Raw genomic sequence first — 57,671 nt, 5'->3', positions numbered from 1 at the left:
GAAGCACTGAACCAGTTAGCCGTGGATGGCATAGATCTGGCGCTGACCTATGACTACAACTTGTCCCCGGAGAAGGTGGCTCCGGGGGTGGAGACGCTCTCGCTGTGGAGCACCGAGTGGGGTTTGGGTGTTCCTTCGGCGCTCGCAGCACCGTTCACTTCACGCCCAGTCGATGCAGATGCCGCAACGGTCTTCGCAGCCTTCGCACAACATGACTGGATTGGTAATTCCCGCAATATTGCCGACGAGAAGGTGTTGCGGCTGATCTCCTCAATGTCCGGCTTTGAGCCAACAATGCGCCATCAGTCCGATAGTCTCGATCTGGTGGAAGACCTCATCCTGGCAAATCTTGGTGTGGGCCTACTTCCACGTGATCGCCCACCACGCCAAGGGCTCACCATCTTGCCGTTGGCCAATCCGAACCTTGAGCTGCGCGCCTACGCCCGCACCCGTCAGGGGCGAAGCACCTGGCCGGCCTTGGCACTGGTGCTCCAGCGACTGCGCGGAGAGTAGGAATTATGCCCGGAACCTACCGCGCGAGCCACGAAAATGTAGTACCCGCCACATAGACTTCGACCAAGCGCATCTTATTCGAGGGGGATCAATGGTCCACTGCATTCCATTGGAGCCAGAATTTTCAGCTGGCCAATCGGCTGAAAAGGCGGTGTGGGAGCAACTGCGTCTTTCTTTGCCCGATGACGCGGTGCTCGCCCATTCGGTAGCGGTACGCCACGGTGCCGTGGAGCACGAGATTGACCTGCTCGTCTTGTGGCCCGGGGTCGGACTGGCAGCCATCGAGGTTAAGGGCGGGTTAGTCGGCGTGGAAAATGGCGCCTGGTATCAGTCAGATGCCAGGGGCCGGCACCCGATGAAAGACCCGATGGCCCAGGTGCAAAGCGCCTCCCATGCGTTTAAGAAGTGGATAGCTGAGCAAACCGGCACCGCTTTGAACAGCCGTTTTGCCCACATCGTCTGTCTTCCCTACACAGAAGTTCCAGCCAGTTGGGCGAAGGCAGATCTTCCCCGGGATCTGTTGCTGGATCAAAAAGATCTCAAGCACAGCGCGCATTCCGTGCGCCGCGCGATCCAAGAACAAGGTGGCGGGTATTCCGCCCTGGCACCAGCCTTTGCGGACCGTATTAGCCGGCACCTCGCCGCCGACTTTGCACCCGAGCATTTACAGACCTCCGAGGCATTGGAGAATGAGGATCTTCAAGAGCATCTCACCACACGGCAAGCTATTCTGCTCGGTGCCACGCGTTCGCTTCCCCGAGTGAGGTTTATTGGCGGCGCCGGCAGCGGTAAAACCTGGATGGCAGTTGAAAAGGCGAAGCAGTTAGCCAAGGACAACGAGCGGGTGGGGCTCTTTTGCTACAACAAGGGTCTTGGCCACTACCTGAAAAAGCAGGTTGGCGCCTGGCGCCAAAATAAGCCCATACACGTTGGAGAATTCCACGAGTACGCGCGCAGCCTCGGGGTGCCCGACGGCACCGGACAAGACTATTTTGACGTGCAAATGCCCCGGCTATTACGCGAGCTGGCGCTGGAACTTCCCGAAGCGGAGAAACTCGACGCGATCATCGTCGATGAGGCCCAAGATTTTGCCCCCGAATGGTGGGAAGCGTTACTGGCCTGCACCAAAGACCCGTTACAGGGCAAAATTTATGCCTTCATGGATGTGCGGCAAAATGTGTACCGTCGTTGGAACGGTGAGAACCCCGGTGCAAGCTTTGGCCCCGCGGCTGCGCTGGTTCCAATCCATGTTGATGACAACCTGCGCAACACCCGTCGCATTGCGCAAACCTTCAAGAACCTTGCCGGAGATCAGGTCAAGCCCCGCGGCGGTCAGGGCATGCCTGTGCGCTTTGTTTCCTGCTCCACCGAGGACGCGGTAGAACTAGCCTCGGACTGTGTCGATCCGCTGATCGAGGAGGGCTGGGCGAACAACCAGATTGCGCTGCTCACCACTAATCGACGCCACCCAATCCATCAGGAACACTACGATCTAAACACCATTGATTCGGCATACTGGCCCGCCTTCCATGCGAATGAGGAAGAATTCTACGGGCATGTGCTCGGCTTCAAAGGTCTCGAACGGTCGGTAGTGGTGCTGTGCGTGAACGGTTTTAAGGACATGTCCCGCGCGGTCGAGCAGCTCTACGTGGGCCTCTCGCGCGCCCGGAGTTTGCTGGTGGTCGTCGGCGACAAGGAACTAATCGATGAAGCCTGCGGCACCGAACTTCATGCAGCCCTTGCCTCGGCAACACCTTGGACTCCCTAGAAGTTCAGCCCCCGGGCCGCCACATCCCAGTGTTCGATCACTTCACCATCTCGCACCACTGACACCTGATCGACCAGATTCACTGCCACGCACACATGGTTAGGAATAACCCGCAGTTGCTCACCGTAGGCCGGAAGCGGTTGGCCTTCGGGCCAGAGCACTGTCGCGTGATGTTCGGAGATAGCGCTGATCCGTGCGTCCGGATTTTCAAGGATCCGGCCAAAGCCGGTAGCCCAACCCGGCCGGTCCGAGCCGAGGATCTTGCTACCCGCGTCCAGCACGATTCGCCGCGGGTTCTGGGCATCGCCCTCGTGGCGGCTGATCACCGTGGAGGCCACACTCAGTGCGATGTTCTCCCACTGGCAGCGTCCCAGTTCAAATTGCTGGGCATCGCCGAAGACATACACTCCCGGGCGCACCTCGGTCAGCAGGGAGTTGTCCGCTAATTCCGCCGTGGGGGTTGATCCCCCGCTGATGCGTTTGAGTTCAAAGCCGTCCGCGCGCAGTAGCCTGGCTGCTTCACCAAGCGCATGTTGCTCTTGGTCGGTGACTTCTTGGGGTTTTCCCGGGGCGTAGCTGTGACCCGGGAAAGTGAAGATTCCGATGACATTCAGGCCTGCCTCACGAGCGGCCCGAGCAACGTCCAGCGCCTCATCGGGCAGCACACCGCTGCGATGATGTCCGCTGTCGATCTCGATCATTAGCCCAAGCTTGTCTTTTTTATCTGCGAGCTGACGGGCAAGCTGTTGCACCGCGGCAATTGAGTCGGTACCGAGGGAAAGTTTGACGTAGCTGAGCAGTTCACGGATGCGCTTTGCTTGGGCGTCGGAAATCCACAGCGGGTAGGCCACAAAAAGATCACCCACGCCGTGCAGTGCAAAAGTCAGCGCCTCGCCGATGGTGGCCACGGTCAGCCCTACGGCTCCGGCCTCCAGCTGACGCCCGGCAATCTCGTGCATCTTATGCGTCTTGGCGTGTGGGCGTAGTGCCAACCCCTTGCCGGCGACATTCTTGGCTACCCGATCGATATTCCGGTCTAAAATATCAAGATTTATCAAGATCTGCGGAGTTAACAATCCCTGTGGGAGCCCAGTCATTAACGCCAACTTTCTCAACACCTATCGATGATCCACCTAGTACGTTACCTGCCACGAGTGCATCTCTAGCTATCGTTGGCTCAAAAGCGCGGAGCCACGTAACTTCATCGAAAGTTCGTGGGCATGATGCAGCAGTAATTTCCCTAAGGCTTCTTGGCGGGAGGGTTCGAAGCGCGACTCGATCCCGGTTAAACTCAAAGCCCAGGCTGGTTGCCCGGAAGCGTCAAAAACCGCGGCGCCAATGCCCCAGCTGCCCTCGACGATCAGCCCGGGGTTCAACGAATACCCCAAGGTACGGGTCTCTTCGATCTTGCTTCGCACCTGCCCGGCACCGTGCGCCTGACCATATTCGGCGACCAGATTACTGGATTCTAGATACCGTTCCATCGCCTCTTCGGGCAGGAAAGCCAAGATGGCAATTCCCGCCGAGGCTACCCCGAGAGGGAATCGTCGCCCTTCATAGAGCACAAAGGAACGGATCGGGAAGGCGCCATCTTGACGCAATAGGCAGACCGTTTCGTCGCCACGGCGGGCGGAAAGAAATGCGCTCTCTCCGGTTTCTTCGGCGAGAGCCGCAACGTGTACGCGAGCCAGTTCGCTGATGTCATAACGTTCGGCGGCCACCGCACCCATCAAATATAGTTCCGGCCCCAGCAACCAGCGCCCGGCTTGGTGGTCATGATCGCAGAATCCTTCGGCGGTCAGCGCCGAGAGCAGACGATGCACGGTGGGTCTGGCTAATCCGGTATGCCGGGCTACCTCAGTGGTGGTGATCCCTTGGGGCATCGAGGTACTGACCGTTCGCAGTACCGCCGCCAAGCGTCCGACTACTTGGGCACCGGCAGGAGTTTTACTCATATCCACATTATGAACGATTTACGGATAGTTCATCACCTATCGAGCAATATTGAGCAGTTCGCGCAGAACTATTGAGCTATCCACTTGGAGTTACTACGGTCTAAGTTAAGCAACACTCAAATCCATATTGTGGACAGACAGGGTACAAAGATGTCAACGAAGTATCGTGAGGACGCCGCGCGGGAACTCGCCGCGGTGGTCAAAGATGGAATGATCATTGCCGTGGGCGGCTTTGGACTTAGCGGCATTCCCAACCGGCTGATCACCGCATTGCGCGACACTGGTGCCAAAAACCTGACCATTGTTTCCAACAATATGGGCGTCGATGGCAAGGGCTTAGGCGTACTGCTGGAAAACAAGCAGGTGGCCAAGGTGCTCGCCTCTTATGTAGGGGAAAACAAACTTTTCGCCCAACAATTCCTCAACGGTGATCTTGAGGTCGAATTTGTACCGCAGGGCACGCTCGCCGAACGGCTTCGTGCAGGAGGCGTGGGAGTACCCGCTTTCTATACCCCCACCGGGGTGGGTACCCCCATCGCCCAAGGCAAAGAGGTGATGGAGTTTGACGGGAAACCAGCCATCTTAGAGCGCGGCATCGTCGCGGACATCGCGTTGGTGCGTGCTCATCAGGCCGATAGCGAAGGCAATCTGCGTTACCGGATGACCTCGAAGAACTTCAACCCGCTGGTTGCCATGTCCGGTAAGCACACCTTCGCCGAGGCCGAGGAAATCGTCGACGGTTACCTCGACCCGTCCTTGGTGGAAACCCCCGGAATTTTTGTGAAGACCCTCGTGGACACCGACGACGTCAAAGACATCGAACAGCGCACCGTCCGCCCGAAGCAGGAGGCCTAACCATGTGGACCAGAGATCAAATGGCCGCCCTGGCCGCCAGTGAACTAACCGATGGACAGTATGTGAACCTGGGCATCGGCATCCCCACCCTGGTGGCGAATAATCTGCCCGAAGGTGTCTCGGTGAAGCTGCAAAGCGAAAACGGGTTGCTGGGCATGGGTCCCTTCCCCTTCGAAGGCGAGGAAGACGCCGACCTGATCAACGCGGGCAAGCAGACCGTCACCATCCTGCCCGGTGGCAGCTTCTTCGACTCGGCCACCTCCTTCGGCATGATCCGCGGCGGCCATGTGCAGACCGCGATCCTAGGAGCCCTGCAGGTAGCCGCCAACGGCGACCTGGCCAACTGGACCATCCCGGGCAAACTGGTCAAGGGCATGGGCGGCGCCATGGACCTGGTGGCAGGCACCCCTCGGGTTATTGTGCTCACCGACCACGTTGCCAAGGACGGAAGCTCCAAGATCGTCGAGTCTTGCGATCTGCCGCTGACCGGGGTGGGGGTTGTGGACCGCATCATTACCGACCGCGCAGTTTTTGACATCGTTAATGCCACACTGGTGTTGCGTCAGGTCGCACCGGGGGAAACCCCGGAAAGCATCAAGAACATTACCTCAGCGAAATTCACCGTAGAACTCCAGGAGGACCTCTTAGCATGAGCGTCAAAATTGTAGGTTACGCACGCACCCCCTTCATGAAATTTAACGGTGCCCTCGCGGCCATCCCCGCCACCGAGCTGGGAGCCCACGCCGCCAAGGCCGCGCTGGAACGTGCCGGAGTTGACCCGTCCGAGGTGCAACGCGTTTTTGCCGGCCAGGTGCTCCAGGCCGGCGCCGGGCAGAATCCTGCGCGGCAGACCTCCATCGGTGCGGGCATCGGGTTGGATGTTCCGGCAATCACGCTGAACGCGGTTTGCCTTTCCGGCGCCGAGGCGGTGGTGGCAGCCGAACGTTTAATCGCGTCCGGCGAGGTTGACGTGGTCCTGGCAGTCGGCCAGGAATCGATGTCATTGGCCCCGCATGTGCAGCGTGCCCGCGCCGGCACCAAGTACGGCGCTATCGAAATGATCGACACCCTGGAGTACGACGGGCTCACCGACGCCCACGAGAAGCGCTCCATGGGTGTCTCCACCGAGGAACATAACACCACCTTAAAGCTGGACCGCGCATCCCAGGACACCGTCGCGGCACACTCGCACCAGCGCGCTGCCGCATCGGAAGAATTTTTCGCCGGCGAAATCGCACCGTTGACCATCACCACCCGCAAGGGCGAGACCGTGCACGGCGCCGATGATGGAATCCGCCCGCAGACCACCGTTGAATCCCTCGGCGGTTTGCGTGCCGCCTTCGCCAAGGAAGGCACGGTCACCGCGGGTAATTCCTCGCAGATCACCGACGGCGCGGCAGCAATAGTGCTCGCCTCCGACGCGGCGATCAAACGCCTGGGTCTGAAGCCGATGGCCGAAATCCTGTCCCACGCATTTGTTGCCGGACCGGACCGCACCTTGCACGATCAGCCATCCAACGCGATCAACACCGCGCTGGCCAAGGCCGAAGCAAAGGCCGCGGACCTGCAGGTGGTCGAGATCAATGAGGCTTTCGCTGCCGTGGCCGTGCAGTCCACCGCCACCTTGGGTATCAGCCCCGAGATCGTCAACCCGCACGGCGGGGCGATCGCGCTGGGCCACCCGATCGGGGCTTCCGGTGCACGCATCATCGGCACCCTGGCCCGTCAGCTCCAGGAGCTCGGCTCCGGATCGCTGGGTGCGGTAGGCATCTGTGGTGGCGGCGGTCAGGGCACCGCGGTAGTACTGCGTTCGCTCTAACCGCGCACCGCACGCGTAGTTGACGCACTAGACCCACGTTGAAGTTCATCAACGTGGGTCTTTGCCGTTTATTTTCTTAGTGCCACATCGGCTCGCGAGCCACATGATCTGTCAGCAGCTGGGATTCCACTCGCAGCACCTGGCCATTGGGCACCCACTGATGACGAGTTCCGTGCAAGGCACTGAGCACCGAACGGATCAGTGAGCCGTGGCTGACCACCACCACACGCTGGCCCGGATGCTGCACACTGATCTTGAACAACACGTTGATGGCGCGTTCCACCAGATGTTCTTCGCTCTCCCCCAGGTCCATGAGGCGCCGCACGTTCTCCTCACTCAGCCCGGTGACCACGGTGCCCTCCGCGTCGCCGTAATCGCGCTCCATCAGTTCCGGAAACTCCTGCACGCGCGGAGCTCCGAGCAGATCCGCGATGATCTGCGCGGATTGGCGGGCACGGAAAAGCGGGGAAGAGACCACCACATCCCAGGTGCCGGTTCCGGCAAGTTCCAGTGCCGCCCCGGCTGCCTGCCGGCGTCCGGTCTCATTCATCGGCAGGTCGCTGCGCCCTTGCAAGCGTCCTGCCCGGTTTGATTCGGTTTCTCCGTGCCTCACGAAGATGATTTCTGCTGCATTCATGGTGTTCTGCCTTTCGAATGCGCCGGAATTCTGGCGCGTGTTGCGTTTTTAGTGCTGCTTGCCTGCTGGTTTTTGGGTTTGCGCGATCCGTGGCGTACCGGGATCGCGGTGCTGCTCATGGAGTGCGAATCGATCTGGAGCAGCGAGAACCAGGAGCCCTCCGGCCCGCTGAGAATCTGCTGCGGCGCGTAGACGTCGGTGTTGTACGAGGTCGCCGGCGCCATATAAACGTTGGTGCCTTTCAGCTGTCCCACGCCAGCCTGATGAAAATGTCCGCAGAGGATTCCGCGCACGTCACTGCCGCTGAGTACCAGTGCGAGATCTTCGGGATTCGCTAGCCCGCGTCCGATCATGTGCGCATTGAGGGAATCCACCGGCGGGTGGTGCAAGGCAATGAGCGAACCGCGCGGTGCCGGGACCCGCAGCAGGCCCGAGAGCCACTGCAGCTGTTCCATGTCCAGCCGCCCCTGGGATTCGCGATATCCGCCGCTGTCCAACCCGATGATGCGCAGCCCGTTGATCTCGTGGACGGTGTTTGCGATGCGTGGTCCGGTCGAGAGCCGGTACACGTTGAATGCCTCGTTGATTGAATCCTGCGGGTCGTGGTTGCCAGGCACGGTGATGATCGGGCAGCCGAGCTTGTCCTGGAACTTGGCGAAGAGCTTGGCCGCCCGGCCGTGGATCGGCGCCCCGCGGTCGGCGATATCCCCGGTCACCACCACCACGTCGGGATTAAAATGCTTGGCCGAATGCAGTGCCGCACGCAACCGTGCCCATGCGTCGATGGTGCCGTGCAGCAGTTTTCCCTCGGCACACAGGTGCGGGTCGCTCAGCTGCACCACGGTGAGCTTTTTCATGAGCTGGCCACCAGCGGCCGCACAGTGCTTGCTCTGGCATGGGTGCCTAGCTCCAGCAGCCTGTGGAGTTCGGCCCCGGTCAGCCCCTTGCTCAGCAGGTAGCCGGTCACCGAGCCATAGCTTTCAACCAGCCAGTCCAGGGTGCCATTCAGGGTATTCGCGACGTGGCCGGGCAGACCATAGCCCGGTTCACGAACCGCCGACGCGTAGTCGGCGATGATCAGCTCACGCGCAACTCCCATCGCTTCGAGCAGCAGCGCGATCACCAGCCCGGTGCGTTTTCCACCGCTCTGGCAGACCACCGCGGTGTTTCCCTCCGCCGGCTGCGCGATCACCCGAAGCGCCGCCACCAGGCGTGCCCCGCGGCCATCGAGCAACAACCGCTGGTTCTGGCTCAGCGTCCGATCGTTGGGGTTCTGCCCGCAATAGAGCGGGATCCCCCGGTAGCGCAGCCCGGCAATGTCCCCCAGCGGTTCGTGCGGAATTTCGCGTGGTTCACGCAGATCGATCAGCGTAGTGATTCCCCGCAGGCGTAGCTGTCCGGCGTACGCAGCGTCCGTGGTTTGCGGGGCCACACCCCGGTAGATGGTCTTTGTTCCGAACCCCGGAACCGGGCGCAGGCTCATGAGTTCGGCAGCTGCGACCTGTACTGGTGACATCGTGCTCCCCTAGCCTCGATTCCTTCCGCAATGCTTTCCCACCATTGCACCGCAGTGGGTTGGACAGCAGATGAACGATGGGCCACCACGTCATGAACCTCCCGGGAAAAACGGATAATCCAGCCAGTTTTGCGCCCGTTGAGCCGGTTTTCAGCATATTCGCCCGGCTCCGGTGTCCGTTGTGAACGGCAAGTAGGCTCCAAAACGACTAACCTTGAGAGCAAGAGTGTTCATTTCCCAAGGAGTTAAACTCATGACCGGCAGCAAAGTCGTAGCCTTTGGCCATTTCCAGCCTGAGCGCATCGTGCCCAACACCGAGTTGGAAACGCTGGTCGAGACCAGCGACGAGTGGATTACCCGCCGCGTAGGGATTCAGGAGCGCCGCTGGGGCACCGGCGTCGAGACCGTTGATTCGATGGCGATCAAGGCCGCAAAGATGGCCTTGGACAACGCCGCGGACATCAACGCCGAAGACATCGACCTGGTCATCGTCGCCACCTGCACCGCGACGGATCGCACCCCTCATATGGCCGCCCGCGTGGCCCTGGGCCTCGGCATGGATCAGGGGCCGGCCACCATGGACCTGAATGCCGCCTGCTCCGGGTTCGCCCATGCGGTAGGCATGGCTCAGGGTGCGATCGCCGCCGGCAGTTCCACCAAGGCACTGGTTATCGGCTCCGAGATGCTCACCGATTTCACCGACTTCACCGACCGCAGCACCTGCGTGCTGACCGCGGACGGCGCCGGGGCGTTCATCATCACCGCCTCCCAGACCGCAGAAATTTCCCCGGTGGTTTGGGGGTCGGTTCCTTCGCTGTCCGATGCGGTACGCATCGAGGCGGACAATGACATGAAGTTCGCGCAGAACGGGCAGAGCGTTTACCGCTGGACCGTCACCCAGCTGCCGAAGATCGCATCGAAGATCATCGACCGTGCGGGAATGAAGCCAGAAGAGCTGGACGCGATCATCTTGCACCAGGCTAATCTGCGCATCATCGAGCCCTTGGCGGAGAAGATCGGCGCACCCAACGCCCGCGTGGCCACCGACGTGGTCTACTCCGGCAATACCTCGGCCGCCTCGATGCCGCTGGCGCTGTCCAAGCTGATGGCCTCCGATGAGCCGCTGGCCTCGGGCGATAAGGCTCTGCTCTTCGCCTTCGGCGGCGGACTGTCCTACGCCGGACAGATCATCACCATTCCCTAAGCGCAGACGGTACAGGGAGGATGCACGGGCTTGAGCCCGCGCATCCTCCCTTAAGCTGAGTATTCGATGCATCTTCGGCCCTATTTCACGCGTCCTACGACCCTTGGTGTTCCGTTCTCCCCAGAGCATCTAAACCGCCGCACGAAGGTATAACAGCCAGCGGCCTGGTTCCTCCGAACGCGCGGTGATGCTAGCCGCTGAGTTCTTCTATATCCAAGATCCGCGATCGCACAGCACGTGATCTTTTCTGCAGTAGTCGATTTTCTCCACGGCAGCAAAGGCAAAAGACCGCTTCCCGCGCAGGACCCGCCTCAAGTCCCAGTAGTCTGTCGAGCCAAGTCTGCGCGGATCCGAATCCAGCCGTTTTCCTCCCCTAGACGATGGCTTCCCCTTGTAGGCATCCACGTTGACCTGAATCATGCAATGAGATTCGAAGGTCGGTCTCCGTTCGGTCTATAAATTGAGCACCAGGAGTCCGGTTCAAGCGAACTCGTCAACACCTTTGAAACCGGTTACGACCTGCAAACCATCAGGTCAACACACTTCAACCAAGCGTCGTGGCGCTAAAGCTTGGACCATGAAACAGTCAATCCACTTTGTTGGCCCCCTCGACACTGCGGCTTTAGCGCACTGGCCCAGGCCTGATGCGGCCTGAACCTAATCCATCTGGGGATTTTCAGTCTGGGGTATCTCCTTGCCTGTTACCAGTCGATATATCCTCCACGGGCAGCAAATCTGCGCTTATGCATTCGGCAGGTGGAACCTCAAGGATGCGCTGGCCCTCGCTTCTTCGGAATTACCCTAAGCCAAGATTCGTCGCGGATAAGCACTTTCCAAAGAGAAGTCCCAGCCTAAAGGGGCCCAGATCCTCAATAAAGGCGTGGAGTAATTTCACACCCGTGGTTACATGTTCCATTTGACCCGATAGTTCATCCATTTTTCGGACGCAAGGGTCACATCACCTTGTCGCTCCGGTCTTTGTAAAAAGAGATAAGAACTGTTCTAAAAGATTCGTTTCTCGCCTTTTGAGACTTTGGAATGCCCTCGGCAAGAGCTTCTTCGACACGAGGAACGGCACACATGGAATATCTATTTTATCGTTCCACCGCAAGATAGAGTCTAAAAGATGTGCTTGACATCACATTCCAACAATGGAAGTGTGACTCTTGTACAAATGCTGTTCCGAATAAGAGCTAGTCGAACATGCATTCGTCCAAAGAAAGCGAGCGCACCATGAGTAATTCTTTTGACACCGCTACGACGATTGAGCAGTCCATAGAGATCGAAGATCTAATAATTACCGATGAAGATCTAATGGACGTACAACTTCGGGCTCGAATGGATGTCGGCCACTAAGCCAGTTTCATCAATCCAGCCTCGGTCGCAGAATACCGAGGCTGGATTGGTTCGAGAAAGTACAGGATGACGACGATTAAAAACGATGCTTGGTCTCGGTTTGCACAAGAGCATGGGCCGGACTTTGCAACAGTGGAGTACATTTCCTCGCTTGTTACTGCACCCGAAGCAATAGCCGGCACGATCGGTCATTCACTAATGAATGCGACTGATCCCCGCGTGCATGAAGCCATAGGACTCCCCCGGATAAGGGTTTTCGGCCCTTCTCAGCTAGATTATGAGGCCTCAGAAGCAGTAGTACATTCCAAATACGATGGCTCCAATCTGGTCGAATGGCTACAAGCAGTTACGGGCCGGAAGGATGTGTGCGCCGCGTTCAATGGAGTGGAGACGTGGTCGTCAAAAATTCGTTCCACCATCTATCGAAGTATTGTTGAGCCGATGGTCACGGCCTGTGGTGTTCCTCCGCGAGGATTAGACTTTTATTCCTTTATTGCAGTGTCCGGGTTCACTCCCTTTGGCATACATTCGGATCCCGAACCGTCATTTATTTTCCATTTGGGTCCAAGCACAAAAACTGTGTGGGTTTGGGAAAATGACACTTTGCCGAAATTACCGGATAATCGTGAGATCAGCCTCCATACAGATAAATATCTGAAGTCTGCCGATCATGAGTTCACCCTCAGTCCTGGAGATTTCTTATGCATACCCGCAGGTCGTTTTCATCTATTCCGAAACAATGGACCGGCCGTCTTTCTAGGAATGTCTTACTATCGGGAGGATAACCACGACGAACTGCTTCAAGCAATTTCAACCTTGGTCCGCCGCTCGGAAAATCAACAAGACCTGGCGAATACGGCGCTGGTTGCCGCTAGCAATGGTGAAATCCATCGTGAACTGGATCGCCGTCAATCTCAACGTTTAAGTAGGGGCCATTTAGGACCCTATCGGATATTGCCAGTTGAACTCTTCAACGTCGATCTGCCCGCTGAATGCCTAGATGTTCCTTTCGCTGTCAATAACAACCAAATTTCGGTCATGGGCCAGAGTATTTCGGTACCAGAGAGTATCTCAGATGAAGATATCTCTCGCTTTTTCCAACCGGGAAAAGTGCTCCGGGCTGTCGATCTTCAAAAACTAACGGATAATCCTTCCGAGGGGAACGCTCTCTTTATTGCATTACTACGTGTGGGCGCGACCTTCCAGACTACTGAGGCAGGTTCATGAGTATCTGGGAAGATGTTCAAGCAGCACTAGGTGTGGAATTATTTCCCTTCGGCGAATTTAGGTCAGGTAAGGTTGATCCCTTGACTCTGGCGGGTTTGGGTTGGCCCTCTGTCAACCGGATAATCAAGTACTCGAATTTCGAACCGGGAACCATCAAAGTAGTTCCGGAGACGGATCTGGACCCCGGTCTCTACATTGAAGCGAAAATGGGTGGCGGGACGATCATTGAACGCCAGCCGAGAAATAAACCTTTCACCGAATTACTCAGGGACGGCGCGACCCTTGTACTCAACAAAGCAGATCGGGCCATACCTGAGCTTTCTGACTTCGTAGAGCGGTTGATGTATGCACAAAATGAAGCAGCTTGGGCCAACGGATATGCATGCTGGTCCAAAAATTCGCCTTTTGGCCGGCATTCCGATTCCCACGACACCATTATCGTGCAAACGGAAGGTCGAAAACATTGGCGCGTATACCGTGGTAGCGGATCGGACGCCGAGCTAGTCTTCGACAAAATTCTTGAAGTCGGTGACTTTATACATGTTCCAGTCGGTTGGGACCACGAAGTAACAGGTGTCGGATGCGAAAGTCTTCACTGGACTTTCGGAGTCGCTCATACCTCGCAGACCGAAGCGATAAACGAACTCATTAGTTACGGATGGAGTCTTGGCCAAATCGATCGGTTGAGTGAGGAATCCCTACGCTGTCGTCTTTTACATCTCCGCGGAGAACTTAGCACGGAACACCGGAAAGGACTCTCACTCCCGTGGCGCGTACATGACTCCTCATTTAGTGGCGCAGTCCTCCGCTGGGCTGGACGCTTCAAGCCCAGCTTAGAAATTAACGAAGGACAGCTCCATGTCAGAGGATTGGGGAAACTGGTAAAACTCCCATTGACCATGCGACCAGTTCTCGAGGTGCTCATTTCTGGTGGAGGCTTGCCCTTTGATAGCTTGTCCAATTCCGCGCGGGAAGTCGTACTGTCTATGTTTAACGCCGAGCTATTGATTGCTGAGCATGCAGACCAAAAATAATACAACTAACGACGTTGAGTGGGTGTGGCATCCCGCATTGTTCGAACAAGACTCAAAACTTTTGAATCCGGCCGAAGGTTCTTCTCTGGAACTAAACGAGGCGGTGTTAAAACTTCGTGCCCGCTCCTCTGTCGCACGTTCAGAACTAAACCCTGAAGTTTTCGACAAACTTAGTCGCCGTCGTTTCCTTATCCCCAAAGAATGTGCGCTCGTTGCAACGCACGGACTCCTTAAATCCGCCCAACCCGTCGTCGAAGTCGAATGCGCTCAACATTCGACACCTTGGGGCCTGATTGGTGCGGGCGTTTGGCAAAACCCCGATCCAGATCTCGCAGTTCACGACGTGCTCGCGGGACTCCGACGCGGACTGCAACGCTCCCTCGCTATCGTCACAAGTGCCAATTCTTGGAACTGGAATGAGATGAGCACTTCAGAAACTTATCCCTGTCGCGTCGTTGACCATGGAAATCTTATCGTTGATTCGCGGATTGACACGGCACAAGACATCGCAAGCAGACTTTTAGCCGCAACCCGCACAGTTGGTGCCCAAGGCCATAACCCAGTTGTTATTGGCGGAGATCATTCTATTGCGTATCCCGTTATCAGTGCGCAACGAGAACGATGGAAGCAGCTAGTAGTGGTGCACCTAGATGCCCACGCGGACGCTCGTCCAATTCCTCACGGACAACAGACTGCAGATTGTGGAAACTTCGTCACCTGGTGCTTAGCGGACGAGCCGGACTTGCCATGGCTAACTCTTGGAGTGCGCGGTTACGACCCCGAGTTTTCGATGCCTTCACCTTTAACTGCAAAGCATGTCTCCTTTATCAAAGCATCAGATCTTGGATCTAAACAATGTTTCGATGAAATTGAACAACATTGCCAAGGACGCCCAGTGCATTTGAGCATCGATATCGATGTCCTTGATCCGGTCTTCGCACCTGAGGTTGCATATCCGGCCATTGGAGGGGCGGACCCAGACATTATTAAGGAAATCATCAACCGGATAAGGTCATCAGGAACAATCGTAGGAGTCGATTTCACGGAGGTTTGCGGCCCAATGACCCGACGAAATTTGGCTGCAATGCATGCCATAGACATGCTTACTCACATTTTAACGCCGAAAAGGACTATTTCTTGACATCGCAATCCGTTCGAAGTGGAAGTCCTTTTCGATTAAGCAGTTTCCGCCTCTACTACTTGGGCCAGTCGATTTCATTCTTGGGCGACGGAATCGTCCCGATGACGTTTGCGTTCGCTGCCCTGGCCGTGTCCGATTCAGGATGGGGTATGCCTATCGTGCTTCTGTCGTTATGGGGAACACGCATGTTGCTCATTGCTCCCGGAGGGAACGTTTCAGACAAGTACAACCGTGTCACCGTCATGATCGCTGCCGATCTGGTCCGCCTATTGGCTCAAATAATTCCGGTCTTCGCTTTTATCACGAATACAGCCACGTTATGGCATCTTGGGATCTCAGCAGCTCTGTACGGTGTCGGAACGGCTTTCTACATCCCCGCTAGCATTGGTCTGTTGCCACGGATTGTGCCAAAGGAATCGCTGCAAAAGGCGAATTCCTGGATCGAATTAACGCTAAACACAGGTCTTTTAGCTGGTCCAGCTTTAGCAACGGTTCTTGTCTCATTAGGTGGAATACAGACTGCATTACTATTTGATATTGCAACGTTCCTCATTTCAATAGCATGCTTGTCCGTCCTATTCCGCTTGCCCAAGGGGCAGCTTTTGACGAATGGCCTCGAGGAAAGCGATGACGGCAGGACCGCAGAATCCGTAAATGACGAAAAAGAAAACGAGATACCCCCAGGTTTTCTCAATGGATTGCGCCTTTTACCTCGCTACCCGGGTGTTTTATGGCTGATGTTGCTTTCGTGTCCCGTGCAGTTCAGTATCGCTTCCATTAGCGTCCTCGGTCCAATAATTGCTAGAGATAGTTTAGGCGGTATCGCGTTCTGGGCCGGCCTCGCGACCGCACTTGCCGCCGGAGGACTTGCAGGTTCCTTCCTTGCCGGATGGGTCAAAGTCAAAAAGCCGGTATTGCTTGTTCTGGTCGTATTAACGATTTGCCAGCCTATACAGCTGGTTCTCTTTGGCCTGGGACTGAACATCATTGTTCTGGCCGTTTCGTTCGCAGCTACAGCCATCCTCGTAACCATTGCGGGAATCCTTTTTGATACTTACGTCCAAATAACGGTGCCCGATTCTGCATTATCCCGAGTGGGATCAATCGAACAAACATTGATGTCTGTCATGATTCCGATTGGATTCGCCGTCAGTTTGCCAATGGCTCAGTGGCTGGGGTCCTCGCAGTATTTATATTCGTTAGCGGCCATAATAGCCATTTGCGGACTGATAGCCGCGATTTTCCTCTTCCCTCGTCAGTCAAGAATCGATGAGTCCCAGACACGAATGACCCAAAGAACAGGGAGCAACAAATGACAGCACTTAGAGATTTGCTAACGCAACTGGGAATGCCCACGGGAGCCGACCTAAATTGGACCACCAGGGACGAAGGGCGTCCGGGCCGAATCGTAGCCATGCATGGACGACAAGTGGAAGTCATGGCTGTGAGAGGTGATGCGCTGGAACATGTTGTACTTGATCTTTCGCGCAACCTTGCTACTACCCCGGTGACGGGAGATTGGGTAGTTGTCAACGCCGATAGAGTTGTATCGCTCGGTGGTCGAACTACCAATCTTTCGAGACCCGACCCAAGCGGTCAAGGAGTTCAAGTACTTGCTGCCAATATCGATCACGTGATGATAGTCCTCTCGCTAGAGCGGGGACTCAACCTTAAGTCCTTGGAACGTCTTTCGGTCATGGCTTGGGACAGTGGCGCATTGCCGATTACGGTGCTCACAAAAGCCGATACGGTCGAGAATCCTGCGGAAGCAGTTGCAGAAGCCGCACTGGCAGCGCCTGGAACTGAAATTTTATTAACAAGTGCACTCACCGGACGCGGATTGGACCGACTGCGCGAAATTATGGCTGTCGGCACTACGACCACAATGCTTGGCGCTAGTGGGGCAGGCAAGACTTCCCTACTTAATGCCCTAGAAGACATTTCAGAAAAAGTCCGTGAAGTTAACACTTCTGGAGAAGGGCGTCATGCGACTTCTGCACGCCGCCTCTACCAATTATCCAGCGGAGGCGTCTTACTTGATCTCCCCGGTATTCGTTCACTGGATCTACTCGCCACCGAAGAAGGAATGGAGGAGACTTTTGTCGAAATTGCAGAATCTGCTCTGCGTTGCCGCTTCCATGACTGCGAGCATGGCACCGAACCGGGTTGCGCCGTCCAAGAAAGTGTCAAAGTAGGGGAAATTTTACAACGACGTCTCGATAATTGGCACAAGATCCGCAGAGAAATGTCTTATCAAGAACGCAAAGGTGATGCAGCGTTAATGGCAAAGCAACGAGCGGAGTGGAAAAACATGACTAAGAGCCACAGGTCAAGAAAATGATGCCTCAGTGTATACCCGTGGTCGGGCAGTGGCCGCTTACTGCATCGGCACTAGATGGGCCGATTTGTGTGAAATCGCAAGCAGATGACTGGCCGATCCATCGGCTTGTACGCTACCAAACACTTCAAATCGACTACGCAGAACAAACTGTCAATGTCGAAACTCAAGATGGAACGATCCCCTCAACGGTGGGTGACTACTTTCAATTACTCGCAAAAGGAGGCGGGCTAGATACCTATTTGAAGGGTTGGACGGTCTCAAACAACCTCACCGACTTCGCAAGACTACCGTTACCAGCTGTATTCCAGAACTGGTTTGACGATCTTCCCCATGGATCACGACCTGACTGGAATTGGATTTTCGTCGGGCCCAAAGGCAGTAAATCGGCATTGCATATCGACGTGATGTGCAGTTCTGCGTGGAATCTTCTGGTTAGCGGAAGAAAGAAGTGGTTATTCCAGTCTCCTGCGCTCGCTGCTGATGCAGGATTGCTACAAGATTCTCTCGTGGAGTCATCTGGAAACGAAGCCCGAATCCAATACGCGCATATTCAAGAACCCGGCGATGTAGTCATCGTTCCGGGCGGGTGGGCCCACGCAGTGGAAAACTTGGATCTGACCGTTTCACTCACTGGCAACTGGGTAAATAGTTCTAATGCACAGTTGGTCGAAGCAGAACTCGCGCTCCAAGGATCGGGGCCATGGCGCCAAGTGATGGCTTCGCTACGCGCGCGACATCAAATCGGATTCAAAATTTGACGTTGGGTGCATCACACCCGCACACTGGTAATCATGAACCTGTCAGACAGCTGGACAGCCGGACAGCAACCGATTACTCGCACCAGCGCCTCCGAAGCCGTTTTCAACACGCTGCGCGCCGCCATCGAAGCGCAAGAGATCCCGCTGGGCGCAAAGCTCGGCTCCGAGGCAAGCCTCGCCTCCACCTATGGCGTCAGCCGCTCGGTAGTCCGCGAAGCGCTGCGCTCCTGCGCTGCGTTAGGGCTGACCCGCACCGAAACCGGGCGCGGCACCTTTGTCATCGCCCATCGCCCCACCCGCGACCTGGTGCTCGGCGGCTTCTCCTCCGCGGACCTTTACGAGGCCCGCCCGCACATCGAAATCCCGGCTGCCCAGCTAGCCGCCGCCCGGCGTACCAGCGAAGACCTGGAACGGCTGACCGGACTCCTCGAAGATATGGAATCCGAAGACGGCGCCGAAGCCTGGGTGCAGCTGGACGCGGCATTTCATGCCGCGATCGCCCGCGCCAGCGGCAACTCGGTGTTTGACCGCGTGGTCGGAGACATCCGTGAGGCCATGTCCCGCCAATCCGAAACCGTCAACCTGGTCACCGGACGCCGCACCCCCTCAAATACCGAGCATCGCAAGATCGTGGCGGCCATCGGCGCCGCAGACACCGAGGCCGCCGGACACGCAATGGCCGAACATCTGGCCGCGGTGCAGCACGCAGTTTCAACCATCGTCAGGAGTACCAAGTGACCCCGTCCGCAGCCACCTCCGCCGGATTTGCGCAATTAGCCGCCCAACCCCTTGCCCAGCATGTGCCGCTGGTCGCCGCGAGCCGCGGTGAGGCGCTCGAATCGATTCATTACGGTTCGGCGGTGCTGCTTGATTCCCACGGTGAGATCATCACCGCGCACGGAGATCAGCAGGCCCGCTTCTACCCGCGCTCCGCGCTGAAGCCGCTGTTTGCGGTGGCGATTCTCCGCTCGGGCCTGGAGCTAACCGGCGAGCAGATTGCGCTGGCCGCGGCCAGCCACTCGGGCTCCGCACGCCACCAGCAGGTCGCCGAGTCCACACTGGAAGCGGCCGGGCTTTCCGTCGTGGATCTGCGCAACTCCACCGATCTTCCCTACGGCGGGGCCGAGCGCGCCGCCTGGCTGGCCGAAGGCGGCACCGCCACCCAGCTGGCGCAGAACTGCTCGGGCAAACATGCCGCGCTGCTTGCCATGTGCCAGCACAACGGGTGGCCCACCAAGAATTATTTGGACGCCGATCACCCGCTGGCCGCGACGCTGCGCGGAATCGTCGAGGAACTGACCGACGAGCAGATCCTGCGCGTAAGCACCGACGGCTGCGGCACGGAAGTCTACCCGTTGACCTTGGCCGCGTTGGCCCGCGGTTTTGCCGCGTTGTCCAGCGCCGCACCCGATACCGCCGAGGGCCGGGTGGCCGCGGCCATGCGCGCCTACCCGGAACTGGTGGCCGGCGAGGGACGCGACGTCACCGCGCTGATGCGCGCGGTCCCCGGTGCCGTGGCCAAGGACGGGTTCGAAGGAATCCAGGCCGTCGGCTTGGCCGATGGCTCATCGCTCGCGGTCAAGATTTCCGACGGTTCGGACCGTGCCCGCATGCCGATTACCGTCAGGCTGCTGGCCGAATGCCTCGGAGCGCGCGCGCCGCAAGAGCTGACCGAGCTGGCCTGCTCGCCGCTGCTCGGCGGCGGGGCACCCGTCGGCCAACTCGCGGCCCTCTAAAGAGTTTTAGTTCCATCCAACACCTAGGGTGCATTTTGTGCGCCCAAAAATCAGGAGTGAGCAGACATGTCTGTAACCCAACAGGCTCCCGCAACCCGCAGCGAACACGACCTCATCGGCGACCGGGAGATCCCGGTTGAAGCCTATTGGGGTGTGCACAGCTTGCGCGCCAAGGAAAATTTCGACATCACCGGCACTTCCCTGTCCGGCAACCCGCACCTGATCATCGCGTTGGCCCGCGTCAAGCAGGCGGCGGCCCGCGCCAACCATGAGCTGGGCTTGCTCGACGATGCCCGCGCCCGGGCCATCGATGAAGCCTGCGAGGCCATCGCCAACGGTTCGCTGCATGATCAGTTCATCATCGACCCGATCCAGGGCGGAGCGGGCACCAGCACCAACATGAACGCCAACGAGGTCATCGCCAACCTCGCGCTGGAAATCATGGGACATGCCAAGGGCGAATACTCCTACCTGCACCCCAACGACCATGTGAATCTCTCCCAGTCAACCAACGACGCGTACCCCACCGCGGTGAACATCGCCACGCACTTCGCCACCCAGCCGCTACTCGCTGCGATGACGGTGTTGGAAAACTCCTGCCTGGCCAAGGCCAAGGAATTTCGCGGCGTCGTAAAAATGGGCCGCACCCAGTTGCAGGATGCGGTGCCGATGACCGTGGGCCAGGAATTTGGTGGCTGGGCGGTGACCCTGCGCGAAGACCGCGACCGGCTGGCCGAATCACTGTCGCTGGTCACCGAGATCAACCTGGGCGCCACGGCTATCGGCACCGGGCTGAACGCCCCGGCCGGCTACGCCGAATCGGCCCGTGGCCACCTGGCCGCGTTGACCGGGCTGCCGCTGAAAACCAGCCCGGACCTGATCGAAGCGACCAGTGACGTGGGAGCGTTTGTGCACCTTTCGGGTGTTCTCAAGCGTGTGGCGCTGAAAATCTCGAAGATCTGCAACGATCTGCGTCTGCTCTCCTCCGGCCCCCGTGCGGGACTCAACGACCTGCAGCTGCCTGCCGTGCAGTCCGGCTCCTCGATTATGCCGGGCAAGGTCAACCCGGTGATCCCGGAGGTGGTTAACCAGATCGCCTACCAGGTGGTCGGTTACGACATGACGGTGACCATGGCCGCCGAGGGTGGCCAGCTTCAGCTCAACGCCTTTGAGCCGGTCATCGCACATTCCATTGGGCTATCGCTCAAGCACCTGACCAACGGCTGCCTCACCCTGGCAAGCCGCTGCATCGACGGCATCACCGTCGACGAAGACGAGTTGCGCCGCGCGGTGGAGAACTCCATCGGCCTGGTCACCGCGCTGAACCCACGCCTAGGCTACTCCGCCTCCACCTCGATCGCATTGGAAGCGTTGCATTCGGGACGCGGGGTCGCCGAGCTGGTCCTAGAGCGCGGACTGCTCTCGGCAGAAGATCTGAACGAACTGCTCAAGCCAGAACGCCTGGCAAATCTCTCCGACTAATAGTTAAGGTTTACGATGGAGCATTCCACCACCCGCGCCACCGCTGCGCACGTCCCAGATGCCGGCCTGACCGCCGGCGACGGGGACTACCACAAGGGACTTTCCTCCCGCCAGATGCAGATGATCGCCATTGGCGGCGCCATCGGCACTGGCCTGTTCATGGGCGCCGGCGGGCGTCTGTCGGCCGCCGGCCCAGGTATTGTCATCAGCTACGCGGTCTGCGGATTTTTCGCATTCCTGATCTTGCGCGCCCTGGGCGAACTGGTCATGCACCGCCCGTCCTCGGGCTCGTTCGTCTCCTACGCCCGTGAGTTCTACGGGGAGAAGGCCGCGTTCGCCACCGGCTGGTTGTACTGGCTGAACTGGGTGATGACCTCGATCGTGGACATCACCGCGGTGGCGCTGTACATGGCGTTCTTCGGCAAATATGTGGCATGGATTGGCAGCGTTCCGCAGTGGCTCTGGGCGCTCGCGGCGCTGGCGTTGGTGCTGGGCATGAACCTGGTCTCGGTTAAGGCCTTCGGCGAGATGGAGTTCTGGTTTGCGCTGATCAAGGTGGTCGCGCTGGTGGGCTTCTTGATCGTCGGCTGTTACTTTGTCATCTTCGGGACCCCGATCGACGGGCACGAGGTGGGCCTCTCGCTGCTCAGCTCCAACGGCGGTCTGCTGCCCAATGGACTGCTGCCGGTCCTGGTGCTGATGCAGGGCGTGGTCTTCTCCTACGCCTCGATCGAGCTGATCGGCACCGCGGCCGGTGAGACGGAAAACCCCGAAAAGGTCATGCCGAAGGCGATTAATACCGTCATCATCCGCATTGCGGTGTTCTACGTCGGCTCGCTGGTGCTGCTCTCGCTGCTGCTGCCCTACACCGCGTACAAGGCCGGCGAGTCCCCGTTCGTGACCTTCTTCGGCTCCATCGGCGTCCAGGGCATGGACGTGGTGATGAACCTGGTGGTGCTCACCGCTGCGCTGTCCTCGCTGAACGCCGGACTGTATTCCACCGGGCGCATTTTGCGTTCGATGTCGCTGAACGGCTCGGCCCCGCGCTTCGCCGGACGCATGAACGCCTCCGGGGTGCCTTACGGCGGCATCCTGATTACCGCCGCGGTGGCGGTGCTCGGCGTGGTGCTCAACGCCTTTGTTCCGGCCGCGGCCTTTGAAATCGTGTTGAACTTCGCCGCCGTGGGCATCATCGCCTCGTGGGGCATGATCGTGCTGTGCCAGATGGCGCTGGTGAAGGCCGCACGCCGCGGCACCCTGGCCCGGCCCAGCTTCCGGATGCCGCTGGCCCCGATCTCCGGGTGGGTGACGCTGGCCTTCCTGGCCGCCGTGCTGGTGCTGATGGCCTTCGATAATCCGGTAGGCACCTGGACGATCGCCTCGCTGGTCATCATCATCCCGCTGCTGATTCTTGGCTGGTATGCCAGCCGGAAGCGGATCAACGAGCTGGCCGATGCCCGTCTGGCCGTGCAGCACCACCGCACCGATGGTTCGGGCAATGACAAGGCCTCGGTGTAGAAACCGGAAAATCCGCAGGGCTATCCGGCGGGAGCTTCGGCTCCCGCCGGATATTTTCAGCTTCTGGCGGGGCTTCTTGGCTAGCTAGCCGCATGGCGCACGCTGAGCAGGATCGCCTCCACCGTCTGGTACTCGTCGCTGGCAAGGAAAGTGTCCACCCCTTCCCGGGTGGGGTCATCGCCGATCCCCTGATCCTCCATGTACTCGTCGTCCACCCAGAACATCGGGGCCTGGGAGTCGCCGATCTTAAAGTACTCCAGATCCGGCATTTCGGTACGATCGGCAAGCACCTGGTCATCGATCAGCGCCAACGAGAACCCGGTTTCCTTCTCGCCATCTTCCTGGCTGGTCCCGGTCCAGAATTCTGCTAGCAGGCTGGTCGGTGTTTTCAGCTGCGGGACAGGTTTCTGCACCAGCACCTCGCGTTCATACAGGTTCGTATCCCCATCCGGGGAGGTGGCGGTATTCGGAATCAGCGTCAGCACGTGCTCCCCGCGCCGATCCTTCACCTCCCAGTTGTCATACTCGGTGCATTCGCCCTGGCAGTCATCACCGGCCACGGACCAATGTTCGGGAAGTTTAAAACCGATGCCCATCACTTCTTTGCTCACCGTCAGCTGCGCCGAGATATCCTTCGAAGGTTGTGCACTAGCCGACGGCGACCCGGTAGTTGCGGCAGTTGTCTCGGCCTCGGTACTCGGAGCCGGCGAGCTGGCCGAGCCTTGTGGGCTTTGCGGTTGTTCGCTGCTGCCCGAATCCGGTGCCGGATCGGCGGTCGAACACGCAGAAAACAGCAGCGCAGAGGCGGCCGTTAAGCAGAGCAGTCGAACGCGGTGTGGACGTTGTTTCATTTTTCTCTCCTCAGCGTGAGCCACAGGGTGACCGTTCTTCTAAGCTACGATCCCTCATCGGTCAGCCTATTCCAATATCGTTAGCATTAAATCTTGGTCGCAAATTTGGCATTTTTCTTGACACCCCGTTAAAGCCGAGCTGCTCGGCGCACTAGTGCGTGCCACGCATTAGTGGAAAGATGTGAGCTATGACATATGCCAAGCAACCATTTCACAATCTCGATGAGTACATCGACCTCCCGCGGGTAGCGGGCCTAGCTCTGTCCCCCGATGGCACCAAACTTGTCACCACACTAAGCACCCTCAGCAGTGATCAAACCAAATACACCTCCGCCCTGTGGCAGCTGGACCCGCAGGGAAAAACACCTGCCCGGCGCCTGACCTTCGGAGAAAACGGCGAATCACAGCCGAACTTCAGCGCGGACGGCGACCTCTTGTTCCTAGCCAAACGCGGCACCGGGGAGGATGCTAAACCCGAAGCCTGGCGTTTACCTTCCGCCGGAGGAGAAGCCCGATCGATCCTCACCCACCCGGCGGGAATTGAGTCGGTGACCACCTTTCCCCGCAACCCACAGCGCGTGCTGGTCTGCGCTCCCGGAATGCCGCGTGCCACCGACCTGGAGCACGAAGCGAAAATTCTTCAGGAGCGCAAAACCAAAAAGATCTCAGCCATCCTCCACACCGGCTACCCGGTGCGTTATTGGGACGCGGATTTAGGACCACAAACCCCGCACTTTTATACCGCAGCCCTTCAGCATGATGCGGATGCTGATTGTGCGACGCTCAAGGATCTGACCCCCAGCAGCGGCGTGCAACAGACAGATACCGCCTTCACCGCCGCGGACAACGGCGAATTTTTGATCACCGAATGGCTCGTTCCCGAGGGCCGCGGCTCCCTTGCCACGGGCCTGATGCGCTTAGATCTGCACAGCGGTGCGCAAGAAATGTTGCTCGAACCCGATGAAACCTACGAATACACGGTCGGGAAAATCAGCCCGGATTCCAGCAAACTCATCTACGCCCGATGGACCCGCTCCACCCCACAGCGTGCCGGAGCAATGACCCTGTGGCTCATGGAACTCTCCAGCGGCGATACCCATCAGATCGCCGTCGGCTGGGATCGCTGGACCAACGATATTACGTGGTTCCCCAACGGCCACTCGCTGCTACTGACCGCGGATGAAACCGGCCACGGCCCAATCTTCCACCTCTCCCTCGACAGCGACAAGATCACCCGGCTCACCGCGGCTGGCGCCTACAGCAACGTGCTGATCAGCCCGGATTCTCGCACCGCCTACGCGCTACGCTCCAGCTACGAGTACCCCACACAGCCGGTGTCTATCGAACTCACCCACCTAGCTGAGCTGGAATCGGGTCAGTACGCTGCGTTGACCGAGTTGCTCTCCCCGGCCGAGCAACCAGCGCTGCCCGGCACCCTGACCGAGGTGAGCACCACCGTAGAAGACGGCAGCACGATCCGCGCCTGGCTGGCGCTACCGCACGGCGCATCCCCCGCCAACCAGGCACCACTGTTACTCTGGATCCACGGTGGACCACTGGGTTCGTGGAATGCCTGGAGCTGGCGTTGGAGCCCCTGGTTGGCGGTCGCGCAAGGCTACGCGGTGCTCTTGCCCGACCCGGCCCTGTCCACCGGATACGGACAAGAATTTATCCAACGCGGTTGGGGCCGGTGGGGTGCAGAGCCGTACACCGACCTGCTGGCGATCACCGATGCCGCCGAGGCGCGCGCGGACATCGATCAGACCCGCACCGCGGCCATGGGCGGCTCCTTCGGCGGTTATATGGCCAATTGGATCGCCGGACATACCGACCGCTTTAAGGCAATCGTGACTCATGCGAGCCTGTGGGCGCTGGATGGTTTTGACAAGTCCACCGATGCCTCGTTCTACTGGACCCGGGAAATGAGTCCGGAAATGATCCACACTAATTCCCCGCATCACCACGTGGCGCAGATCGTCACCCCGATGCTGGTCATCCACGGGGATAAGGATTACCGCGTGCCGATTAGCGAGGGGCTCAAGCTCTGGTACCAGTTGCTGGCCGATTCCGGTCTGCCGCAGGCGCCCGATGGCACCACCGATCACCGGTTCCTCTACTTCCCCGACGAGAACCATTGGATCCTCAGCCCGCAGCACGCGAAGATCTGGTACCAGGTGGTCTTCGAGTTCCTCTCCCAGCATGTGCTGGGCAACGAGCCAGGTGAACTGCCCGAGGTGCTGGGCTAAAGACCGCATCACACGCCGACGGCGGTCAGCATTACCCTACTCACTAGGGGATGCGGACCGCCGTCGACGTGGGAGCCTACTAGCTAGGCAGTAATACCGACGCCGGTTCGTCGCCGCCGGCCCCACGCGTGGCCGCCACTAGGTCATTGGCACGACGAGTGACATCTTGATCGCGTTCGCCCAGGCGCGCCACCAAACGCTCAAGGTGCGCCACCCTGCGGGCAAAGGACTGCCCCAACCGCTCACCCAAGGGCAGTTGTGAGAGTTCTTGCGCCTCATGCCAGGCCATCACCAACGCACGCTCAAAGAGCCGCTGCCCCGCCTCATCGGCGCGCCCGTGAGTATCTGCACCGAGCACCGCCACCGCGTTAATCTGCGAATCCTCCAACCCGAGCAGCAACGCTTCAAGCTGACGCTTCGCCTGCGCCAGGCTCCGTGCGCCACGCCCGAACCGGCCCAGCCTGGTGGCCGTCGAAAGTAGGTAACGCACCACCAGTACCAGGTTGAGCACGGTCAAGCAGAACAGGAACGTGAGCATCCAGAATAGCGACGTGGCAGAAAAATTGACCGGCTCATAGCCATTGCGCGCTAGTGCGTTGTTGTAGTCGTCTAAGGCCCCGGCCACTTCCATCTCCAGGTACTTGGACTCGCTAATCGACCCGTGCTCCCAGGCGACCAGCCGCCCCCACCCGTAGTCGCCGCGTTGCAGCTGCGCGGAGATCACCCCGGGCACGACGGTTCGCTCATCGTCGGCCAGTAGCACCGGGACGATCACCTCGCCCTCGCGTAGCTCCCCGGTGAGCGGATTTACCTTGTCCTTAAATTCGCTTTTCAGCCGCCATTTGGCTTCCAAAATACTGCGCGGACGCACCTGATGGAAGCTTCGTCCCGCTTCAAGCGGAAGGAAATCCAGGTAGCTTTCGGCATCACGTACGGCCAGGGTAAAGCTGGTGTCGGTCTGAAAATCGGTGTCCATATAACGTAGGACCTCATCTTCATCGAGCAGCTTGGCCGGATCATCCACCTCGAAGCTGACCCCCTGACCGCTACCGCTGCGTGAAACTTCGGGTTTGGCGGTCAACGTGCTCACGCTCAGCCCGGCGACGATCATCGCGGCAATGAGCGTCACGACGGCCCCGGTTATGCGTAGCCCACGACGTCGCGGGGCAGGTTCATCTATGCCAGGTGAATGAGAGGCGTGGCCGCGAGAAGTTTTGCTGGCGACAGGCAGAGCGTGCGGCTGCGGCGCCACCCGAGTATCGGAGGCGAGCGTATCGCCTAAGGTGGCACGGACCAGCGCGTTGGCTAGCCCCAACTGGTACAGGGCGCTGGACTGCTCAGCGGTTTGTAGGCCCAAACTCTCCCGCAACTGCAGATGCTGTGCGGGAACCTGCGCCACGGCGGGGATTTTCCCGCGCGGGTAGCGGCGCAGGCTGTGCGTCAACGCTTTACCGTGTGTGGCCAGCTGCTTTTCGGCCTTGCGCCAGCGGTCAACTGCCTGCGAACTATCGACCTCTAAGGCCGAGGCCTGCAGCAATTCGCCCAGGTCATCACGCAGCCTGCGCACATCGCTACCGGAAATCATTTTTCCCGGGGCCTGCTCTAGGCGAATCAGCAAGGCGGTTGCCGCATCGTTGATCGGCCGGCTCAATTGGTCAAAGGTGGAACCGGTCCCGGCAAGGTTTGCATGCACCGACCCGGCTCCCAGCAACGCGTCGGCGAGCTGAGTCAGCGTGCGAGTGCTCGCCTCGAAGGTGGCCAGCTGGGCACCTGTGCGTGTACCGAGCGCCTCTTTTTTGGTAAACAGCGAGGTGACCAGCGGGTCTTCGCTGCGCGCCGCCTGCAGGGACAGGCTTTGCAGCTCCTCCCAGTTTTTGCTGAACCCCGCCGGGCGTGAAGCAGCCGGTGCTGCTGCATAGGTCGTCTCCAAGGCTTCGAGGTCCAGTAGCACCCGGGCCAGTTTGCGTTGCGCGGCAGTCAGCCGGCGATGCCGCGACCCCCACCGCGAACGGTAGCGCAGCGCAACAGAGAGCAGCGCGGCGGTCAGCATCGCGCAGAGGCCAATCGCACCAAACCAGTAGGCCGGGTTTTGTACCCCTTGTGCGGAGAGCACGATCGCGGCGCGCTCGGCGGCCGCCACCACCGCCTGCGGGCCGTGCCCTAAGCCCAGGTTGTCGCGGAAGGCCCCGCTAATTTCAAAACGGGCATCGGTATATTCATCGCGTCCGTCCACCAGCTGCGAGTTCAGCGCGGCCCCGGTAAACCGCTGCTGCACGGTGCTATTTTCGGTCTTTAGATTCTCCAGCTGCGTGGAGAGCAACACCTGGCCAGTGGGCACCTGTCCGCGCAGCAGCTCATCACCACTCAGGTGCCGGTCGGTAACTATCAGTCGCAGCGGCCGATGTGTTTTGATCGGTTCACTTAGCGCCGCGTCGACCGTGGCCTGGCTAATGTTCCACTCCGGGGTACCCTCAACCACGATCGCCACCTCAAAGCGTGGCTCGTCGGGGATCGATTGGTAGCCTTGCACCGCCACCAGGGTGGTCACCAGCGCCATCAGCAGCGCGCCGAGCGCTGCCCAGGACCGTGGCCTGTGCAGCCTGCGGCCCCGTGAATCGTATAACCCCCGCCGGCTCATGAACTGACCTGCCGGTTTTCACTCTTGAGCATCTGCGCCCGCACCAGCGCGACGTCCAGGCTAGTCAAGGGATCTGTAAATACCTGCCGAGCGCCGTGCGCATCCATTCGCTGACGGAGCGAACCAACTACTTCTAGCCGTGCCTCGCGCGCCTGAGTGAGGGCGGCGCTATGGTTTTGCTGCAGTTCGGCACGCATTTGCCAGAGCTGGTCTAAAACCTGCACCGGGCTTTGCTGACGGGACGCATCGGCCTGCACCCAGTGCTGGATCTCGTCTAACCGGTTGGTGTGTTCGATAATCATGGTCCGCAATTGCGGCAGGCAGTGAAGCTGACCCACGGAGTCTAAGTTGAGGAACTGCGCGGTGTCTTCGAGCCGTTCCCGGTGGGTAAGCACGATGGCTTTCCAATCGGCGCTCTGCCCGCGTTTTGCCTCAAGGAGCGTGTTTAGCGCCTTCGTGGCGGCGATCAGCAACTCCTGATCGGCGAGGCTAGCTTCCATCCGCGCTAGCTCTTCGACGCTCAGCGGGCCGCCGTCCTGATAGTTCTGCGCAAGTAATAAGGCACGCGCGTTCAGCGCAGGTATCACCGCGTTGATGGATTCACTGGCCCGTCTGGTAGGCCCATTTGGCTCGCCCGCAGGCAGTGGTGCACGATATTTTTCCAACCGGAAGGCGCGATGTCGAAGTAAATCGACGAGCTGCGCTCCACGCTGGGCACGCTTGTTCGCCGCCTTGGCGCGCACCTTGCGCCGGTGCATGATGAAAACTACCAACACCCCGCCCAGCACTAGCAGTGCAAGTATTCCCACACCTTGCCAGCTGCGGAACATAGCTTTTTTGGGTGCCTGCAACTGCGTTGCGCTCGCCTTGCTCACCTCGATGATCCCCTGGGTGTACTTTTGGGAATCAAAATATTGTTGGCCCGCGCGGTGAATACGCTCGGTCGCGCCCTCGGCCTTGGCCCTGACATTTCGGCCCGGATCCACAAAAACTTCGGTGGGTGCACCGGCGCGTTCGGGAAGCATCACTCCCACCACGATCCACCCTTTGCCGACGTAACCGCGATCTTTGCCGTGTTCCAACCAGTCATCGCTCAACGCGTCGCTGTCACCAAAGAGCAGCAGGCCGCGCACTAACTGCGCGGCGCCCTTGAGATTATTGGGTTTTTTATCCACCCCCACCAGGATCTTTGCGTGGGTAGCTCCCATCGATTCGCGCACCTGATCAACGATTCCCTGCTGATCGACCGAAGCTTGGGCCGCGTCGCTGACCGCCAGATAAAAGTTGTCCTCATGCGCGCTAATCAACGGGATCAGCACCGACTCATTGTCTTTAGCCGGGGCGCTGGACTCGGTGGTGGGATACACCGGCGCCGGCGCTGGCTGCGCCACGGGCGCGTTCAATGGCGACATGAAAAACGTCAGCACTAGCGCGAAAGCGGCTGAAACAAGCGGTCGAATCATAGTCCTGCGAGTATATCAACAATACTTTGAGTAACCGGGAATGAAAAAACCCGCCCGATGCATGCCTTGCGGGCACCCACCGGACGGGTTAATTCGTGGTTCTAGTCAAGCAACAACGCAGGTTCTTCCATGATCGAGGCGACATCGGCCATGAACCGTGCGGACAGATCCCCGTCCACCACCCGGTGATCAAAGGAGCCGCCCAGCGTGGTGATCCAGCGTGGCACTACCTCGCCGTCGACCACCCATGGCTTCTGCTTGATCGTGCCGAAGGCGACGATCGCAACCTCGCCGGGGTTGAGGATCGGCGTTCCGGTGTCGATGCCCAACACCCCGATATTGGTGATGCTCAACGTGCCTTCGCGCATATCCTCCGGGCTGGTCTTACCGGCCCGGGCGGTCATCGCCAAGTCGTTGAGTGCAATCGCCAGCTCGCGCATATTCAGCGTGTGGGCGTTCTTGATATTCGGCACCAGCAACCCGCGCGGGGTGGCTGCCGCAATACCCAGATTCATGAAGTGCTTCTGGTGGATCTCCGCGCCGGATTCGGTCTCCACCCAGGAGGCGTTCACCGACGGGTTACGCGCCGCAGCCCAAATAACCGCGCGCGCCAAAACCAGCAACGGGGAAACCTTAATTCCCTCAAAATCGCGGGACTTCTTCAGCCGCGCCACGTACTCCATGGTGCGGCTAGCATCCACGTCGACGAAGATCGACACGTGCGGAGCGCTAAACGCCGACGCAACCATCGCCTTCGCGGTGGCCTTGCGAACCCCACGAACCTGCGAACGTTCGATCAGTGCGCCACCTTGGGCACCATGGCCCCAGTAGGTCGGTGCCGCATCGCGTTCGGCTTCGCGCTGCCCCTGGTAACTGTTGACGTCTTCGCGGGTCACCTCACCTTGCACCCCGGTGCCGATGACCTCGTTGATGTCTACGCCGAGGTCTTTGGCCAACCGGCGCACCGGCGGTTTAGCCAGCACGCGGTCCATAAAGTTCGCCATCGCAGGCTTGCGACGATCCACCTCGCGGGCCACCGCCTGCCCCAATCCCTGGGCACGACGAGAAATAGTATCGGCTAGACCAGCAGCACTGGCGCCAGCCTTGTTTGCCGCGCTGGGACGTGCGGCACCGACCGACGGTGTTGGACGGCTGGCCCGCGCGCGGCGCACCGCCGAATCCGCGGCCGGGCCGGAACCAACCAACGGGCCAGGCTCCTCGCTATGGTTCGGAGTTTCGGTGTTGGCAACCTGCACCGGTTCGGGCACGCCGGTGGGGAGCACCGGGTCACCCTCCTCATTGATGGTGATCAGCGGCTGGTCAACCAGCACGGTGTCACCCTCGGCTGCATGAAGTTCGGTGACCACCCCGGCGAAAGGGCAGGGCAGCTCAACGAGCGACTTCGCGGTTTCAATTTCGACAAAGATCTGGTTGACCTCAACGGTGTCGCCTACTTGGACCTTCCATGAAGCGATATCGGCTTCGGTCAGCCCCTCGCCCACATCGGGAAGATTAAAGACAGTCATGTTTTTCTCCTTGAATCCGTCGCTTAGTAGGCGAAGGACCGGTCGAGGGCTTCGAGTAGCTTGTCGATGTCCGGCAGGTACTGGGATTCGACCTTAGAGATCGGGTACGGCATATGGAATCCGCCCACACGCAGCACCGGCGCCTCCAATGAGAGGAAGGCGCGTTCGGTGATTCGTGCGGCGATCTCCCCGCCGATCCCACCAAAGGTCGGCGCCTCATGGGTCACGATCAGTCGTCCGGTCTTCTGCACCGACTCGGTGATGGTGTCAAAATCAATGGGTGACAGCGAGCGTAGGTCGATCACTTCTACCGAGCGGCCATCTTCACGCGCCGCCTCGGCAGCGGCCAGGGCGATCGGCACCAGCGGTCCGTAGGCCACGATGGTCGCGTCATCCCCGGGACGAACCACCTGCGCCTTGAACGCGTCCAGCGCCGGAGTTTCGGTATCTACCTCGCCCTTAAGCCAGTAACGGCGCTTGGGTTCCAGATAAATCACCGGGTCCTGGCAGGCCGCGGCCTGCTGGATCATCCAGTACGCGTCGTGCGCGTTGGACGGGGTGATCACGCGCAGCCCGGCGGTGTGCACAAAGAGCGCCTCAGGAGATTCGGAGTGATGTTCGATCGATCCGATACCGCCACCATAAGGGATGCGGATCACCACCGGGACCGTCAGCCGCCCCTCGGAACGCGCATGCATTTTGGCCAGCTGCGTGGTGATCTGGCTGAAGGCGGGGAACACAAAACCGTCAAACTGGATTTCCACCAGCGGGCTGATCCCGCGCAACGCCATACCTACCGCGCCGCCGACGATCCCGGCCTCACCCAGTGGGGAATCGATGACCCGGTGGGCACCGTATTTGTCGATCAGCCCGTCGGTAATGCGATACACGCCACCGAGGCGGCCAATATCTTCACCCATGAGGATCGCGCGGTCATTGGATTCGAGTATCTTATCCAGGCCGGCGGTGATGGCCTTGGCAAGCGTCATAGTTGTCGTCAATTTACTTCTCCCCCACGCCTGATTCGTCCGCAAACCCGGCCTCGTATTCCAAATGCCAAGCCAGCTCCTCCTGAATCAGCGGGTGCGCCTCGGCGTACACCTGCTCGAAGGACTTAGCCAGCGGTGGCACAGGGAAAGCCATCGCGTCCTTGCGGACCTTTGCTGCCATCTCGTCGCCGTCGGTAGACAGCTGCGCAAAGAATGCTTCGTCAACAATCTTGTTTTCACGCAGATACGTTTCCAACCGAATCAGCGGATCCTTCGGAGCCCACGCGAGCTCATCTTCGCTCATTCGGTACTTGGTTGGATCATCTGCGGTGGTGTGTGCACCCAATCGATAGGTCATCGCCTCGATGAGCACCGGCCCTTTTCCGCTGCGTGCATGCTCCAGCGCCCAGCGAGTTGCTGCCAACACCGCGAGCACGTCGTTACCGTCCACCTGGATGCCTGGCATGCCATAACCTGCCGCGCGGTGAACCAAATCCACCTTCGACTGCACGTCGAAAGGTACCGAGATGGCCCACTGGTTGTTCTGGCAGAAGAACACCACCGGAGCGTTAAAGGAGTTCGCGAAAACCATCGCTTCGTGGGTTTCGCCCTCGGTGGAGGAACCGTCACCGAAGTAGGCCACCACCGCATCACCTTCGGCGGCACGTTTAGCTTCATCCCAGCCGTGCTGGTCAAGGTTGATCGCCATTCCATAGCCCGATGCGTGCGGCATCTGCGCCGCGAGCACCATCGTGTACATGTGGAAGTTGTTTTCCCGAGGGTCCCAGCCGCCACCGGAGATTCCACGGAAGAGCCGCAACATCTCGGAGAAGGAGACGTTACGGGTCAGTGCCACACCGTGTTCACGGTAGGTCGGGAAGATGTAATCGCTAGGACGGGTGGCTCGACCCGAACCGATCTGCGCCGCTTCTTGCCCACGCAACGGGACCCAGAGGCACAGCTGCCCCTGGCGCTGCAGGGCCGTAGCCTCTTGGTCGAATCGGCGAGTCAACGCCATATCGCGGTAAAAACCACGCAACATGTCGTCGTCAACGTCACCCAAATACGCATCGTACATTTGGTTGGGAAGACGCTGGCCTTCCGGAGTCAGAATCTGCACTAGACCCTGGTCCGTCGCCTCATTCGCGGCACGCGACATAAAACATCCTTCAATCATTCATATGCCCCTTCAGGAATACATTCCCTATGGGACATATAGCGGCTTAACTACTAAACAGCCTATATCTTTCGGCCTCTAAAACGCGAGAATTAGAAGCACGTCAGCCGAGCTTTAAATCCTCAGAATTCTTGCACAATTCGATGAAACGATCATTCGCTTCAACCTCCGCGATCGAGACCCGCACGCCTTCGGCGCCAAACCCACGAACCGACAACGCCCGCGCCTGGGCACGCTGCACAAACTCTTGGGTGTTTTCACCCAACGGCAACCAGATGAAGTTCGCCTGGGTTTGCGGGAATACCCAACCCAGCGCTCGCAAAGCCGTCACCACACGCTCACGCTCTTGAACTAGAGTCTCAACACGTTCAAGCACCTTATCGATGTTTGCCAACGAGGCAACGGCGGCATCTTCAGCTACCGAAGAAACAGCAAACGGAGTCGCCACCACGCGAATATTATCGGTGATCTCCGGGTGTGCAACGCTATAGCCAACGCGAAGGTTAGCCAAGCCGTGCGCCTTAGAGAACGTGCGCAACAACACCACGTTAGGGTTCTCAAGGTAGGTGTTCACACCGTCCACGGAATGCGCATCGCGGACAAACTCGATGTAGGCCTCATCTAAAACAATCAACACGTTGCGTGGCACGCGAGCGATGAAGTCATCAACCTCTGCCTGCGTCAGAATTGGTCCGGTGGGATTGTTCGGAGTGCACAACAAAATCACCGAGGTGTTTTCGTTAACGGCCGCGATCATCGATTCCAGATCGTGACGACCATCGGACAAGACCGGAATTTCCACCGGCAACGCCCCAGCACTTTGCACCAAGATCGGGTAGGCCTCAAATGAGCGCCACGCGTAGATGACCTCATCCTGAATTCCGTCCTCGTTCTGCCCCGCGAAGGTGGTCAAAATCTGAGTCAGCGCGCCAAGAGAACCTGCACCGGTGACGATATCTTCGGCCGGCACGTCAAGATACTCGCTCAGGCTCGTGCGCAGCTTCGTCGACAGGCTATCGGGGTAGCGGTTCAGCGCATCCTGCGCCAAGACCGCCTGACGCACCTCATCAATTGGGCCAAAAGGAATCTCATTCGACGAAAGCTTGAATGATTCAAGCCCTTCGACCGCTACCGGTGGTTTGCCGGCGGCGTACTTAGGCAAGCGCGCAACGATGGAACGAGGTTGCACCAGATCTTGGATTACAGGGTTCTCACTCATAGCTCAAGCCTAGTGCCCGGCGGCGCAATCGGCAGATTCCTTTTCCACCGATCATCCAGTCTTCTATGACAAAGTTGGCTTATGAGTTTTTTGATTCGAGTCATTATCAACGCCCTCGCGCTTGCCGCGGCCGTGTGGGTTGTCCCCGGCCTTCATATCTCGGCGATGAGCGATGACCTGATGGGCTCCGTCATTGCCTACCTGATCATTGGCCTGATCTTCGGTCTGATCAACGCCTTAGTGCGTCCGATCGTCGCGTTCTTCACGCTGCCCATCACCTGCCTGACCTTGGGCCTGTTCACCGTGATCGTCAACGCCTTGATGCTCTTGCTCACCAGCTGGCTGACACAATTCACCCCGGTCGGACTAAGTATCGATAAATTTTGGTGGGACGCCATCGCTGGCACCATCATCATCTCGATCATTTCCGCGGTCCTCGGCGTATTTGTTGGCAAGGAAAAACGCTAGCCCCTCGGTTACACCGATGTCCGTTGGACGGTGAAATAGTTCGGCATCTCACTGGCACCAAAAATACTCACCTGGCGAGTTTTCCACAACTTTCAATTTGACCACCCACGGCGCAGGATCCCGTTCATACTCGATGACATGAACACCACCGCCGGGGTTAGCCTCACCGAACTGCATACGACGCTCACCGAGCTCACCGCAGCCACCAGTGAGCCAGAAAACCTCACGGGCGAAACCCTGCGCAAACTGGCCACCACCGGCACCGCACTGTTCACCTTCCTACGCCTACATCTGGCAGAGACCACCGATCCCCGCCTCGCCCTAGAATTAGCCACCACCGGCCAACAGCTCGAAGACGAAGCAGCACGTATCCGTGTCACCGGTGCTGACCGACTCGCAGCCACCAACGCCCACACCCTTCACGAAACAGAACTCGACACACTACGCACCACCGCCCCAGACACCACCCGCTTGCCTCACCGCTGCGCTGGTAAAGCAAGCTTCCAAACCCCTGCCGCACTCTTAGCTTCCTGGACTCATATTCCTTTTGGTGAAGCGAGCAAACTCATCGGCGACGCCAGCGATCTGATCAGCCGCCGGGATATGGCAGGTAACCAGCTCCCACCGCGCTTTGAACACTTAGCCACACTATTTACCACCCCAGACACGGAACAATCCCCGGCGTTGCATCCGGCGGTGGTGCGGGAGATCAGTCAGAAACTGGCTAAGCGTGAACCTAAGGACCAGACCTTTGAGGGGATCCGTACCGAGCCGACGTTGTTTCATGCAGATGGCCGCCCGGTGGAAGAACACGCAGCCACCCTGCTTACCGGCGGGCAGAGTGTTGCTGAAACGAACAAACAGGTCAAAGAACTGATCACTACCGCGAGTACTACTGCAGGTACTGCAACATCCTCCTCGCTGCGTCGGGGATTCTTCCCGTTACCGATTAAGAACGAGTTCACCCGCGAGTTTCTCTTGCGGGTCACCACGGTGGAAGGTGAGTACTTTGATTCGTTGGCCGCTCATGCAGCTAACGGGCGCACCCGTGCCGGGGCGCAGGCTCGGGTCAACCGTCCGCCACAGGCTGGCACGGTTAACGAGTCGGATACCGGTACTGAATCCGCTGAAGCTGCACCTGCCGTTGACGAACCAACCACCGACCCAGAATCAGAAACACTAGACGAAGCAGCCGCACAGCCGATCCCAGCAGAACCTAGCATCTTGGACTTCTTACCCGAAGGGGCATTGGAGGAAGCGATCTGGGAACCAGAAACCACCGAGGTCCCGGCGACGGCCCCTGAACGAGCGTTGAATGCGTTGATGGATATCCTCACCATGGTTCCGACCGGTGGAGGTGGCAGCCAACGGATTAGACCTGAGGTTCTGGTGCATTTGAAGCTCGAAGATTTGCAGGATCTCGCTTCTGGTGATGCGCGCACTGCTCACGGGGTGAATCTCCCGCCCGGGGATCTCAGACGGTTGTTGTGCGAAGCCGATATTATCCCGGCAATCTTTAACTCGAAGAGTGAGTTGCTTGACTATGGTCGAGCCCAACGGTTGGTTCCGGAGAGGCTCAAGCGCGCGGTGTTGGCTCGTGATCATGGGTGTGTTGTGCCTGGTTGTACTGAGCCGCCGGAGAAGATTGAGTTTCACCATGTTGATCCGTGGTGGATGGGCGGCGAAACGAAGCTCATCAATTTGGCGGGTCTGTGCCGGGGTGCGCATATGGATGCTGATTCGGGTCGGATCAAGGTCGTGATGATTGATGGGTTGCCGCACGTGATTTTGCCGAAGCATATTGACCCGTTGCAAAAGCCGCGGCGTAATACTTACTGGGACTGACTCCCGATCGGGGCAGCGTTCTACTGTTAACAAGAACGTCCGACCACACCCCACACAGATACCTATCCACTCACCGCCAGTAGCAATCCTCGTCAGGCTTGTTGAGGATTACTACTGGCTCTTTACTGCCCAATTTCTTCGTCAAATCGGCGACATCTTCCACATTGTCGCATGCATTGTCTGTAACGACTTTCGACGTCCAAAGCCATGCAAACAACGGGTTAGATCCAGCTCCCTGAATGCGCAAAGTTACTCTGCACTCTTACTGTTCTGATGAGCGCAGGAGTAAGTCCATCCGGTACCCGCCAGGGCAAGGACAATGGCAGCGGTCTTGCAGACAATTGTGTGTCAGCGCTTCGCGACAAGTAGTCACCATTAGATGATGCAACGGCACGCTATCGTGCCGTGATTCTTCAGCGTCGAGGCAAAACTCTGAATTGCCCGGCCTGATGGACAAGACAAAACCCACGCCCGAATGGCTCGGGGTGGGGCAAACAATGTACGAGTGCGTATTCGGGACTACCGCCCCATCCGATATTTTTCTGCTTCCCATTCTTCGTGCTTCGTATTCTTGGGGCGTTCTTTGCGTTCGATCTTGAACTTCCGATAGGTCAGTGGTCCCGGGGGGATTGCGAATTCCCGCAAATTATCCTGCAAATCTGGAACCGGATTCTCGACCATCTCTTTTAAGTGATCCCCATAATTATCTAAATCGTGGGGCTTGCCGAAAAGCCCGTCATCGAGTTGATCTTCATTCCGTGGACCGTCAAATTTCACCGTGATTTGATCTTTCTTCCGCGTATTCTCCGTACCATCGGTCCCAGGAACCATGTCTTTGGAATCCTCAAGGGATAGGCTGCGGATATCTTCGGGAAGATCGATGTGCCCAATGGGCGAGCCAAAGGTCAGCATCTTTTTCATTTTGAACTTTTTGCGCAGGAACTTGTTCTTCATCAGGTTCGCGATGTGTATCCCACCTTGCGAATATCCACTAAGAATCACCTCGTCGCCGTCCTGCGCTCCACTAATTTCAAGTGCTTCAGCAATCGGCCCCGCAAAGTTTTCCGAATCCAAACCAAATCCGTCGATAATTCCATACGTGTCAAAGGGGTTCTGCCCGTCTGAGTCCGGCTGAGTTCCGGGAAGAATCACCAGGTGGACGTTCTTTCCGTCCTTCTCTGCCTCTGCAATCAGAATCTTCCCGTCCTCTTCGGGGCCTGCATCGTTGAGGACCTGATGCAGCTTGTAGAACGTATTGACCGTTCCATCGGACTCAAATTTCTCTACCGGGTCCGATTCGCTCAGCTTCAACTCTTTGTTACGAAATGGCCCCCAGATCTTGATGAACTCTGCGAGGTTCTGCGTAGTTTCATGCATCATCTCTGGTTGTGGTCGGGCAAAGCCAAAACGGTCACGAGGAGAGGAAAGCAAGACAAAAAGTTTGAGAATATTTTCCATGTCTTGGGTGGGCGGACGTGAATCGTTATGACGCGTGTTGTTCCATAGGTCCACCAGAATCTGCCATTTGCCGGAAACCAGAATTGAATTTTCGATCCGGGTTTCGGCCCTGACATAATTCTCGATCGCGGCGGAAACTTTCTCTTCCAGCCGACGCGCATCGAGCACCGCCTCGGTGGCGTGGTGATACCCGGTGCGCAATTTATCCGCCAGAACTCCGACCGCATACCCATGGTTCGCTATCCCATTAGCTAGGCATTGGCTTTGTGATTGTCGTTGGCATTCTTGGGCGCGTACCGAAGCCCTGAGCAGTTGTGCCTGAACATCTTGAAGTTGTCCATATACTTGTTGACAAATTTGACGTGATTGGGCGTAATCCAAGGAGTTGTAATTGACGTCATACCCCATGGCTAGGAGGCCATTCGCTGGTCAAGGATTTGTGCCTCCAACGCATTCATTTCACGAATAGCCAACGACAGGTACGATTCAGCTTCACCCAACGCTTTGGTCAGCGCAATGAGCCTGTCGCTGAGTTGGCTCACCTCCGAGGCGAAGGCCTTACCAGCCATAGACCTCCAAGTCAGAGAGTTTATTGAAGATAGCTGTTCGATCGCGAAGCGGGTCGTTGACTGGGCATCATCCAACTGGAAGGCCACCGAATCTAGGGTCGCCTGAAACATCATGATTTTCTCCCAGCGGTCATTCTTCACCGGGGAGTCGGTGAAAATATGCCTCCATCTTCGCGCTCTTTTTGCGCTGCCGCCCCGGTTGCACTGCGGGCTGTGGAAAGATCGTCGACCGTAAAAGATGTGATGTGCACCGAGTAATGAAAGAATATGAGCATGGCTGAGATTGCGCGCACTTCCCTTGCTAATGAACCCCTGGCACTTGGTGCCCTCGACGGACGCTACCGCAGCGCGGTGGCACCGTTGGTTGACTACCTTTCCGAAGCGGCACTGAACCGCGATCGTGTCCACGTGGAAGTCGAATGGCTGATCCACCTGGCCGAAAACTCCGTACTTCCAGGCACCTCCCCGTTTACCGACCAGCAGCAGGCTGCCCTGCGCAAGATCGTCACCGACTTCGACGCTGACTCGGTGAAGGAACTTACCGAGATCGAAGCCGTCACCGTGCACGATGTGAAGGCCGTCGAGTACTACATCGCGAACCGTCTGGATGCGATCGGCATCGGCCAGCTTAAGCCGATGGTTCACTTCGGTTGCACCAGTGAAGACATCAACAACCTGTCCTACGCGCTGGGTGTGCAGGGTGGCGTGACCCAGGTGTGGCTGCCGGCAGCACGCGCGTTGGTTACCCAACTGACGGCGATGGCCGAGGAGTCCCGCGAAGTGCCGATGCTCTCGCGCACCCACGGACAGCCAGCCACCCCCACCACCTTGGGCAAGGAGCTCGCGGTTCTCGCTTGGCGCCTGACCCGCCAGCTGGACCGCATCGAAAAGACCGAATACTTAGGCAAAATCAACGGTGCCACCGGTACCTACGCGGCGCACTACGCCTCGGTGCCAGGCGCCGATTGGCAGCAGGTGTCCAAGTCCTTCGTCGAGCACCTTGGTCTGACCTGGAACCCGCTGACCACCCAGATCGAATCCCACGACTGGCAGGCCGAAGTTTACGCTGATATTGCTCGTTTCAACCGAATCTTGCACAACCTGTGCACCGACGTGTGGAGCTACATTTCCATCGGCTACTTCGCGCAGATCCCGGTGGAAGGTGCGACCGGCTCCTCCACCATGCCGCACAAGGTCAACCCGATCCGCTTCGAGAACGCCGAGGCGAACCTGGAGATTTCCAACGGCCTGCTCGACACCCTGGGCGCGACCTTGGTGACCAGCCGTTGGCAGCGCGACCTGACCGACTCCTCCTCGCAGCGCAACATCGGTACGGCCATCGGCCACTCGGTGCTTGCCATTTCCAACGTGGCCAAGGGCCTGGATCGTTTGGATGTTGCCGAGGCAGTGCTCGCGGACGATCTGGACCACAACTGGGAGGTGCTCGCCGAGGCCATTCAGATGGTCATGCGTGCCGAGGCCATCGCCGGCGTCGAAGGCATGGACAACCCGTACGAACGCCTGAAGGATCTGACCCGTGGACACCGCGTGGATGCGGTACGCCTGAAGGAATTTGTGGGCGAGCTGGGGCTGTCGGCGGCCGCCGAGGCTCGACTGCAGCAGCTCACTCCGGGTAGCTACACCGGTATCGCTTCGCAGTTGGTTGACCACCTGAAGAAGTAGGTTTAACCGACTATCGCCCCGGACAATGGCCCGGGGCGATAGTCATTTAAGCGCTTAGAACTCGAAGTCGCTCAAGGGTGAGTCCCCGCCGAAGTTTCCTCCGGCGCCGCCGAGGAAGTCACCAAAGGTCCCGCCTGCTTGGTCGGCGAACCCCTCGCCGGCCGCCGAGAATTGCTCTCCGGCTCCCGCTACGGTCTCCCCGAGGCCCTCTGCCATCGAACCGAATTCTTCGCCAATTCCGGCGAAGCCATCGAGCAGCGGGCCGGCGATCGCGGTGCCGATGAACGCGCCTGCCACACCACCGAGCAGACCGATTCCCAGTCCCCCGGCAGCCCCGGCGGCCATTGAACCCATCGATTTTCGACCCGCGCTGCCCTGGCCTGAACCACCCTGGCCCAGGATCCGCTCCATGAAGCCGGGCTGGGAAACCTCCGCGCGAGTGGCCGCGCGCGCCAAATCCTGGGGGTCCTGCGTGGCCGGACGTTCGGTGGCCGGCAATTGCGCGGACAATTCGCCATGCAACAGCTCGCGCTGCTGGGGAGTTAGCCGGGCAAAGGCCTCGGTGTGAGCGCGTTCCATATCCTGCGGCGGAGCGGTGCGCAGCATGTAGCGGTACTTCTCCACCGCCGCCTGATCCTCGCGCGAGGCGGAGGTGCGGCGGGCATCGGAAGCGTGAGCCTGCGGCTGCCGGTAGCCCTGGTTGTTTTGGTTGTACTGGTTATTTTGGTTGTTTTGGCCGCCCTGCGAGGTGCGCTGGTTCAGTTGCTCACGCACGTACTCGCCGGCAAGCTGCTTGCCCTTGCGCAGTAATTTGTCGAACAGTGCCACGAAGCGGCCTCCTAGTGATCGGGCGACGGCGCAATAGCTACCGTCTTGCCTTGCTTAACTCCTAGCCTGCCCGCGAAGTTCCCGCCGTATCGTGAGACAACTCTCGCGCGCCGCGTTGTGGGCTGAACACCCCCGGCCCGTGACGCCAACGGTAATACCCCAGGCAGGCCAGCGTGAACGGAATACCAAACCAGAGCGCGGGGCGCTGCACCGGGTCGAACCCGACGCCGATCAGGGAGATCGTGAGCAAGATGAGCGCAATAATGGGGAGGACCGGGAACCACGGCGCCCGGTACGGCAAGCTGGTGGTATTTCCATAAACCCGGACATGGTGGCGCCGGAAGGAAAGATGCGAGGCGCAGATGACGATCCAGACCGCCACCACTGCGAACCCCGAAATGGACACGAGAGCCAGAAACAGCGAGCCGGGCGCGATGACGCTGGAGAGTAACGAGGCCAAGCCACCGAGTATTGACAGGCTCAGCGCCAGCATCGGCACCGCCCGGCGGTTGGTTTTGGACAAGATCTTCGGCGCCTGACCTGCGAGCCCCATGGAATGCAGCATCCGCGAGCACGAATAGAGCCCCGAGTTTCCGGCCGAAAGCAGGGCGGTGATGATCACGAAGTTCATAATGTCCGCTCCGCCAGGCAGCCCGGCGGCATCAAACACGGTGACAAATGGGCTCTCATCGGTCCCCGCCTCGGAGAAGGGTACGATCGCCGCAATCACCACGATCGCCCCAATGAAGAACACCGCCAGGCGCACCACCGCGGTACGGATCGCCCGCGGAATGCTGCGCTGTGGATCTTTAGCCTCCCCGGCGGCCACGCCGATCAATTCCGTGCCGCTAAATGCGTAGAACACCGCCAGTATGGTGACCAGCACGCCGCTGAATCCCATCGGGAATAACCCCTGACCGGTGCGGAAATTCGCGAAGCCGAGGGGTCCTGCGTCGCTTACCGGGTTAAGCCCGATCAGCGTTGCGGCGCCGACCACGATCACCACCAGCACCGCCGCCACCTTGATCAGCGAAAACCAGAATTCGGTTTCGGCAAAAACGCGGGAGGATATCGCGTTGAGCGTGAACAGCAACGTAGCGAAGGCCAGGGACCACACCCACACAGGCACCTCGGGAAACCAGCGCTGCATCAAAATGCCCGATGCGGTGAATTCGCTGGCCAGCGCCACCGCCCAGCACATCCAGTACAGCCAGGCCGTCGCAAAACCCCAGGCTGGGCCCAGATCGCGGGTGGCGTGAGCGTGAAATCCGCCGGCCACCGGATGACGTGCCGAAAGCTCCCCGAGCCCACTCATCACCATGTAGGCGACCAGCGCGCCGACGGTGTAGGCCAGCACCGCGCCCAACGGTCCGGCCTGCGCAATGGTGTATCCGGAGGAGACGAACAGCCCCGAACCGATCACCCCACCCAGCGCGATCATGACCAGGTGGCGCGAGGTCATGGATCGGCGCAGCCCGCTCGCCTCCGGCTGGTGCTGCGGCGGGTGCTGCGGCGGGGTCTTTTCCGCGTGGCCTTGGCTCAGCTGACTCATCGGGCTCCTGGGGCGTAGTGAAAAGGTGAATGCGCTTCAGAATATCGATCCGGGCCCTGCTGCCCGTCGGTGTTTGTCATGTTCGTTCATACGGCGTTATAGTCGGTCGTCGAACCGTTAGCGCGGTACCCTCGGAGCGTGAATATTCCACCTCAGCCCAGCAATTTCAGCGACGCGCTCAACTCCACAAGCGGTGCCCCGCTGATCCTCGACGGTGGCCTCGGGACCCATCTGGCGGACCGCGGAAACGACGTGACCGGCGAGCTCTGGTCCGCGCAGATCCTCAAACAGGCCCCTGCCGAGGTACGTGCCGCCCATGAGGACTTCTTCGCCGCCGGCGCGCAACTGGCCACGAGTTGCTCCTACCAGGTCAGTTTTGCGGGTCTATCCCGAGTTAATGGCGACGCCGATGCGGAGGCAACCGCAGCCGAGGTCAAAAACCTGTTGTTAGCCAGCGTGCGTCTGGCGCGCGAGGCGGCGCAGTTAGCTGTCGGTTCGACTACCGGCTCAACTGCCCGCTGGGTCGCCGCATCGGTGGGACCCTATGGTGCAGGCCCGGGAGCTGGAACCGAATACGACGGAGCCTATGGGCTGAGCACCGCACAATTGACCGGGTGGCACCGCGACCGGTTTGAAATTCTTGCCGAGTCCGGAGCGGACGCGATCATCTGTGAAACCGTGCCGAGCCTATCCGAGGTGCACGCGCTGAGCGCTTTGGCGGCGCAAGCTCAGATTCCGGTGCTGCTCAGCCTCACCGTGCGCGCCAGCACCGAGGACGCAGCGGTGGTGTTGGGGGACGGCAGTGACTTGCGCCAGGTGGCCCGGATCGTGCAGGATTCCGGTGTTTTTGCGGGCCTCGGGGTCAACTGCTGCCCCGTTCCGCTCGCGGTTTCTGCGCTGAAACTGTTCGCCCAGGAAACAGATCTGCCACTGTTGGCTTACCCCAACAGCGCTGAGATTTGGGATCGAGAGGCGCGCCGCTGGGTTCCGGGAACCGCACACAGCGACCTACCCGGCGCGGTACCCGAACTGATCGACGCCGGCGCCAAACTAATCGGCGGGTGTTGCAGGGTCGGGCCGGAGCAGATATCACGGGTCAAACACGAGGTTCAACGCCGCGGGTACTAACTTGGGGCGATCCCACGCGTTGTAGCAACTGCGCGGCCACGCTGAGCGCGATCATCGCCGGGTCCTTGCCAGGCATCTCGCGCAGTCCGATCGGGCAGCTAATTTGTTGGATCTGTGCCTGATCGTGCCCGCTGGCGGCAAGGTTCTTCTCGAAGCGCACCCACTTGGCGCGCGAGCCGATCAGCCCGATGGAGCCGAGCCCCCGATGCGCCAGCGCCGCATCGCACAGGTGAAAATCCTCGGCATGATCGTGCGTCATGATCACCACGTGCGCGCCGTCGGGTAACTGCGCGATGACCTGTTCGCCGATCACCGCCAGCTGCGCGTGCACCCGGGCCACGGCGGGTTCAAGCACGTGCAGTTCGGCCAGGAATTCGGGGCGCGAATCACTCAGATACAGCTCCAGATCGTGCCGGGACAGGATGCGCGCAAGTTCCAGCCCGACGTGCCCGATCCCGAAGATCGCGATGACCGCCGGCACCGGCATGGGTTCGAGCAACACGCTAATTTCTCCCCCGCAGCACTGGCGCCCATAGTGCCCGTTCGCCTTATCGCTCAGCTGCAGGCTCAGGCTTTGCGGTTCGCGCTGAAGTTGCGCGAGCATTTCTTGCGCGCGGTTGATGACCACCATCTCCAGGTTGCCGCCGCCGATGGTCCCGAAGGATTCGTGCGCGGCGATCACCATCTTCGTTCCGACCTCCCGCGGAGCGTGCCCGCGCACGGTGGTAATGGTGGCAAGTACCGCGGCCCGGCGTTGCTCACGCAGCGCGGTGAGCGCACTGAGCCAGATCATGAGCCGGGGTTCCGCACGGTGTCGAGCGCCCAGAACACCGCTTCCGGAGTCGCCGGAGACGCCAGCGGCACCGACCGCCCGGAGGCGCCGAACTCGGCGATGGCCTGGCGCAACGCCTCACGCACCGAGAAGGCGAGCATCAGTGGCGGTTCGCCCACCGCCTTGGATCCGTACACCGCACCCTCTTCATGTGCCTTGTCCAGCAGGTTCACGTTGAACACCTCGGGCATCTCGGAGAAGCTCGGGATCTTGTAGGTGCTGGCCGCTTGGGTGGCAACCCGTCCACGGCCCGGACCATCGGAGGTATCCCAGCGCAGGTCTTCCAAGGTCAACCAGCCGGTGCCCTGCACAAATCCACCCTCGATCTGCCCCAGATCTACCAGCGGCGAAAGCGAATCCCCCACGTCATGGACGATGTCCACACGACGCAGCACGTAGGATCCGTCAAAACTGCTCACCTCCACTTCACTGGCGGCCACCCCGTAGGAGAAGTACTTGAACGGACTGCCGGTCATCCGCGCCAGATCCCAGTGCAGTCCCTCGGTTCGGTAGTACCCGGCGGCCGACAGCTGAATGCGCTGCATGTAGGCCTCACGTACGACCTCGCTCCACTCCAGCTCGTCGCGTTTGCCCAACGCGGTGATCTTGCCCTGGGCAAAACGGATATCTTGCGCCGGGACCCCCAACTTGCCGGCCGCTACCGCAGCCAACCGGGCCTGGATCTGCTCACAGGCGTCCTTCACCGCACCGCCGTTCAGGTCGCTGCCCGAACTGGCGGCGGTGGCCGAGGTATTGGGCACCTTATCGGTACGTGTCGGAGCGATGCGCACCTTGGACAGCGGCACGCCCAAGGCGGTGGCGGCCACCTGCAGCATCTTGGTATGCAGGCCCTGGCCCATTTCGGTGCCGCCGTGATTGACCAGCACCGAACCGTCCTTATACACCAGCACAAGTGCGCCACCCTGGTTAAAGGCGGTGAGGTTAAAGGAGATGCCGAATTTCACCGGCGTCATCGCCAGCGCCCGCTTGCTGTAGTGATTGTTGGTATTGAACTGGGCAATTTCCGCTTCGCGCCGTGCCACGTCTGCCGAGTCGAGGACCTGCTGCCAGGCGGCATCAATGCGTTCGGGATGCCTCACCGGCTGGTAGTAAGGGGTGTCCTGTCCCTCGGTGTAGAAGTTGCGCCGGCGCAGTTCCCTGGCCTCCAAGCCCAGTTGCGGGGCTACCCGGCCGAGGATATCTTCCATCACCAGCATGCCCTGCGGACCGCCGAAGCCACGAAACGCGGTCTGCGAGGTCTTATGGCATTTGGCCACGCGCCCGTTGACCCGGATATTCGGGATCCAATAGGAATTGTCGATATGGCACATCGCGCGGGTCAGCACCGGTTCTGACAGGTCCAGGCTCCACCCGCCGTCGGCGGTCAGCTGGGCCTGCAGGGCTAGAATCTTGCCGCCCTGGTCGAACCCGATTTTCCAGGTCGCATAGAATCCGTGGCGTTTGCCGGTCATGGTCATGTCCAGGTTGCGATCCAGCCGCACCCGCACCGGACGCCCGGTGAGCACCGCGCCCAGGGCCGCCAGCGCGGCGTAGCCATGGGGCTGCATTTCCTTTCCGCCGAATCCCCCGCCCATGCGCAAAACCTGCACGGTCACCTCGTGGGCGCCGATGCCGAGCACATGCGAGACGATGTCCTGGGTCTCGGTGGGATGCTGGGTGGAGCAGTGGACCATAATCTGCCCGCTCTCATCGACCAGGGCCAGCGAGTTCTGGGTTTCCAGGTAGAAGTGCTCCTGCCCGGCGAACTCGAAGTCGCCCTCGAAAACATGGGTCGCCTGCGCAAAGGCGGCTTGCGGGTCACCCTTGGCGATCTCGGGCTGGATGCCGTGGAAGCTCTTGGCCGCGATCGCATCCTTGATGGTGATCAGCGAGTCCAGCGGCTCGTAGTCCACGCGCACCGCCTTGGCCCCGGCCTTGGCCGCTTCCAGATCTTCGCCCAGTACCCACGCCACCGGCTGGCCGAAGAACATCACCTCGTCCACCGGGAGCAAGGGTTCGTCATGCTTGGCGCCCTGGTCGTTGACCCCGGGAATGTCCTGTGCGGTGATCACCCGGATGACTCCGGGAACCTGCTGCGCCGCGCTGGTATCCAGGCCCAGGATTTTTCCATGCGCGCAGGTGGACTGCACCGGGTAGGCGTGCAGGACCCCGGTGAGCCGCGCGGCGAGGTCATCGGTGTACAGTGCGGTGCCCGTAACGTGAGCGGCCGCGGATTCATGACGGTGACGCTGGCCGACCACCGGTGCGTCGGGGCGTTGGGATAGCTGGCTCATGAGTTCTGCTCCTGTCCCGCGCCCGAGCGGCGCGCAAGCTGCTGGGCATAGAACCGTTCAAGTGAGGAGGCCAGCATGGCCTTGCGGTAGTCCGCACTGGCACGGTGGTCATCCATCGGGGTTCCTTCGTGGCCCATGGTGTGCGCCGCGGCCCGGATGGTTTCCAGGTTCCACGGTTTACCTTCGAGCATGGCTTCGGTTGCCACGGCGCGCAGCGGGGTCGCGGCTACGCCGCCCAGCCCAATCCGCGCCTCGGTGATCATGCCGTCCGCCACCGTGAGCGCATAGCCGATGGCTACCGAGGAGATGTCGTCGAAGCGCCGCTTGGCAATCTTCTGGAAGCTGGTCAGCGGCGCCAACGGCAGCGGGATGCGGATCGCGGTGATCATCTCCCCCGGCTCGCGCACGGTCTGCCGGTAGCCGGTGAAATAGTCCTCCAGCGCCACCACCCGATTGCCGCGGATGCTGGAAAGCACCAGCTCGGCGGCCAGCGCCAGCAGTGCCGGCGGGGTGTCGCCAATGGGTGAGCCGGTGCCCAGGTTCCCGCCGATACTCGCGCTATTGCGGATCAGCCGCGAGGCGAACTGCCCGAAGAGCGCGGAGAGCAGCGGAACCTTCCCGGCCAGCTTGCGTTCCAGCTCGCTCAGGGTGCAGCCGGAGCCGAGTTCCAGGTACCGCTCGTTCCAGTGGATCTGGCGCAGCTCGTGCAGCCGGTCGATGGCCAGCACCGAGCGGGCGCGGGCGCCCTTAATGTTGACCTCCACACCCCAGTCGGTGCCGCCGGCCACCAGCACGCTCTCTGGTTCGGCGGCCAGGATCTGCAAAACCTGGTCCAGGTCCGCAGGACGGCGGAAACGGCCCAACGCCCCGGTGGGGGTATCGGCGCGCTGGATGTCGGTGGCCACCGGCGCCGGGGCCCGGTGCTGGGTCCGGGCTGCCAGCTGGTCGTCCCCGGCAGGGTCGCCCAGCGCGTAGGCGGCGTCGCGGATCGGGCGGTATCCGGTGCAGCGGCAGAGATTGCCCGACAATGCGTGCAGGTCGAATCCATTCGGTCCGCACTCGTGCGCCCCGCCATCGCCCGCGCTGACTGCGGGGGTGCCGGTTCGCTCGGGGCGGTAGTATTCGGCGGCCATGGAGCAGACGAATCCGGGGGTGCAATAACCGCACTGGGATCCGCCGCGGTTGGCCATCTCTTCCTGCACCGGATGCAGGTCCGCGACGCTGCCCAGCCCTTCGGAGGTGATGATTTCCTGGCCGTCGAGCGATGCGGCCGGCAGCAGGCAGGCGTTCAAAGCCGTCCACCTGCTACCTTCCCCATCGCTGCGGGCCACCAGGATCGAGCAGGCGCCGCACTCGCCCTCGGCACAGCCTTCCTTGCATCCGATCAATTGCTGCCCGCGCAGGAAATCCAGCGCGTTGGTATGTGGTGGCCCGTCGAATTCCCGGACCGTTCCATTGACCGTAACCAGGCATTTTGTCTCTTGCGTTGCCTCGGCGCTCATGCCGCTGACACCTCCTGCGCCCGGGTATCGCCCGGCGCACCATGAATGAATTGGATGATGGGTGGGATCTGGCGCCCCGCCGGCGGTTTCAGGCTCGGCCAAGGTGCCGCCGCGTGCTGCGGCGGGGTCAGTCTCCGTGCGCGATCTGGCCCTTGGACCAGGCGAGGCATCCGCCCATGATTACCCTCCAGAATTCGGATCATTCATATCCATGCAATCCATCAAAGTGAGCCAACTCACCGTGGTGGATCCTTACTATAGCCCGTATCGACTCAGGCCAGTAGGGCCGTGATGGGACCTCGCGCGAAGTACACCAGGAAGCCCAATGCCACCACCCACAGCAGCGGGTGGATCTTGGCGTAGCGCCCGGCCGCGGTGTTCACCACCACCCAGGCGATGAACCCTGCGCCAATGCCGTTGGCAATGGAGTAGGTCAGCGGCATAGTGATCAGGGTGAGGAATGCCGGCATGGCGCTGGAGAACCGCTTGAAGTTGATCTCGCGGATCTGCGCGCACATCAAGGTGCCCACCAGAACCAGTGCCGCGGCGGCCACCTCGATGGGCACCACCGAGGTCAGCGGCGTGAAGAACATCGAACCCAGGAACAATACCCCGGTGATCACCGAAGCCAGCCCGGTGCGCGCCCCTTCCCCGATGCCTGCGGCCGAATCCACGTAGACGGTATTGGAGGAGGACGAGCCCATGCCGCCGGCCACCGCGCCCAGCCCCTCGACGACGAACGCGGCCTTCAACCGCGGGAAGGTGCCGTCCTTGCGGGCCAGCCCAGCATTCTTCGCCAGGCCGGTCATCGTGCCCATGGCGTCGAAGAAATTCGTGAACACCAGGGTGAAGACCAGCATCGTGGCCGCCAGCGCGCCGATTCGCCCGAAGGAACCGAACAGGTCGAACTCCCCGGCCAGCGACAAATCCGGTAAGGAGACGATATTGCCCTGGAGTACCGGCATGTTCAGGTGCCAGCCATGCGGGTTATCCGTGCCTCCGGGGCCGATCTTGAACACCAGCTCGGCGAGCATCGCCAGCACCGTGGAGATCACGATGCCGATCAGAATCGCGCCCTGCACCCCGCGGGCCACCAGCGCGCCCATGATCAGCAGTCCCACCACGAAGACCATGGTGGGGATCGAGACGATCGACCCGCTATCGCCCAGCTGCACCGGAGGCCCGGCGTCGGTACGGGTGACAAAGCCCGAGTCCACGAACCCGATGAAGGTGATGAACAGCCCGATGCCCACCGTGATGGCGGCCTTCAGGTCCTTGGGGATGGCCCGGAAGATCGCGGTGCGCACCCCGGTCATCCCGAAGAGCACGATCAGCACGCCGTTGATCACCACCAGCCCCATGGCCTCGGGCCAGGTGCCGTCCTGAATCACCGAGACGGCCAGGAAGGAGTTGATGCCCAGCCCGGCGGCCAGGCCGAAGGGCAGGTTGGCGACCAACCCGAATAGGATGGTCATCACCCCGGCGGTCAATCCGGTCATGGCCCCGACCTGCGCGGCCGGAAGCCAGTTGCCGGCCACATCCACGGGTGCGGCGTCGGCGCTGAATCCGCCGAGAATCAGCGGGTTGAGGATCACGATGTAGGCCATCGTGAAGAAGGTGACGATCCCGCCGCGCATTTCCCGCGCCAGCGTGGACCCGCGTTCGGTGATGCTGAAGAACGCATCCAGGATACTGCCCGGTCCCCGGGGACGGCGCGGCTTGGTATCGCGCTGCGCACCCTTGGGGTCAGCTGGCAAGCGACTTGTCGTGGTCATGGTCCTGGACCTTCTAGTAGTCGGTCCGGGATTCTTGCGAATCCCATGCCTTGAACGGCTTCAGATGCTCATTGCTTTCAGATTGGAAGCAGTTCACCGGCATCAGCGAGCGGTTGGATTTAGCCTCGAAGTATTCGTAGAACACCGCGTCGTCAAATCCGGCGGCAGCCGCATCATGCCTATTGGCAGCGAAGAAGACCTTGCCGATGCGGGCCCACAATGAGGTGGCCAGGCACATCGGGCAGGGTTCGCAGCTGCTGTAGAGCACGCAACCGCTCAAATCGAAGGTCCCCAGCGCAGCGGCTGCGGTGCGGATGGCCACCACTTCGGCGTGCGCCGATGGGTCATTGTTGGCCGTGACGCGGTTGACGCCTTCGAAGATCTGGCCGTCGGCCGTGACCACGACGGCGCCAAATGGCCCGCCGGCGTTGTGGACATTTGTGGTGGCAATATCGATGGCCATCGAAAGATAGTCTTGGCCAGTGGTAGTAACGCTCATCGCGTGGCTCCTCATGCTTTGGACAAGACCACCGCAGCGCGCTGTTTGGCGCTAGCTACCGGTTGCACTTGTCACCTGAAATCGATCAGTTGCATGCCCGGTAGCTAGCGACCCATTTGGTGGGTGCCCGCCATAGACAGCTACGAGATTATCTGTGGATTGTGACGCACGCAACACTTATTTTGAAATCACTTTTTCGCATCATGAACAAATAATTGCCGTTTCGCCACTCATCCGGTCTCCCACTAGCTGCGATCCGGATGGTGTGATCCTTCCTGTCAGCACCTCAAATCCCGGAACTAACCGCTTGACTCGACGCTCCGGTTTCCAACACGTTACGACCGCCTATCGGTACATCGATCCCCCGCGTGAATTTAAGTTCCCTTCGGCGCAACAACCCGAGCATCTAGGCGAAATGCCGGTTTGAGAAGCTCAGAGGCATCAAGTGTTAGAGAAGGGATCAGGTAACGTGAGCGCACAGCTAGAAGCATCTGCCACATCGCAGGCACTACAGGTCCAGCCGGGGCGCTGGGCCAGCAATTGGACTCCTGAGGATCCAGAATTCTGGAAGCACACCGGGTCGGCGGTAGCCAGCCAAAACCTCAAGTGGTCTATCTTTGCCGAGTTCCTCGGATTCAGTGTTTGGCAACTTTTCGCCATCGTCGTGGTCTATCTTCCGGTGGCCGGATTCAGCTACAGCACCACCGAGTTGTTCTGGCTGATCTCCATCCCGAGCCTCGTCGGAGCGACCCTGCGCATCCCCTACACGTTCATGGTTGCCCGTTTCGGCGGACGCAACTGGACGGTGATTTCCGCGTTGCTCTTGCTGATTCCGACCGGCGGCATTTCCATGGCATTGGCTGATCCGTCCACTGAATTCTGGATCATGCTCAGCCTTGCGGCGCTGACCGGCTTCGGCGGCGGAAACTTCGCTTCATCGATGGCTAATATCACCTACTTCTACCCTGCTTCCCGCAAGGGTTGGGCGTTAGGCCTGAACGCAGCCGGCGGCAACCTTGGGGCGGCGGTCGCCCAGCTGCTCGTACCGGTCATTGTCACGGTCTTCGCAGCCGGGGCGTTGCAACTTCCGCTAGCGGGACTGCTCTGGATCCCACTGATTCTGGTGGCCGCGTGGGGTGCGTGGAAGTACATGCACAATCTGACTTCGGCACGCTCAGATATTCGCGGCGCAGTTGCCTGCCTGAAGGTCAAGCACCTGTGGATCATCTCCGCACTGTACGTGGGAACATTTGGTTCCTTCATCGGATTCTCCGCAGTATTCCCCAAACTGATCGTTGACACTTTCCCCGAATATGCAGCCTTGCCGCTGGGAACCGCAACCATCACCCTGGCCTTCCTCGGCCCACTGGTCGCTTCCCTGGCCCGTCCATACGGTGGCAAGATCGCTGACAAACTCGGCGGTGCACGCATCACGGTGGCAACCTTCGCGGCCATGGCCTTGATTACCTGTGCGCTAGTGCTCAGCCTGCCGCGGGCGAACTTCTGGATTTTCCTCTTCTTATTCTTGCTGCTCTTCACCGCAAGCGGCATCGGCAATGGCTCGACCTATCGTATGATCCCGGCAGTTTTTGCCCTGAGCGACGAGGGACAACAGGCAGGCCAGGTGGATTCTTCCCGCAAGGCTGCCGCAGCCCTCGGTTTGATCTCGGCCATCGGCGCCTATGGCGGCTTCCTGATTCCCCAGGCTTTGGGCCTGTCTATATCAAGCACCGGCGCCTACACCGCGGCATTTATCATCTTCATCGCTGTCTACCTGCTACTCATGGCCACTGCATGGTTTACCTATGCCCGCTCAGGCAGCCGATTCGCCAAGCACGGAGTCTAAGATGACCGCTACACACTGTCCCTACTGCGCCCTGCAGTGCGGCATCACCCTTGAACCGAACTTGCAGGAAAACAGCCCGGAACCCGTGAGCCTAACGGGCCGCGACTTTGAAACCAATGGCGGGGCGCTGTGCCGAAAAGGATATAGCGCCGCCAAGCTGCTCGATCACCCCGAACGCCTGCAGGCACCCCTGCTTCGCCAGGCCGACGGAAGCTTTGCCCAGATCAGCTGGGAGCATGCGCTGGATCTAGTTGCCCAGAAGGCGCTGAACATCCGAGCTGAATCCGGAGCCGACGCACTAGCGGTCTTCGGCTCCGGTTCGCTGACCAATGAAAAGGCCTACCAGCTAGGCAAGTTCGCACGGCTGGCCTTGGGCACCTCGCGCATCGACTACAACGGCCGGTTCTGCATGTCCTCGGCTGCCGCCGGCACCAACCGCGCCTTCGGCTTGGACCGGGGACTGCCCTTCCCGCTAGCCGATCTGGATGGGGCCGGGATGATCCTGATGCTCGGTTCCAACGTGGCCGATACGATGCCTCCCTTTGTCCGGCATCTGGCTGGGGCCCGGGATAACGGCGGCCTGATCGTGGTTGATCCACGCCGTTCTGCAACTGCCAAACTTTGTGCCGATAATGCTGGCTGGCATCTGCAGCCAACCCCGGCCACCGATCTTCCGCTCCTGCTGGGCTTGGCTCACGTGCTGGTGACCGAGTCCCTGGCCGATACCTGCTATTTAGCCGCCCGCACCAACGGTTTCGACTCACTGAGAAGTTCACTAGCTGGCTGGTGGCCGGAACGAACTGCCCAGGTCACCGGCGTCCCTGCCGAACAGATTCGGCACACCGCCAGAGCTCTGGCCCAAGCCGCTAGCGAAGCGAAAACCGGCGGCAAGCCGGTCTACATACTCACCGGCCGCGGCATTGAACAGCATTCCAACGGCACCGATACGGTCACCGCCGCGATCAACCTCGCGCTTCTGCTCGGCTTGCCCGGAACCCTCGCCGGCGGCTACGGCACCATCACCGGCCAGGGCAATGGGCAGGGTGGACGGGAACACGGGCAAAAGTGCGACCAACTTCCCGGCTACCGCAAAATCACCGACCCCGAACACCGTGCGCATGTAGCCCGCGTCTGGGGCGTTGACCCCGAGACCATCCCCGGCCCCGGGCTTCCCGCCGTTGAACTCCTTGACGCGCTAGGTACCCCGACCGGTCCGCGCATGATGATGATCCACGGGGCTAACCCGGTGATCTCCGCACCCGATGCGTCACGCGTGCTCCAGGCCCTGTCCAGGCTGGATTTCTTGGTGGTCTGCGACTTCTTCCTTTCAGAGACTGCAGCCCAAGCGGACCTGGTCTTGCCGGTGCTGCAATGGGCTGAAGAAGAAGGCAGCATGACCAACTTGGAAGGCCGGATCCTGCGCCGCCGAGCTGCCCTGGCGGCACCAGAAAATGCGCGCAATGAACTGTGGATCCTCTCTCAGCTCGCCCAACGTCTGAACGCTCCAGGGCGGTTCTCCCCCGATGCCCAAGAAGTCTTCGAGGAACTCAAATTGGCTTCAGCCGGCGGCTTGGCGGACTACTCGGGGGTGCGTTGGGATGACCTCGATGCCGGGGCAGCCATCTACTGGCCGTGCCCTGCAGGCACCGAGGTCAGGGCCGAGCGCGGCATCCGAAATGGCACCCCGCGGCTGTTCCTTGATGGCTTTGCCCATGAAGACCAGCATGCTGTGCTGGTGCCAGTTGTCTTCCAGCCGGCACCCCGGAAGAACAACTCGTCCGTGTCACTAGTTACCGGCCGCTTGCTTGAGCACTATCAGTCCGGCGCGCAGACTCGCCGCGTTCCCGAGCTAGCCCAGGCCGCACCGGAACCACGACTTGAAATTCATCCGACAACCGCCCTAGCCCACCAGATTGCCCAGGGGCAGAAGGTCGTGATCAGCAATGAACGCGGTGCCGTGACCGCCCGCGCACTGCTGACCGTCGATGCCCGGCTAGACACGGTTTTCCTGCCCTTCCACTACCCGACGTCAGGTACCGCAAATCTGCTGACCGAGGCGAAGGTTGACCCGCACAGCAGGATGCCTGAATTCAAGCACGCCCATGTTTCGCTGAGCGCTGTGAAAGAGGAACAATGAACGAGCAACGCCCGCAACGCATTATTATCATTGGCTTCGGTCCCGTCGCAGCTTCCCTCATTGAGGGCCTGCTGCCCGCTGCGGCGTCCGGTCAATGCGAAATCACGGTGATCAGCGCCGAAGACCAGCTGGCCTACAACCGTGTGCTGCTCGCTGAGCTGGCGGTGGGGGCCGCCGAGTTCGCGCACCTGAGCATGGCGGATCCGCAACGCCTGGCCGATGCCGGAATCGAAGTGCGCTTGGGTGTACGGGCTACCGGCATCGATCGTTCACGCCGCAGAATCCATCTGGACGACAACGACTTCGTGTCCTACGATCGGATTGTTTTCGCCACCGGCGCCCGGGCCGTGGTCCCGACGCTCAATGGCCTGAACTTCGAACCACATACCGACGCTTCCCTGCCTGCCGGCGTATTCGCCCTACGCACGGTCGAAGATGCCCATCAGCTGCGCAAATCGATCGGTCTGGGCCAACGCATTTTGATTCTCGGCGGAGGTGTTCTGGGCATCGAGGCAGCCCTGGCAATTGCACGTACCGGGGCGCAGCCGGTACTGGTGCATCATGGTCCAACACCCCTGGGGCGCGTCGTGGATGCAGACGGAGGGGCGTTACTGACACGTAATCTGCGTGAAGCCGGTGTCGAGGTCATCCCGGGAGCCAAGGCAACCGGCGTTCAAAAGGATGCACGGGGTTTCACCGGCTTAATGACATCCACCCACGGGCTGATCCAGGCAGATGCCCTGCTCATTTCCACGGGTGTGAGAGCCAGAACAGAGCTGGCATCGGGCTGTGGTTTGCCGGTGGGCCGTGGTATCAAAACCGATGAATTCCTATGCGCCGATACCGAGGGGCGAATTTTCGCCTTGGGTGACTGCGCCGAAGTTTCCGGACAGCCGCCGGTCGGATTGCTGGCCCCGGGGTGGGCTCAGGCCGCATTTTTGTCCCAACTATTGTTGCAGCTGACTAGTTCGGCCGCATCCGAGCCGCTTGCTGCTCCTGACTTCTCCGCGTCCGACGTACTGATGCTCAAGGGCCAAGGCATCGAGCTGACCGCCGCCGGTGATATCAGCGCCGGTTATTGGGACGATACGGACTTGCAGGCCACCGTCTACGCAGATCCTGCACGCGGACGCTACCTCAAGATCGTCACCCGCCAGGATGCGATTACCGGATTCCTGGCCATGGGATTGCCGCAAACCAGTGCCGAACTTGTGCTGGCCTATGAACGGGGCACCGCGTTGCCGGAGGACCGCTCCAGCCTGCTGCGCCTAGATGATCCGGCAACGGATCAAATCTCGGCGATCCCCAGCGATGAAGATCAGCTGTGCCGGTGTTCCGGTGCCACGTACGGACAGGTGTCCCATGCGGTGGACGCTGGATGCACAACCGTCGCGCAGGTGGGAGAAAGCTGCCGTGCGGGCACCGGATGCGGAGGGTGCAAATCAAAAATCGAAGAGCTGCTTTCCAAGGCTCCGTCCCTGGCGTAATGACTCTGCTGGTGGTCGGCGCCTAGCGAGCCGGCCGCCATTTCGCCTGTCCTGCCCAGCCACGCAAAAGCGTAGGGACGAAAGCTCTATGCCTTCGTCCCTACGAATAGATGATGATGCGAGTTGCATTATTCTTGCACGCCGCCACCGCCCAACGCGGCAGCCGGCGTTAGCTCGCTGCAAGCAGTTCCGTCTCGTCCTGGATCTCAATCCAGCCTTGCCAGGCCGAATGCTCAACGTCGAGAATACGGTCTGCATTTGAGCTCATTTGCTCTGCTCCATCCATAGTTGTCCCTCGATTTCCACGAGCCGCTGCACCGGCAACGGCAGCGAATCGGTGTTCAGACATTCCCCGTTATCCAAGCGGTACACTTCCTTGTGCAGCGGGCAAGCAACTGTGGACACGTTAGATCCATCGACCACGGTGTCGCCCAAAATGCCGCGGGCTATGACCTTCGCGCCACTGTTGGGGCAGTGATGCGAGGTCGCGTAGAAGGCGTCTTCTTCGGTGCGGAACAGGGCCAGTTGTCTGCCTTCAAGCAACAGCGCTTCTCCCCATCCGCGCTCCAAGTCTGCGCTGCTGCAAAGCGGAACCAAGTTCAAGGTTGCTTCCCGAGTTACTTCTGCAATTTGCGTACTCATGAATGTCAGTCCTTCGTGGTTGGTGTTCGCTGATAAATCGAGCTTAGAAGCCGCATGTTTCGCCCGATACCAATCGTGATTGCTAGTGGGTAAAGCATCGCTAACAACAAATATGAGCACCGTGAATTCATTTTTCTTTGTTTTCTATCGGGACATC

The 57,671-nt window shown here is 59.9% G+C and carries 47 protein-coding genes (1 of these 47 running past the window's edge); 25 read left to right on the top strand and 22 right to left on the bottom strand.

The annotated features are described in order from the left end of the window. Window positions 1–513, top strand: partial view of a LysR family transcriptional regulator gene (locus tag CIK74_RS05715; RefSeq protein WP_240520467.1) — the 3' portion only. It extends 402 nt beyond the left edge of the window; only the last 513 of its 915 coding nucleotides appear in the window; its start codon lies beyond the left edge, outside the window; its stop codon occupies window positions 511–513. A gap of 91 nt (window positions 514–604) precedes the next feature. Further along, window positions 605–2,281 (top strand): NERD domain-containing protein, encoded by a 1,677-nt coding sequence (locus CIK74_RS05710; protein ID WP_096254814.1) that lies wholly within the window; start codon window positions 605–607, stop codon window positions 2,279–2,281. On the opposite strand, the gene CIK74_RS05705 is transcribed toward CIK74_RS05710, so the two are convergent. Together CIK74_RS05705 and CIK74_RS05700 are read right to left on the bottom strand one after the other, a co-directional pair. Next, window positions 2,278–3,378, bottom strand: a complete 1,101-nt coding sequence (locus tag CIK74_RS05705) for a D-TA family PLP-dependent enzyme (protein ID WP_096254813.1) — start codon at window positions 3,376–3,378, stop codon at window positions 2,278–2,280. The two genes, CIK74_RS05710 and CIK74_RS05705, sit on opposite strands and share 4 nt — an antisense overlap. A gap of 69 nt (window positions 3,379–3,447) precedes the next feature. Then, window positions 3,448–4,236, bottom strand: coding sequence for an IclR family transcriptional regulator (locus CIK74_RS05700; protein WP_096254812.1), 789 nt, complete (start codon window positions 4,234–4,236; stop codon window positions 3,448–3,450). Between the two features lie 150 nt (window positions 4,237–4,386). Between CIK74_RS05700 and CIK74_RS05695 the strand changes: the two genes are divergently transcribed. The 3 genes from CIK74_RS05695 to CIK74_RS05685 are packed head-to-tail and all read left to right on the top strand — an operon-like array spanning window position 4,387 to window position 6,910. Further along, entirely contained in the window at window positions 4,387–5,091 is a 705-nt protein-coding gene (locus CIK74_RS05695; RefSeq protein ID WP_096254811.1) for a CoA transferase subunit A, read from the top strand. A gap of 2 nt (window positions 5,092–5,093) precedes the next feature. Further along, a complete protein-coding gene (locus CIK74_RS05690; protein ID WP_096254810.1) occupies window positions 5,094–5,744 on the top strand; it encodes a 3-oxoacid CoA-transferase subunit B in 651 nt (216 codons plus the stop codon). Beyond that, window positions 5,741–6,910, top strand: a complete 1,170-nt coding sequence (locus tag CIK74_RS05685; protein ID WP_096254809.1) for an acetyl-CoA C-acyltransferase — start codon at window positions 5,741–5,743, stop codon at window positions 6,908–6,910. Before CIK74_RS05690 ends, CIK74_RS05685 begins: the two co-directional genes overlap by 4 nt. 76 nt (window positions 6,911–6,986) lie before the next feature. Here CIK74_RS05685 and CIK74_RS05680 read toward each other — a convergent pair whose 3' ends face one another. Genes CIK74_RS05680 through CIK74_RS05670 form a run of 3 tightly spaced genes read right to left on the bottom strand, consistent with a single transcriptional unit; the run spans window position 6,987 to window position 9,063 of the window. Then, a complete protein-coding gene (locus CIK74_RS05680; RefSeq protein WP_096254808.1) occupies window positions 6,987–7,547 on the bottom strand; it encodes a histidine phosphatase family protein in 561 nt (186 codons plus the stop codon). Then, entirely contained in the window at window positions 7,544–8,404 is an 861-nt protein-coding gene (locus tag CIK74_RS05675; protein WP_096254807.1) for a metallophosphoesterase, read from the bottom strand. Before CIK74_RS05675 ends, CIK74_RS05680 begins: the two co-directional genes overlap by 4 nt. Next, window positions 8,401–9,063: a tyrosine-protein phosphatase gene (locus CIK74_RS05670; RefSeq protein ID WP_096254806.1), complete on the bottom strand. Its 663-nt coding sequence runs from the start codon at window positions 9,061–9,063 to the stop codon at window positions 8,401–8,403. Before CIK74_RS05670 ends, CIK74_RS05675 begins: the two co-directional genes overlap by 4 nt. A gap of 253 nt (window positions 9,064–9,316) precedes the next feature. Here CIK74_RS05670 and CIK74_RS05665 point away from each other — a divergent pair, with 253 nt between their 5' ends. The 12 genes from CIK74_RS05665 to CIK74_RS05615 all read left to right on the top strand — a co-directional run bounded on the left by CIK74_RS05665 (window position 9,317) and on the right by CIK74_RS05615 (window position 22,860). After that, on the top strand, window positions 9,317–10,267 hold the full coding sequence (locus tag CIK74_RS05665) for a beta-ketoacyl-ACP synthase III (protein ID WP_096254805.1): 951 nt from the start codon (window positions 9,317–9,319) through the stop codon (window positions 10,265–10,267). A gap of 1,233 nt (window positions 10,268–11,500) precedes the next feature. Then, a complete protein-coding gene (locus CIK74_RS19135; protein ID WP_256382653.1) occupies window positions 11,501–11,623 on the top strand; it encodes a hypothetical protein in 123 nt (40 codons plus the stop codon). A 66-nt stretch (window positions 11,624–11,689) separates the two neighbouring features. After that, window positions 11,690–12,850 (top strand): cupin domain-containing protein, encoded by a 1,161-nt coding sequence (locus CIK74_RS18485; protein WP_141392884.1) that lies wholly within the window; start codon window positions 11,690–11,692, stop codon window positions 12,848–12,850. Then, window positions 12,847–13,884, top strand: a complete 1,038-nt coding sequence (locus CIK74_RS05655; protein ID WP_096254803.1) for a cupin domain-containing protein — start codon at window positions 12,847–12,849, stop codon at window positions 13,882–13,884. The genes CIK74_RS18485 and CIK74_RS05655 overlap by 4 nt, the downstream gene beginning before the upstream one ends. Further along, window positions 13,868–15,025, top strand: coding sequence for an arginase family protein (locus tag CIK74_RS05650; RefSeq protein ID WP_096254802.1), 1,158 nt, complete (start codon window positions 13,868–13,870; stop codon window positions 15,023–15,025). Before CIK74_RS05655 ends, CIK74_RS05650 begins: the two co-directional genes overlap by 17 nt. Further along, entirely contained in the window at window positions 15,022–16,341 is a 1,320-nt protein-coding gene (locus tag CIK74_RS05645; protein WP_194446425.1) for an MFS transporter, read from the top strand. The genes CIK74_RS05650 and CIK74_RS05645 overlap by 4 nt, the downstream gene beginning before the upstream one ends. A 122-nt stretch (window positions 16,342–16,463) precedes the next feature. Next, on the top strand, window positions 16,464–17,366 hold the full coding sequence (rsgA, locus tag CIK74_RS05640) for a ribosome small subunit-dependent GTPase A (protein WP_229676996.1): 903 nt from the start codon (window positions 16,464–16,466) through the stop codon (window positions 17,364–17,366). A 68-nt stretch (window positions 17,367–17,434) separates the two neighbouring features. Continuing rightward, the gene (locus CIK74_RS05635) at window positions 17,435–18,124 is read left to right on the top strand and encodes a hypothetical protein (RefSeq protein WP_170947755.1); all 690 of its coding nucleotides are present in this window, start codon (window positions 17,435–17,437) and stop codon (window positions 18,122–18,124) included. A gap of 33 nt (window positions 18,125–18,157) precedes the next feature. After that, the gene (locus CIK74_RS05630; protein ID WP_096254799.1) at window positions 18,158–18,862 is read left to right on the top strand and encodes an FCD domain-containing protein; all 705 of its coding nucleotides are present in this window, start codon (window positions 18,158–18,160) and stop codon (window positions 18,860–18,862) included. Continuing rightward, window positions 18,859–19,860, top strand: coding sequence for an asparaginase (locus CIK74_RS05625; protein ID WP_096254798.1), 1,002 nt, complete (start codon window positions 18,859–18,861; stop codon window positions 19,858–19,860). The genes CIK74_RS05630 and CIK74_RS05625 overlap by 4 nt, the downstream gene beginning before the upstream one ends. Before the next feature lie 66 nt (window positions 19,861–19,926). Continuing rightward, window positions 19,927–21,342, top strand: a complete 1,416-nt coding sequence (locus CIK74_RS05620) for an aspartate ammonia-lyase (RefSeq protein ID WP_096254797.1) — start codon at window positions 19,927–19,929, stop codon at window positions 21,340–21,342. Window positions 21,343–21,357: 15 nt separating this feature from the next. Continuing rightward, window positions 21,358–22,860, top strand: a complete 1,503-nt coding sequence (locus CIK74_RS05615; protein WP_096254796.1) for an amino acid permease — start codon at window positions 21,358–21,360, stop codon at window positions 22,858–22,860. An 80-nt stretch (window positions 22,861–22,940) separates the two neighbouring features. On the opposite strand, the gene CIK74_RS05610 is transcribed toward CIK74_RS05615, so the two are convergent. Beyond that, window positions 22,941–23,711, bottom strand: a complete 771-nt coding sequence (locus CIK74_RS05610; RefSeq protein ID WP_096254795.1) for a hypothetical protein — start codon at window positions 23,709–23,711, stop codon at window positions 22,941–22,943. Window positions 23,712–23,899: 188 nt separating this feature from the next. On the opposite strand from CIK74_RS05610, the gene CIK74_RS05605 reads away from it, so the two are divergent. Next, window positions 23,900–25,957, top strand: coding sequence for an alpha/beta fold hydrolase (locus CIK74_RS05605; protein ID WP_096254794.1), 2,058 nt, complete (start codon window positions 23,900–23,902; stop codon window positions 25,955–25,957). Between the two features lie 79 nt (window positions 25,958–26,036). On the opposite strand, the gene CIK74_RS05600 is transcribed toward CIK74_RS05605, so the two are convergent. From CIK74_RS05600 to CIK74_RS05575, 6 genes are all read right to left on the bottom strand, one after another. Beyond that, a complete protein-coding gene (locus CIK74_RS05600; RefSeq protein ID WP_096254793.1) occupies window positions 26,037–28,595 on the bottom strand; it encodes a DUF5129 domain-containing protein in 2,559 nt (852 codons plus the stop codon). After that, window positions 28,592–30,007 (bottom strand): hypothetical protein, encoded by a 1,416-nt coding sequence (locus CIK74_RS05595; protein WP_205738257.1) that lies wholly within the window; start codon window positions 30,005–30,007, stop codon window positions 28,592–28,594. The genes CIK74_RS05600 and CIK74_RS05595 overlap by 4 nt, the downstream gene beginning before the upstream one ends. A 152-nt stretch (window positions 30,008–30,159) precedes the next feature. Further along, window positions 30,160–31,584 carry a dihydrolipoamide acetyltransferase family protein gene (locus tag CIK74_RS05590; RefSeq protein ID WP_096254791.1) on the bottom strand — a complete coding sequence of 475 codons (1,425 nt, stop codon included), beginning with the start codon at window positions 31,582–31,584 and terminating at the stop codon, window positions 30,160–30,162. A gap of 23 nt (window positions 31,585–31,607) precedes the next feature. Further along, complete coding sequence (locus tag CIK74_RS05585; RefSeq protein WP_096254790.1) at window positions 31,608–32,573, bottom strand: transketolase C-terminal domain-containing protein; 966 nt, start codon at window positions 32,571–32,573, stop codon at window positions 31,608–31,610. Between the two features lie 13 nt (window positions 32,574–32,586). Further along, complete coding sequence (pdhA, locus tag CIK74_RS05580) at window positions 32,587–33,732, bottom strand: pyruvate dehydrogenase (acetyl-transferring) E1 component subunit alpha (protein ID WP_096254789.1); 1,146 nt, start codon at window positions 33,730–33,732, stop codon at window positions 32,587–32,589. A gap of 121 nt (window positions 33,733–33,853) precedes the next feature. After that, on the bottom strand, window positions 33,854–34,969 hold the full coding sequence (locus tag CIK74_RS05575; RefSeq protein ID WP_096254788.1) for a histidinol-phosphate transaminase: 1,116 nt from the start codon (window positions 34,967–34,969) through the stop codon (window positions 33,854–33,856). Window positions 34,970–35,050: 81 nt separating this feature from the next. Between CIK74_RS05575 and CIK74_RS05570 the strand changes: the two genes are divergently transcribed. Both CIK74_RS05570 and CIK74_RS05565 read left to right on the top strand, forming a co-directional pair. Beyond that, window positions 35,051–35,437 carry a phage holin family protein gene (locus CIK74_RS05570; RefSeq protein ID WP_096254787.1) on the top strand — a complete coding sequence of 129 codons (387 nt, stop codon included), beginning with the start codon at window positions 35,051–35,053 and terminating at the stop codon, window positions 35,435–35,437. A 138-nt stretch (window positions 35,438–35,575) separates the two neighbouring features. Next, complete coding sequence (locus tag CIK74_RS05565) at window positions 35,576–37,282, top strand: HNH endonuclease signature motif containing protein (protein ID WP_096254786.1); 1,707 nt, start codon at window positions 35,576–35,578, stop codon at window positions 37,280–37,282. Between the two features lie 519 nt (window positions 37,283–37,801). Here CIK74_RS05565 and CIK74_RS05560 read toward each other — a convergent pair. Beyond that, window positions 37,802–39,148, bottom strand: a complete 1,347-nt coding sequence (locus CIK74_RS05560) for a hypothetical protein (protein WP_141392882.1) — start codon at window positions 39,146–39,148, stop codon at window positions 37,802–37,804. 2 nt (window positions 39,149–39,150) lie between these two features. Continuing rightward, the gene (locus CIK74_RS05555; protein WP_141392881.1) at window positions 39,151–39,423 is read right to left on the bottom strand and encodes a hypothetical protein; all 273 of its coding nucleotides are present in this window, start codon (window positions 39,421–39,423) and stop codon (window positions 39,151–39,153) included. Window positions 39,424–39,582: 159 nt separating this feature from the next. Between CIK74_RS05555 and purB the strand changes: the two genes are divergently transcribed. Next, window positions 39,583–40,992, top strand: coding sequence for an adenylosuccinate lyase (gene purB, locus CIK74_RS05550; protein WP_096254927.1), 1,410 nt, complete (start codon window positions 39,583–39,585; stop codon window positions 40,990–40,992). A 54-nt stretch (window positions 40,993–41,046) separates the two neighbouring features. On the opposite strand, the gene CIK74_RS05545 is transcribed toward purB, so the two are convergent. Further along, window positions 41,047–41,820 carry a hypothetical protein gene (locus CIK74_RS05545; protein WP_096254783.1) on the bottom strand — a complete coding sequence of 258 codons (774 nt, stop codon included), beginning with the start codon at window positions 41,818–41,820 and terminating at the stop codon, window positions 41,047–41,049. Window positions 41,821–41,881: 61 nt separating this feature from the next. Beyond that, a complete protein-coding gene (locus CIK74_RS05540) occupies window positions 41,882–43,372 on the bottom strand; it encodes an amino acid permease (RefSeq protein ID WP_096254782.1) in 1,491 nt (496 codons plus the stop codon). Window positions 43,373–43,510: 138 nt separating this feature from the next. Here CIK74_RS05540 and mmuM point away from each other — a divergent pair, with 138 nt between their 5' ends. Further along, a complete protein-coding gene (gene mmuM, locus CIK74_RS05535) occupies window positions 43,511–44,500 on the top strand; it encodes a homocysteine S-methyltransferase (RefSeq protein WP_229676945.1) in 990 nt (329 codons plus the stop codon). On the opposite strand, the gene xdhC is transcribed toward mmuM, so the two are convergent. The 5 genes from xdhC to CIK74_RS05510 form a co-directional block, all read right to left on the bottom strand. Continuing rightward, complete coding sequence (gene xdhC / locus CIK74_RS05530) at window positions 44,469–45,293, bottom strand: xanthine dehydrogenase accessory protein XdhC (RefSeq protein ID WP_096254781.1); 825 nt, start codon at window positions 45,291–45,293, stop codon at window positions 44,469–44,471. The genes mmuM and xdhC overlap by 32 nt on opposite strands. Then, window positions 45,290–47,626, bottom strand: coding sequence for a xanthine dehydrogenase molybdopterin binding subunit (gene xdhB / locus CIK74_RS05525; protein WP_096254780.1), 2,337 nt, complete (start codon window positions 47,624–47,626; stop codon window positions 45,290–45,292). Before xdhB ends, xdhC begins: the two co-directional genes overlap by 4 nt. Beyond that, window positions 47,623–49,128 (bottom strand): FAD binding domain-containing protein, encoded by a 1,506-nt coding sequence (locus tag CIK74_RS05520; RefSeq protein WP_096254779.1) that lies wholly within the window; start codon window positions 49,126–49,128, stop codon window positions 47,623–47,625. The genes xdhB and CIK74_RS05520 overlap by 4 nt, the downstream gene beginning before the upstream one ends. 272 nt (window positions 49,129–49,400) lie before the next feature. Next, entirely contained in the window at window positions 49,401–50,903 is a 1,503-nt protein-coding gene (locus tag CIK74_RS05515) for an NCS2 family permease (RefSeq protein ID WP_096254778.1), read from the bottom strand. Between the two features lie 13 nt (window positions 50,904–50,916). Beyond that, window positions 50,917–51,402: a nucleoside deaminase gene (locus CIK74_RS05510; protein ID WP_096254777.1), complete on the bottom strand. Its 486-nt coding sequence runs from the start codon at window positions 51,400–51,402 to the stop codon at window positions 50,917–50,919. Between the two features lie 469 nt (window positions 51,403–51,871). Here CIK74_RS05510 and CIK74_RS05505 point away from each other — a divergent pair, with 469 nt between their 5' ends. Genes CIK74_RS05505 through CIK74_RS05495 form a run of 3 tightly spaced genes read left to right on the top strand, consistent with a single transcriptional unit; the run spans window position 51,872 to window position 56,872 of the window. Further along, the gene (locus CIK74_RS05505) at window positions 51,872–53,248 is read left to right on the top strand and encodes an MFS transporter (protein ID WP_170947754.1); all 1,377 of its coding nucleotides are present in this window, start codon (window positions 51,872–51,874) and stop codon (window positions 53,246–53,248) included. 1 nt (window position 53,249) lies between these two features. Continuing rightward, window positions 53,250–55,385, top strand: coding sequence for a molybdopterin oxidoreductase family protein (locus CIK74_RS05500; protein ID WP_096254775.1), 2,136 nt, complete (start codon window positions 53,250–53,252; stop codon window positions 55,383–55,385). Beyond that, window positions 55,382–56,872, top strand: coding sequence for an FAD-dependent oxidoreductase (locus tag CIK74_RS05495; RefSeq protein ID WP_096254774.1), 1,491 nt, complete (start codon window positions 55,382–55,384; stop codon window positions 56,870–56,872). The genes CIK74_RS05500 and CIK74_RS05495 overlap by 4 nt, the downstream gene beginning before the upstream one ends. 264 nt (window positions 56,873–57,136) lie before the next feature. Here the strand turns inward: CIK74_RS05495 and nirD are convergent, their stop codons facing one another. Continuing rightward, entirely contained in the window at window positions 57,137–57,514 is a 378-nt protein-coding gene (gene nirD / locus CIK74_RS05490; RefSeq protein ID WP_096254773.1) for a nitrite reductase small subunit NirD, read from the bottom strand. Window positions 57,515–57,671 lie beyond the last annotated feature (157 nt).

Origin of the sequence: Glutamicibacter sp. BW77 (assembly GCF_002332285.1) — a bacterium.
Classification (GTDB): Bacteria; Actinomycetota; Actinomycetes; order Actinomycetales; family Micrococcaceae; genus Glutamicibacter; species Glutamicibacter bergerei.
This window is presented reverse-complemented; position numbering and strand designations above follow the sequence as displayed.

Bases quoted from the DNA above. Each gene is read 5' to 3' on its own strand.
- CIK74_RS05710 (WP_096254814.1), top strand. From the start codon at position 605: ATGGTCCACTGCATTCCATTGGAGCCAGAATTTTCAGCTGGCCAATCG.
- CIK74_RS05705 (WP_096254813.1), bottom strand. From the start codon at position 3,378: ATGACTGGGCTCCCACAGGGATTGTTAACTCCGCAGATCTTGATAAAT.
- CIK74_RS05700 (WP_096254812.1), bottom strand. From the start codon at position 4,236: ATGAGTAAAACTCCTGCCGGTGCCCAAGTAGTCGGACGCTTGGCGGCG.
- CIK74_RS05695 (WP_096254811.1), top strand. From the start codon at position 4,387: ATGTCAACGAAGTATCGTGAGGACGCCGCGCGGGAACTCGCCGCGGTG.
- CIK74_RS05690 (WP_096254810.1), top strand. From the start codon at position 5,094: ATGTGGACCAGAGATCAAATGGCCGCCCTGGCCGCCAGTGAACTAACC.
- CIK74_RS05685 (WP_096254809.1), top strand. From the start codon at position 5,741: ATGAGCGTCAAAATTGTAGGTTACGCACGCACCCCCTTCATGAAATTT.
- CIK74_RS05680 (WP_096254808.1), bottom strand. From the start codon at position 7,547: ATGAATGCAGCAGAAATCATCTTCGTGAGGCACGGAGAAACCGAATCA.
- CIK74_RS05675 (WP_096254807.1), bottom strand. From the start codon at position 8,404: ATGAAAAAGCTCACCGTGGTGCAGCTGAGCGACCCGCACCTGTGTGCC.
- CIK74_RS05670 (WP_096254806.1), bottom strand. From the start codon at position 9,063: ATGTCACCAGTACAGGTCGCAGCTGCCGAACTCATGAGCCTGCGCCCG.
- CIK74_RS05665 (WP_096254805.1), top strand. From the start codon at position 9,317: ATGACCGGCAGCAAAGTCGTAGCCTTTGGCCATTTCCAGCCTGAGCGC.
- CIK74_RS19135 (WP_256382653.1), top strand. From the start codon at position 11,501: ATGAGTAATTCTTTTGACACCGCTACGACGATTGAGCAGTCCATAGAG.
- CIK74_RS18485 (WP_141392884.1), top strand. From the start codon at position 11,690: ATGACGACGATTAAAAACGATGCTTGGTCTCGGTTTGCACAAGAGCAT.
- CIK74_RS05655 (WP_096254803.1), top strand. From the start codon at position 12,847: ATGAGTATCTGGGAAGATGTTCAAGCAGCACTAGGTGTGGAATTATTT.
- CIK74_RS05650 (WP_096254802.1), top strand. From the start codon at position 13,868: ATGCAGACCAAAAATAATACAACTAACGACGTTGAGTGGGTGTGGCAT.
- rsgA (WP_229676996.1), top strand. From the start codon at position 16,464: ATGGCTGTGAGAGGTGATGCGCTGGAACATGTTGTACTTGATCTTTCG.
- CIK74_RS05630 (WP_096254799.1), top strand. From the start codon at position 18,158: ATGAACCTGTCAGACAGCTGGACAGCCGGACAGCAACCGATTACTCGC.
- CIK74_RS05620 (WP_096254797.1), top strand. From the start codon at position 19,927: ATGTCTGTAACCCAACAGGCTCCCGCAACCCGCAGCGAACACGACCTC.
- CIK74_RS05615 (WP_096254796.1), top strand. From the start codon at position 21,358: ATGGAGCATTCCACCACCCGCGCCACCGCTGCGCACGTCCCAGATGCC.
- CIK74_RS05610 (WP_096254795.1), bottom strand. From the start codon at position 23,711: ATGAAACAACGTCCACACCGCGTTCGACTGCTCTGCTTAACGGCCGCC.
- CIK74_RS05605 (WP_096254794.1), top strand. From the start codon at position 23,900: ATGACATATGCCAAGCAACCATTTCACAATCTCGATGAGTACATCGAC.
- CIK74_RS05600 (WP_096254793.1), bottom strand. From the start codon at position 28,595: ATGAGCCGGCGGGGGTTATACGATTCACGGGGCCGCAGGCTGCACAGG.
- CIK74_RS05595 (WP_205738257.1), bottom strand. From the start codon at position 30,007: ATGTCGCCATTGAACGCGCCCGTGGCGCAGCCAGCGCCGGCGCCGGTG.
- CIK74_RS05590 (WP_096254791.1), bottom strand. From the start codon at position 31,584: ATGACTGTCTTTAATCTTCCCGATGTGGGCGAGGGGCTGACCGAAGCC.
- CIK74_RS05585 (WP_096254790.1), bottom strand. From the start codon at position 32,573: ATGACGCTTGCCAAGGCCATCACCGCCGGCCTGGATAAGATACTCGAA.
- pdhA (WP_096254789.1), bottom strand. From the start codon at position 33,732: ATGTCGCGTGCCGCGAATGAGGCGACGGACCAGGGTCTAGTGCAGATT.
- CIK74_RS05575 (WP_096254788.1), bottom strand. From the start codon at position 34,969: ATGAGTGAGAACCCTGTAATCCAAGATCTGGTGCAACCTCGTTCCATC.
- CIK74_RS05570 (WP_096254787.1), top strand. From the start codon at position 35,051: ATGAGTTTTTTGATTCGAGTCATTATCAACGCCCTCGCGCTTGCCGCG.
- CIK74_RS05565 (WP_096254786.1), top strand. From the start codon at position 35,576: ATGAACACCACCGCCGGGGTTAGCCTCACCGAACTGCATACGACGCTC.
- CIK74_RS05560 (WP_141392882.1), bottom strand. From the start codon at position 39,148: ATGGGGTATGACGTCAATTACAACTCCTTGGATTACGCCCAATCACGT.
- CIK74_RS05555 (WP_141392881.1), bottom strand. From the start codon at position 39,423: ATGATGTTTCAGGCGACCCTAGATTCGGTGGCCTTCCAGTTGGATGAT.
- purB (WP_096254927.1), top strand. From the start codon at position 39,583: ATGGCTGAGATTGCGCGCACTTCCCTTGCTAATGAACCCCTGGCACTT.
- CIK74_RS05540 (WP_096254782.1), bottom strand. From the start codon at position 43,372: ATGAGTCAGCTGAGCCAAGGCCACGCGGAAAAGACCCCGCCGCAGCAC.
- xdhC (WP_096254781.1), bottom strand. From the start codon at position 45,293: ATGATCTGGCTCAGTGCGCTCACCGCGCTGCGTGAGCAACGCCGGGCC.
- xdhB (WP_096254780.1), bottom strand. From the start codon at position 47,626: ATGAGCCAGCTATCCCAACGCCCCGACGCACCGGTGGTCGGCCAGCGT.
- CIK74_RS05520 (WP_096254779.1), bottom strand. From the start codon at position 49,128: ATGAGCGCCGAGGCAACGCAAGAGACAAAATGCCTGGTTACGGTCAAT.
- CIK74_RS05515 (WP_096254778.1), bottom strand. From the start codon at position 50,903: ATGACCACGACAAGTCGCTTGCCAGCTGACCCCAAGGGTGCGCAGCGC.
- CIK74_RS05510 (WP_096254777.1), bottom strand. From the start codon at position 51,402: ATGAGCGTTACTACCACTGGCCAAGACTATCTTTCGATGGCCATCGAT.
- CIK74_RS05500 (WP_096254775.1), top strand. From the start codon at position 53,250: ATGACCGCTACACACTGTCCCTACTGCGCCCTGCAGTGCGGCATCACC.
- CIK74_RS05495 (WP_096254774.1), top strand. From the start codon at position 55,382: ATGAACGAGCAACGCCCGCAACGCATTATTATCATTGGCTTCGGTCCC.
- nirD (WP_096254773.1), bottom strand. From the start codon at position 57,514: ATGAGTACGCAAATTGCAGAAGTAACTCGGGAAGCAACCTTGAACTTG.